Raw genomic sequence first — 57671 nt, 5'->3', positions numbered from 1 at the left:
GTCTTGAGGAGCGGGTGGCGGTGCCGTTGGCCGGGTTGGTGGATGAAGTGTTGAAGGCCCAGGCGGCGCGGATCGAGGGCAAGCAGTTGCGCGTGGAGCAACAGATTTCAACGGACCTGACGCTGACCGGTGAGCCGTTTCTGTTGCGTCAGGCGCTGGGGAATTTGTTGGAGAACGCGCTGGATTTCACCCCGGTTCAGGGTGTGCTGCGTTTCAGCGCCGAGCGTGTTGGGGAACAGATTGAGTTCAGGCTGTTCAACCAGGCAGAGGCGATTCCCGACTATGCGTTGCCGAGGTTGAGCGAGCGGTTTTATTCGTTGCCGCGTCCGGACAGCGGGCGGAAAAGTACCGGGTTGGGGCTTAACTTTGTCGAAGAAGTGGTCAAGTTGCATGGTGGAACATTCAGCATTGGCAATGTTGAGGGCGGTGTTGAAGTGAGACTGCGCCTGGCTTAGGACCGAGTCGCGGCATTCGCGAGCAGGCTCGCTCCCACTAGAGGCAGTGCAGTCTCCACATAAACTCCATAATCCCTCCATAAATCCCCCACACAGCGCTCCCAGAATCTCCCGATCCAAACAGGGAGAGTCCCATGAACCGCAGCCTGACCCTAAAACTCGGGGCCATTGCCCTTCTGATTTTGTTGCTACTGATTCCGCTCTTGATGATCAACGGCATTATCCAGGACCGCCAGCAACTGCGTGACGGTGTACTCGAAGACATCGCCCGCAGCTCCAGTTTCAGCCAGCAACTGAGCGGCCCGCTGATGGTGGTGCCGTATCGCAAAGTGGTGCGCACCTGGAAGCTTAACGAGAAAACCAACCAGCGCTACCAGGACATCGGCGAAGAGCGCGGTCGTTTGTACTTCCTGCCAGAGCGTTTCGAGCTTGATGGCCAGATCCAGACCGAGTTGCGCTCGCGAGGCATTTACGAGGCGCGCCTGTTCCATGCAGAAAACCATATCAGCGGTCACTTTTCCGTCCCGACGCAATGGGGCATCAAGGAAGACTTCGCGGATTACCAGTTCGACCAGCCGTTTCTGGCGGTGGGCATCAGTGACATTCGCGGCATCGAAAATGCGTTGAAACTGGACCTGAACGGCAAGACGCTGGACTTCGTTCCGGGCAGTCAGGTGGGTTGGCTGGGGGAGGGCGTGCACGTGACGTTGCCAGCGCTGGACACCAAACAAGTCACAGAGCTGGCCTTCGGTTTTGACCTGCGTTTGCAGGGCACCGGGCAGTTGCAGATTCTTCCGGTGGGCAAGACCAGCAAAGTCTCGCTGAGCGCGAACTGGCCGCATCCGAGCTTCATCGGCAACTACCTGCCGGCCCAGCGTGAAGTCACCGATCAAGGTTTTACGGCCAACTGGCAGACGTCGTTCTTCTCCACCAACCTGCAAGAAGCGCTGAGCAGTTGTGTGTCCGGCGGTGGTTGCGAGGCGTACAGCGGGCGCAGCTTCGGCGTGAGCTTTATCGATCCGGTGGATCAGTACCTGAAGAGTGATCGGGCGATCAAATATGCGTTGCTGTTTATCGTCTTGACCTTCGCCGGATTCTTCCTGTTCGAAGTGCTGAAAAGCCTGGCGGTACACCCGGTGCAATACGCGTTGGTCGGCGTGGCCTTGGCGTTCTTCTATCTGTTGCTGCTGTCACTGTCCGAGCACATCGGCTTTGCCCTGGCGTATCTGTTGTCGTCGGCGGGTTGTGTGTTGTTGATCGGGTTCTATGTCTGCCACGTGCTGCGCAGCGTGCGCCATGGCTTGAGTTTTTCGGCGGGGTTGGCGGCGTTGTACGGCTTGCTCTATGGCTTGTTGAGTGCCGAGGATTACGCGTTGCTGATGGGCTCGTTGTTGCTGTTCGGCTTGCTCGGGGTGTTCATGGTGTTGACCCGTAAGCTGGACTGGTACGGGATCGGGCAGAAGAACGCCAAGCCGATGGTGTTTGATCTGGGGGCGGTGGAATGAGCCGGTCGATTGGGTTGCGGGAGGATCAGCGGGAAGGGGAGGTGTTGGCAACGCTGATTGCGGTGTTGTTTCCGGTGGATGCGGTGTGGTGCCATCGCGAGCAGGCTCGCTCCCACAAGGAATCTGCAGCGGACGCAAAATTTGCAGACACCGCAGATCAATTGTGGGAGCGAGCCTGCTCGCGAAGAGGCCGGAACAATCAATGAAGATCTAGACCTTAGGCATCGTCGCCAACATCGAAGGCCGCTGACTCACCTCGAAATACCACGCCGTCAACTGCGGATTCGCCTCGCGCCATTGCAGATCCGGATGGCGCAGGTCGATGTAGCCCAGCGCACAGGCCACGCTGATCGCCGCGACATCGAAATGGCTGGTCAGCTCGGCAATCGCGTCCTTTTCCAGCAACGCCAAGCCGCGACGAATCTTGTCGCGCTGGGCATCCAGATACTCGTCCCAATGCTTCTGCGGGTCGCGCAGGACCATTTCGTAACGAACCAGCACCGACGCGTCCATGATCCCGTCGGCCAGGGAGGCCAGGGTCAGGCGACGCCAGCGGGCCGAGCCTTCGCGCGGAATCAGCGGGTTGCCGACATGCTGGTGATCGAGGTAATCGAGGATCACCCGGCTGTCATGGATGACGGTGCCGTCGGCCAGGCGCAGGGCGGGGATTTTGCCCAGCGGGTTGTCTTCGTTGAGTGACAGGTCCGGGTTGACCGGCGTGAGCACACAGTCTTGCAGCGCCACGCGGCCGGTCTGGCCGGTTTCGTGCAGCAGCACCATGACTTTACGAACGAAGGGCGATAACGAGTTGTGGTACAGGGTCATGCTGGGGGCGGACATGGCAACGTCTCGGTCGGTGGCAGTGTCGGGCAGCATAGCGCACCGACACAGTTCAGTGACGTTGCAAGAGGCCGCGCAGGGCGAAGAACGCGGGCACGCCCAGGCCGAGCCAGCTGAGGGCGTCCCACACGCCATCACCCAGCAGCGCGGCGAACAACCCGGCAGCGCTGAGCAAGGCGATAAACGCGGGTGTGCCGAAGACCTTCCAGAAGTTCGATTGCCTGCGCTTCATGCTTGAGCCTCGGCAGGTTCGAGCACTGGTTTTGCCGCTTTGCGCCGCACCACCCACAGGTAAACCCCGCTGCCGAGCACGATGATGGTCAGCACATCGAGGGTCGCCCACAGGATCTTCATCGGCATGCCGCCGTAATCGCCAAAGTGCAGCGGCTGCGACATGCCCATGGCGTCCATGTACCACGGTCGTTCAGCCACGGCGGTGACTTGCAGGGTGCTGGCGTCGATCAGCACCGGTGTCAGCAAGTGCGATGTCAGGTGGGTGCTGCCTTTCATGAACACAGCGTAATGGTGTTCGCTGGAAAACCGCGTGCCGGGGAAGGCGATGAAGTCGGGCGTCATGTCTGGCGCCACTTCCTCGGCAATGTCGAGCAGACGGCTCGCCGGTGCGAGGTGCGTCAGCGGTGGCGCGTCGCGGTACGGTGCGACCATCGCAGTCAGGCTGTCGTTGCGCCAGGCAGCAATCAGCAGGTCGGCACAGGCACTGATCACGCCAGTCACGCCGACGACGAGCGCCCAGGTCAGCGTGACCACGCCGATCAGGTTGTGCAGATCCAGCCAGCGCAGGCGAGTGGATTTGTCCTGGCGCACGGTGGCGAATTTCAAGCGACGCATGAAGGGCAAGTACAGCACCGTCCCGGAAATGATCGCCGCCACAAACATCAGCCCCATGAACGCCAGCAGCAACTTGCCCGGCAGGCCGGCAAACATGTCCACGTGCAGGCGCAGCATGACCATCATGAATCCGCCATTGGCCGAGGGCATCTCCACGGCTTCGCCGGTGCGGGCGTCGAGCATGAAGGTGTGCGAGGAGTTCGGCTCGGTGCCGGCGGTGGCCGCCATGATCGTAACGGCGCCGTTGGGCTCGTCGTCCTCAAAACCGAAGTACTGCATGACCTCGCCGGGACGATGCTTTTCAGCGGCCTGCACCAACTGCTGCAAATCCAGCCTCGGTGTGTCCGCCGGCATCGACTTCAACTCGGCAGCATCGCCCAGCAGATGGTCGATCTCGTGGTGGAAGATCAACGGCAACCCGGTCAATGCCAGCATCAGCAAAAAGACCGTGCAGATCAGGCTGGTCCAGGTGTGGACGAAGGACCAGCGGCGGATTGTTTTACTTTTCATTTCCAGGCCTTCAGAAATACCAAAGCCGTCCTGAAGAGGACGGCCTGGTGTTGGGGCATGTCAGGTCAGACGATTACCACTTGTAGGTTGCGCTGGCGACGACGCTGCGCTGGTCGCCGTAGTAGCAGTAGAAACTGTCACAAGTGGAGATGTAGTCCTTGTCGAACAGGTTGGTGGCGTTCAGGGCCAGGGACGCGCCTTTCAGGGTGTTGTCCAGGCGGCCGAGGTCGTAATGAACGGCGGCGTCGAACACGGTGTAGGCATCGGCCTTGCCCAGTTCGGTGTTGGCCTGATCGCCATAGGTATTGCCGGTGTAGCGAACGCCGGCGCCTACGCCGAAGCCGTCCAGCACGCCGTTGTGCCAGGTGTAGTCAGTCCACAGCGAGGCCTGTTGGTTAGGCATCAGTTGCAGGCGATTGCCTTTGAAGTCGCCATCCTGCACTTCGGATTTGGCCAGGGTGTACGCGGCGATGAGCTTGAGGTTTTCGGTCACGTCGGAAACCGCTTCCAGTTCCAGGCCTTTGACTTTGACTTCACCGGTCTGGCTGGTGATCGGCGTACCGGCAACCGTGGTGGTGACCGAGACGTTTTTCTGAGTCAGGTCGTAAATCGCAGCGGTCAGCAGGGTGTTGCTGCCGGGCGGCTGGTACTTGATGCCCAGTTCCCACTGCTTGCCTTCGGTGGGTTTGAACGATTCGGTGGACGAAGCCGCAGCGCCGGTGGTCGGCTGGAAGGATTCGGCGTACGACAGGTACGGCACAAAGCCCGAGTCGAAGACGTAGCTGATCGCCGCGTTGCCGCTGAAATTCTTGTCGCGCTCGGTGTTGGTGGCATCGCCCTTGTTGAAGAACTTGGTGCCGGTATGCACCCAGTCTTCACGGCCGCCGAGGGTCAGGCGCCATTGGTCGAGGGCCATTTGATCCTGCACGTACAGGCCGGTCTGGTAGGTCTTCTGGTCGTAATCGTAGAACGCGGTGGAACGCGCCGGACGCTCGATCGGCAAGCCATGGATCGGGTTGTTGACGTTGATCGGTGGTGCGGTGCCGAAAATGGAGAGGTAATTGGTATTGCTGCGTTGGTGATCGAGACCAAGCAGCACGGTGTGATTCACTTCGCCGGTCGCGAAGTCAGCCTGGAAATTGTTATCCACGGCGAACTGGCTGATGTCTTCATCGACGCTGGTGGTGGTGCGGCCAACATTGCCCGCGTCATCCACCTGGGTGAACGGATACGAGCCAACGGTGACGGCCTGGAACGACAGATCCGTCTTGGTGTAACGCAGGTTCTGCCTGAACTGCCAGACGTCGTTCAAGCGATGTTCGAACGCATAGCCCAGCGCGTAGTAGGTGCGGTCGTAGTATTCCCACTCCGGATCGCCGAGGTTTTTGTGGTGAGAAATATCACCGAACGGCATGTCGATTTTCGTACCTTGCACCGGCAGGAACTGGCTGGTGATGCCGGTATCGTCACGGGTGAACTGGGTGAGCAAGGTGAATCGGGTGTCTTCGTCGATGTTCCAGGTCAGGCTCGGCGCAATGTTGTAGCGCTTGTTGTCGACGTGGTCGATCTGCGTGTCACTGTCGCGCACCACACCGCTCAGGCTGTAGAGAAACTGGCCTTCGTCATCGATCTTGCCGGTGCTGGCGAAGTTGATCTGGCGCTGGTTGTAGTTGCCGTATTGCAGTTGGATTTCGTGGCTGTCTTCAGCGGTTGGACGACGGCTGACCATGTCCAGCAGGCCGCCCGGAGGGGTTTGGCCATAAACGGACGAAGCCGGGCCGCGCAGAACGGCGAGGCGATCGAGGTTCCACGTTTCCTGTTTCGGGGTGGCATACGTGCCTTTAGGCAGTGGCAGGCCATCGAGGAACTGGGTCGGTTCGAAACCACGCACGCGCAACCAGTCGGCGCGGGTGTCGCTGCCGTAGCTGCTGGCGGTGGTGCCGGGCATGTAGCGCACGGCGTCATCGAGGTTCTGGACGTTGCGGTCGTCCATTTGCTCGCGTGTAACGACGGAAATCGAGCGCGGTGCGTCGACCAGCGCAGTATCGGTCTTGGTGCCGGCGGCGGTACGTTTGGCGAGGTAGCCGTCTACCGGGCCCCAGGCACTTTCGATGTTTTCCGTACCAATGACCGCGGTTTCCGGCAGGGCCAGTGTGCCCTCGGGAATGGCGACCAGGCTGTAGGTGCCGGCGCTGCTTTGTTCCAGTTGCAGCCCTGTGCCGCGCAAGGCTTCACGCAGGGCGGCGGCCGCGTCGAACTGACCCTTCACCGGCGCCGAGGTTTTGCCCGCGGCCAGGGATGGATTCAGCGACAGCGCCAGGCCGGCCTGGCTGGCAATCTGATTCAGGGTGCTGGCCAATGGCGCGGCCGGCAGGTTGTAGGCGTGAACGCTGGAGGCCTGTTCAGCGGCGATCAGCTGAGTGCTGGCCAGAGGGACACAAAGGGCAATGGCGATAGCCAGCAAACTGGGGCGCAACAAGGTGTTCAGCGAACGGGACATACGGCGGCTCCTGAATGGAAACATTTCTCAATTGCTTAGGTGCCGGACGAGAATTGAAAAGTGATAGGGCTGGATGAAAATAATTTCGATTCAGAAATTTGATTGAGTCAGACGGCATCTTCGCGAGCAGGCTCGCTCCCACAGTTTGATCTTTGGTGTACACAGAATTTGAGTCCACTGGAGATCCCCTGTGGGAGCGAGCCTGCTCGCGAAGAAGGCCGCTCAGACACCACAGGACTCAAGGTTTGGCATCAGCCTTCGCCACCGTCACCCACCACGGCGTGTGTTGTTCGATCTGCACCGGCAGGGTCGGCAGCAGGGCGCTCAAGGCTTTGTCGGTGTCATGCAGCGGGAAGCTCCCAGTGATCCGCAGGTCGGCAATCTCGGGTGCAACACCCAGGTGCCCGCGCCGATACCGGCCGAGTTCGAACACCAGGTCTTCCAGGCGGGCGTTATCGACCACCAGCATGCCGCGAGTCCACGCGTCGGCGCCGGCATTGACGGCGACAATCGGCCCCAGGCCATTGCTGCGCATCAGCACTTGCTGGCCTTCTTGCAGAATCTGTTCTTCAGGACTCGCCTGCGGATGCGCGGCGACGGCGGACTTCAACACGCTCAGGCGCGTGCCTTCTTCCTCGCGCTTGACCAGGAACAACGTCCCGAGTGCACGCATGCTGCCTTCGCGGGTTTCGACGATAAACGGCCGGGCATCGCCGTGACCGGTCTCGACGAGGATTTCGCCTTCCTGAAGGATGATCCGCCGCTGCTTCTCATCAAAACGGATGTCCACGGCGCTGTGGGTGTTGAGGTTGAGCAGCGTGCCGTCCGCCAGGCGCAGGGTGCGCTGCTCGCCGGTGGCGGTGCGCTGGTCGGCCAGCCAATAGTCGAGGGGCAAATAACGCTCACCGGCAAACAACGCCAGTCCGATCACGGCGATAACACTGGCCACACCGCTGCCCAGTTTGCGCACGCGACGACGAATGCTTTCACGCGATTGCAGCAACGCCGTGCGAGCCGGGCCGTTGGCAACGCTGAAACGCTGGTCGAGCATGCCCAGCTGGCGCCAGGCGCGGGCATGTTCCTCGTGGGCTGCGTGCCACTGGCTGAACGCTTCGCGCTCCACCGGACTGCCGGAGTCGAGGGACAATTGCCAGGCAATCGCTGCATCCAGCACTTTGGCCGACACCGGTTTGGAGCTGACCGGGCTCATACCGGTTCACCGTACAAGGCGATGTAGCACTGACGAATCCCTTGGGCCAGGTATTGCCGGACACGCGGCACCGAGACGCCCAGTCGTTCGGCGATTTCGGCATGGGTGAGGCCGTCGAGGCGGTTATAGAGAAACGCGGCGCGAGCCTTGCTCGACAGCTGACCCAGCAAACGGTCGATGGCCTTGAGGTCTTCGAGGATCAACTGCTGCTCCTCGACCGACGGTTGTTCGCCTTCGGGGATCAGCATCAGTTCGGTGAGGTAGGCCTGTTCCAGCGCTGCGCGGCGGAAGTAGTCGAACAGCAGGCCTTTGGCAATTGCCACCAGGAACGCCCGCGGCTCGCGGGGTTCATTCAGCTCATCGCGGCCCAGCAACCGCACAAAGGTGTCCTGGCTCAGGTCTTCGGCACGTTGCGGGCACGCCACGTTGCGTCGCAGCCAGGCCAATAGCCAACCGCGATGGTCGCGATATAACGCACCAACGAGCTCACTGTGGGGGCTTTGGATTGACGACACGCAGCATCACCGATTGGGAAGTGTTAACTAACGAGAATTGTTCGCGATTGTGGCAGAGGCGGGGAAGGTAAGCAATTGGCGCTGGTCGGGTGAATGGAGTGTTAAGTAACCAGTTCGACCGCGTTATCGTTCTTCGCGAGCAGGCTCGCTCCCACAGGGTTCAGCGTTAACCCTGTGGGAGCGAGCCTGCTCGCGAAGGCACCAGTCAATTCACCCCATTACTAGAATGAAGGCGCATGCTGCCGGCGTTTCCACTGACTCACCCGCTGCTGCAAATTCAACGGACTATGAATCTGCTGCTGCCGCGCCCGGCTAAACAGGATCAACGCCAATTCAGCCGTCGCCAACGCATCGGCACTGGCGTTATGTCGCTCGAACACTTGCAGCTTGAACCAGTCGATCCACTCATCCAGTCCGGCCTCGCGAATTCGCGCCTGAGGGCACAGCAGCGGGGCGATGTCTGCCACATCCAGAAACGGATTCGCCAACTTGTAGCCCAAGTGGTCTTTCAATGCGCGGCCCAGCATGTGCTGATCGAACGGCGCATGAAACGCCAACACCGGGCTGTCGCCGAGGAACTCCATGAAATCGAGCAAGGCCTGCGCCGGGTCGCTGCCGGCCGCAATGGCGCTGGGGCCGAGGCCATGAATCAGCATGCTGGGCGCGAGCTTCATATCGGTGCATTGCAGCGTGCGTTCGAACTGCTGGCTGAAGTCGATGGCGCCGTCCTCGATCACCACGGCGCCAATGGACAACACCCGATCCCTGTTCAGGTTGAGCCCGGTGGTTTCCAGGTCGAGCACCACCCAACGTTGTTCACGCAGGCTGCATTCACCCAGCTCGGCTACCGCCGGCAAGCACTTGAGACGTTGTTGCAACTCCTCCGTCAGCAGCGGGGTAGCCGGGCGCAGCCATGAAAACAGGCTCATAGCTGATACCGCAGGGTCAGGCTGCTTTGCAGGCGTTGCGCCTGGCGCAAGGATTCGCGCAGGATCCGTCGGTCCAGATGATTGAGGCTGTCCGGATCGACCCGGTTGGAGTAGGGCAAGTTCTCCCGCGTTTGCAGCTGATGTTGCTGCATGCGGGTTTGCTGAATGAAGTGGTACGCCTCTTCATAGGCGGCCCCGTCCAGCGGCTGAATGATTTCCTTGGCCACCAGTTGGCGAAAACGCTCCAGGGTATTGTTGGCCTCGATCCCGTGGGCCAATGCCAGCAACCGTGCACCATCGACGAACGGTGTCAGCCCCTGCACCTTGAGGTCCAGCGTGGCTTTTTCACCGGTCTTGCGCGCCAGCACGAACTCCCGGAAACGTCCCACCGGTGGACGATTGCGCAAGGCGTTTTCGGCAAGCATCCGCTGGAACAGCCGGTTATCACCGACCTGATCAAGAATCGCGCGACGCAGTTGTTCGCACCCTTGCTCGTCACCCCAGACCACGCGCAGGTCGAAATAAATGCTCGAACCCAGCAGGTTCTCCGGCGTCGCCTCGCGGATAAACGCCGCAAACCGTCGCGCCCATTCGGCCCGCGACAAACACAACTCCGGGTTGCCGGCCATGATGTTGCCCTTGCACAGCGTGAAGCCGCAGAGCGCCAGGCTCTGGTTGATCTGCTGGGCTATCGGCAACAGCTTGCCGCGAATCTCGGCAGCGTGCGCGGCGTCCCTGGCCTCGAACAGAATGCCGTTGTCCTGATCGGTGTGCAGCGTCTGCTCACGCCGGCCTTCGCTGCCGAAGCACAACCAACTGAACGGCACGCCGGGGTCGCCTTTGTCGGCGAGGGTCAGTTCGATCACCCGGCACACGGTGTGGTCGTTGAGCAGCGTAATAATGTGGGTGATCTGCGTCGACGAGGCGCCATGAGCCAGCATGCGCTCGACCAGTTGGCCGATCTCGCCGCGCATCAGCACCAGGTTTTCGATGCGCTGGGCGCTGCGAATCGTCCGTGCCAGGTGCACCAGATCCACCCGTTGCAGGGAAAACAGGTCGCGTTCCGAGACCACGCCGCACAGGCGTTGATCTTTCACCAGGCAGACATGCGCGATGTGCCGCTCGGTCATGGCGATGGCTGCGTCGAAAGCGCTGTGGTCCGGCGACAGGAAAAACGGCGCCTGGGTCATGTGTCGGTCGATGGTTTCGTTGAAGTCGTTGGTGCCGGCCGCTACCACATGGCGCAGGTCGCGCAGGGTGAAGATCCCCAGCGGGGCTTTGTGTTCATCGACCACGACGATGCTGCCGACCTGTTGCTCGTGCATCAGCGTCACTGCTTCACGCAGCGGCGTCGCCGGGCTGCAGGTCACCGGGTGGCGCATGGCCAATTCGCCCAGGCGTGTGTTCAGCGAGTACTGAGTGCCGAGGGTTTCCACGGCTTTTTGCTGGACTTGCTGGTTGACCTGATCCAGCAGGCTACTGACGCCGCGCAGGGCAAAGTCGCGAAAAGTGCTGGAAATCGCGAACAGTTTGATGAACGCCAGCTTGTTCAATTGAAGGCAAAAGGTGTCTTCGGCGGCCAAGTGCTCAGTTCGGGTCGCCCGTTCACCCAGCAACGCAGCCAAGGGGAAGCATTCCCCCGTGGTGATTTCGAACGTGGTTTCGGTGCCACCCTTGGCCGTGTGCGGGCGCTCGCCTACGACGCGGCCCTGTTTGACGATGTAGAAATGTTCAACCGGGCCATCGGCGGGCTTGATGATGCTGTCGCCGGGGGCATAAAAACGCAGCTGACATTGTTCAACCAGGTACGCCAGGTGAGCGTGTTCCATCTGATTGAAGGGCGGGAAACGCTGAAGGAATTGCAAGGTACCCTGAATGTTTTGCAATACGGCGGTTTTCCCTGCCTGTGTGAAGGCGTCCGCTTTACTCATAACCATTACCGCAGTCTTTTTTGAATTGTTGTTGTCGGATGACTCTGCCATCGTCCGCCCCTGCGTGCGGAGTGCCCATTGGACGTAAGTCTAGGTAGGCCTTGCAGGTGTCGGAAGTTAGGAAATGTCTGACGCAAATGTGGGAAAAACCTCCTACATTGGCTATAGAAAAAGTTTCCGACGACGTGCACATTGAGGGTCTGCTTAGCGGTGTCTGACGATTGAGCTAGGGGATTGAATTGAAAACGTAGAGAGCGCCATGTCCGACCAAGATATTTTGAGTGATGCCGAGCGCGAGGCGCTGAGTGCCGTCATGCTCGAACCCGATTTGCCGCCGCAGCGAGTGCTGATCGTCGACGACGATAAAGATGCACGCGAGTTGTTGTCGCAGATTCTTGGACTGGACGGTATTCGCTGCATCACCGCTGCCAGTGGTGAAACCGCACTCAAGTTGCTGGTTGCTGAAGAGGAAGTGAAAAAGCCTTCAATCGGTCTGGTGATCACCGATTTGCGTATGGGCAATGTCGATGGCCTGGAACTTATCCGTCAGGTGCGTGAGTCGGTTCGGGCGGCCTTGCCCATCATCATTGTTTCCGGCGACGCTGACGTGAAAGACGCCATCGCGGCGATGCATTTGAGTGTGGTGGATTTCCTGCTCAAGCCTATCGACACCGAGAAGTTGCTGGAGCTGGTCAAGCATGAGTTGGGCATAGAGCCTTAGTACTGATCTCTCTGATTCACACACACACAGTGGATTGCATTCACAAATAAAAAAGCCCTGATCGAAAGATCAGGGCTTTTTCATGTCCAGCGTCAGCGACTAGTTACAGGCCATTGGCAGCCTTGAACTCGCGACGACGACGGTGCAGAACCGGCTCGGTGTAGCCGTTCGGCTGCTTCGTGCCTTCGACCACCAGTTCGACCGCCGCCTGGAAGGCGATGTTGCTGTCGAAGTTCGGGGCCAGCGGACGGTACAGCGCGTCATTGGCGTTCTGACGGTCAACCACCGGCGCCATGCGCTTGAGGCTTTCCATCACTTGCGCTTCGGTCACGATGCCGTGGCGCAGCCAGTTGGCGATGTGCTGGCTGGAAATACGCAGCGTTGCACGGTCTTCCATCAGGCCGACGTCGTTGATGTCCGGCACTTTCGAGCAACCCACGCCCTGGTCGATCCAGCGCACCACATAACCGAGAATGCCCTGGGCGTTGTTGTCCAGTTCGTTCTTGATCTGTTCGGCGGTCCACTGTGGATTGACGGCCAGCGGGATGGTCAGGATGTCGTCCACCGAAGCGCGCGCACGTTTGGCCAGTTCGGCCTGACGGGCGAACACGTCGACCTTGTGGTAGTGCAACGCGTGAAGCGCAGCTGCGGTCGGCGATGGAACCCAGGCCGTGTTCGCGCCGGCCAGTGGGTGGGCGATTTTCTGTTCGAGCATCGCCGCCATCAGGTCGGGCATCGCCCACATGCCTTTGCCGATCTGCGCGCGACCTTGCAGGCCGGTGCTCAAACCGATATCGACGTTCCAGTTCTCGTAGGCGCCGATCCACTTCTCGGCCTTCATGTCGGCCTTGCGTACCATCGGGCCGGCTTCCATGGAGGTGTGGATTTCATCGCCCGTACGGTCGAGGAAACCGGTGTTGATAAACACCACGCGCTCGCTGGCCGCCTTGATGCAAGCCTTGAGGTTGACCGTGGTGCGGCGCTCCTCGTCCATGATCCCGACTTTCAGCGTGTTGCGCGGCAGACCGAGAACTTCTTCGATGCGACCGAACAGTTCGTTGGTGAACGCGGCCTCTTCCGGACCGTGCATTTTCGGCTTCACGATGTAGACCGAACCGGTGCGGCTGTTCTTGCGCGAGCTGTGGCCATTGAGGCTGTGGATCGCTGCAAGGCTGGTCACCAGACCGTCGAGGATGCCTTCCGGCACTTCGTTGCCGTCTTTGTCGACGATGGCGTCGATGGTCATCAGGTGACCGACGTTACGTACGAACAACAGCGAACGACCGTGCAGGCTCAGTTCCTTGCCATCGACACCGGTGTAGGTGCGGTCGGCGTTCATGGTGCGGGTAAAAGTCTTACCACCTTTGGAGACTTCTTCCGACAGGTCGCCCTTCATCAGGCCGAGCCAGTTGCGGTAGATCACCACTTTGTCATCGGCATCGACGGCGGCGACGGAGTCTTCGCAGTCCATGATGGTGGTCAGTGCGGCTTCCATCAGGATGTCTTTGATGCCGGCAGCGTCGGTCTGGCCGACCGGGGTGCTGGCGTCGACCTGGATTTCGAAGTGCAGGCCGTTGTTCTTCAGCAGGATCGCGGTCGGCGCGCTGGTGTCGCCGTGGAAGCCGATCAGCTGAGCGTCGTTGCGCAGGCCGGTGTTGCTGCCGCCTTTAAGGGCGACCACCAGTTTGCCGTCAACGATTTTGTAGCCGGTGGAATCGACGTGGGAGCCGGCAGCCAATGGCGCGGCCTCGTCGAGGAAGGCGCGGGCGAAGGCAATCACCTTGTCGCCGCGAACCTTGTTGTAGCCTTTGCCTTTTTCCGCGCCGTCAGCTTCGCTGATGGCGTCGGTGCCGTAGAGCGCGTCATACAGCGAACCCCAGCGGGCGTTCGAGGCGTTGAGCGCGAAACGGGCATTCATGACCGGGACCACGAGCTGTGGGCCGGCCATGCGGGCGATTTCGTCATCGACGTTTTGCGTCGTTGCCTGGAAATCAGCCGCTTCTGGCAGCAGATAACCGATGTCTTGCAAGAAGGCTTTATAGGCCACGGCGTCGTGCGCCTGACCGGCACGAGACTGGTGCCAGCCATCGATACGAGCCTGGAAATCATCGCGTTTGGCGAGTAGGGCTTTGTTCTTCGGCGCCAGGTCATGAATGACCTTGTCGGCACCGGCCCAGAACTTATCGGCGGTGAGGCCGGTACCGGGAATGGCTTCGTTGTTCACGAAGTCGAACAGGACTTTGGCGACCTGCAGGCCACCGACTTGAACGTGTTCAGTCATTGCTTGCCTCACTCTGCTCAGCTATTTCGCTTTTCAGCTCTTCAATTTTGACAATGAAGCCTCTGGCCATTTAAACCACAAACCCGTCCGCCAGTACATGCCCTTTCGGGCGGCTGGGTTCGGTCCGATCAACGGCTTGGAGGCCTTGCTGACAGGGCTTTTCAGGGTTGCGAGTGTGCCGGTGGCAGACATCGATCCAACGTTATGTAGTGCGCGCTGCGGCATACTACATGATGAATTGCGCTTGTGAAAATTAGACTAATTACGTCGTTCTGCGACCCCATGACGCATTGCAGTCATGTCGGGGAACGGGATGTTCTCAAAAAACCATTGGATTGTTCCAGTTAAATATAAAAAGTTGTACACATAATCTTTGAAGCACGGCTATGGGGCTTTGGTTTCTGTGGCGAGGGAGCTTGCTCCCGCTCGGCTGCGAAGCAGTCGCAAAACCAGCGAATGCGCTGGTCTGGATAAATGCAGGGGGCGCTTCGCGCCCCAGCGGGAGCAAGCTCCCTCGCCACAAAAGCAGTGCCGCGCTGAATTTTTCCCCTTGCCTATACTTCTGTTTCTATAACAAAAGAGGGCTGCGCCATGGACCACCTCGTACTCACAGTATTTGCTCCGGACAAGGCTGGGCAGGTCGAGCGCATCGCCCAGTGCATTGCCGAGCACGGCGGCAACTGGCTGGAAAGCCGCATGTCGCGCATGGCCGGGCAGTTTGCCGGGATCCTTCGGGTGGGAGTGCCGGCCGAGGCCTACGATGAATTGGTCGATGCCCTGCAGGCGTTGTCCGCCCAAGGCATTCGCGTACTGATTGCCGAAAGCGGCATCGAGCAATCCTGCACCTGGAAGCCGATTGCAATGGAGTTGGTCGGCAACGATCGTCCGGGGATCGTGCGCGACATCACTCGTCTGCTCAGCGAACAAGGGGTGAACCTGGAAAGGTTGGTGACCGAAGTGCGGCCGGCGCCGATGAGCAGCGAGCCGCTGTTCCATGCCGAGGCGATTCTTGCCGTGCCACTGACCTTGTCGCTGGACGTCTTGCAGTCGCGCCTGGAAACCCTGGCGGACGATTTGATGGTCGAACTGGTGCTGCGCAGCGAGCCTTGACAGGCTTATCCAAGATTAACGTGCACCTGCCTGTGGATAACCTGTAGAGACAGCCCGCCAGCCCACGCCGGCCGGGCTTCTTCAGGATCTGATCAAAAAACCATCAGTTTCAACGAGTTGCGCACAAACGCCGGGGATCACGCTGTGGATAACCTTGGGAAGGATCGATGCAGGCCACTTCGGACGTGGCCTGTAGAGGTTTGTGTGTTTTTTGATCAGCTGCGGCGGCGCAGACTTATCCACGCATCAACGCTGTACACCGCCAGGCCCGCCCAAATAAAGATGAACGCAACCAGTGTGCTGGACGACAGCTGTTCGCCAAACAACAGAACGGCTTGCAGCAGCACCAGTGTCGGCGCGAGGTACTGGAGGAATCCCAATGTCGTGTAGGGCAAATGCCGTGCGGCGGCGTTGAAACACACCAGCGGCACCAGCGTGACCGGGCCGGCGGCCACCAGCCACCAGGCTTCGGAGGTGGTCCAGAACTCGGGCTGAGCGCTTGTGGCGGTTTGATTGAATAGCAGCCAGGCAATGGCAATCGGCACCAGCATCCAGGTTTCCACCACCAGCCCCGGTAGTGCCTTGACCGGCGCCTGCTTGCGGATCAATCCGTAGAACCCGAACGTCAGCGCCAATACCAGCGACACCCACGGCAGGCTGCCGACTTGCCACACCTGCTGCGCCACGCCAACCGCCGCTAAACCAACGGCCAGCCACTGCATGCGCCGCAGCCGTTCGCCGAGGATCAACATCCCCAGCAACACGTTCACCAGCGGGTTGATGTAGTAACCGAGGCTGGCCTCAAGCATCCGTCCATTGTTCACCGACCACACGTAAGTCAGCCAGTTGGCCGCGATCAGCGTGCCGCTGAGGGCCAGGATCGCCAGGCGTTTCGGGTTGTCACGCAACTCGCGCCACCAGCCGGGATGTTTCCAGACCATCAGCAACAAGGCGCCGAACAGCGCGGACCACAGCACGCGATGGATGATGATCTCCACGGCGGGCACGCTGGCGATGGCTTTGAAGTAGAGCGGGAAAAGTCCCCAGATGATGTAGGCACTCAGGCCCAGAATGTACCCGCGACGCGGGTTGGCGGCTTGCATGCAGAGTCCTTGCTTAGGCAGCTAACAAAGGGAGATTGTAAGGAGATTTATCTCCGAATGTCCTGCCTGAATAGGTTGGGCAATTGTGAACACAACCCCTGTGGGGGTTGTGTTGGGTCAGAAGAGTTTTAGTGGTTCTTCATTGAGTGCCGCCAATTGCTCACGCAACGCCAACACCTGGTCCCCCCAATACCGCTCGCTGCCGAACCACGGAAAACTGTGCGGGAACGCCGGGTCATCCCAGCGACGGGCGAGCCAGGCGCTGTAGTGCATCAGGCGCAAGGCGCGCAGCGGCTCGATCAACGCCAGTTCTCGCGGATCGAAATCGTGAAACTCGTTGTAGCCGTCCATCAATTCCGACAATTGGCCGAGGCATTCCTGGCGGTCACCGGCGAGCATCATCCAGATGTCCTGCACCGCCGGGCCCATGCGGCAGTCGTCGAGGTCGACGATGTGGAACATTTCGTCGCGGCACATCATGTTGCCGGGGTGGCAATCGCCGTGCATGCGGATGTTCTGGTGCGGCGTGGCCTTGTAGACCTCTTCCACCCGCTTGAGCAGGTCGCGGGCCACGGACTCGTAGGCGGGCAGCAAACTCTTGGGAACAAAGTTGCCTTCGAGCAGGGTGGTCAGCGAGTCGTGACCGAAGTTCTTAACGCCCAGCGCTTCACGGTGCTCGAACGGTTTGGTGGAACCCACGGCGTGCAGACGACCGAGCAGCTGACCCAGGCGATAGAGTTGATCGAGATTTCCCGGCTCTGGCGCACGGCCACCACGGCGCGGGAACAGGGTGAAACGAAAACCGTTATGTTCATGCAGGCTGGCGCCGTTGTGAATCATCGGCGCGACCACGGGCACGTCGCACTCGGCGAGTTCGAAGGTGAACTGGTGCTCTTCGAGAATCGCTTCGTTGGTCCAGCGCTGTGGGCGGTAGAACTTGGCGATCAGCGGCTCGGAGTCTTCGATGCCGACTTGATAGACGCGGTTTTCGTAGCTGTTGAGCGCCAGAATGCGCGCGTCGCTGAGAAAGCCGATGCTTTCGACGGCATCGAGCACGAGGTCTGGGGTAAGGGTTGCAAACGGGTGGGCCATGCTGACTCCTGCGCGCAGCAGGCTGCCGCGTCCGGCCAAGCATGGTAGCGCAGACGGGGCGTCTTTAGGGCCTGGCCTTGAGATGAGTGTGGTCTGGGCGGACGCTTTCGCGAGCAGGCTCGCTCCCACACTGGATCTGCGACACTCCGCAAATCCCCTGTGGGAGCGAGCCTGCTCGCGAAGGGGCCTGATCAGGTGCCGACGACCCCGCCATCTTCACGAGTAATGGCCATCACCGAAGACCGCGGCTTGCCGTTCGGCAAATGCTCAGGGAACGTCGATCCACCGTTCTCCCCCGGATGCTGAATCCCGACAAACAACGTCTTCTGATCCGGCGAGAAGCTGATGCCGGTCACTTCGCAACCGATCGGCCCAACCATGAACCGGCGGATCTCCCCGGTCACCGGGTCGGCACACAGCATCTGGTTGTTGCCCATCCCCGCAAAATCACCGGCATTGCTCGAATCGCCGTCGGTGAGAATCCACAACCGCCCGGCCTTGTCGAAACCCAAGCCATCCGGGCTGTTGAACATGTTCTGCGGGGTGATGTTCGACGAACCGCCCTTTGGCGTGTCGGCGTGGACGCCCGGGTTGCCGGCGACCACAAACAGGTCCCAGGCAAAGCTTTTCGAGCCGTGATCGTCACGGTCGGTGCGCCAGCGCAGGATCTGCCCGTAGACGTTTTTCTCGCGCGGGTTTGGCCCACCCACCGGTTGACCCTCTTCGCCGCGCTTGGCGTTGTTGGTCAGGGTGCAATAGACCTGGCCATCCTTGGGGCTGACCACGATCCATTCCGGACGGTCCATGCGTGTGGCTTTCACCACGCTGGCGGCGAGACGCGCGTGGATCAGCACTTCGGCCTGGTCGGCGAAACCGCTGCTGGCGTCGATGCCGTTTTTGCCGTGGGTCAGCTCGACCCACTCACCTTTGCCTTTCGGGTGATCGGCATTACCGTCGCCGGCATCGAAGCGCGCCACGTACAAGGTGCCGTGGTCGAGCAGGTCGCGGTTGGCCTTGGGTTTTTTGTGGTTGATCTTGTCGCGGCTGACGAACTTGTAGATGAACTCGCCGCGCTCGTCATCGCCCATGTACACCACGGCGTGGCCGTCATGGGTTTCTGCCAGCGCAGCATTTTCGTGCTTGAAGCGGCCCAGGGCCGTGCGCTTGACCGGGGTTGATTGCGGATCGAACGGGTCGATTTCCACCACCCAGCCGTGACGATTGAGTTCGTTCGGGTTCTTCGCCAGGTCGAAACGCTCGTCGTGCTGGTGCCAGTTGATCTCTTTACTGGCTGCCACCGCGCCGTAGCGTTTTTGCGCCGCGTCGAATTTTTGCTCGGCATTGCTGCTGCCGAAGCAGTCGGTGAAGTTCTCTTCGCAGGTCAGGTACGTGCCCCACGGCGTCTTGCCGTTGGCGCAGTTCTGGAAGGTGCCGAGGACGTTCTTGCCGTGTGGGTCGGTGCTGGTTTTCAGCAGTTCATGGCCGGCGGCCGGGCCGCTCAGGCTGATCGGCGCATTGCCGTGGATACGACGGTTGTAGCGCGAGCCCTGGACGAACTGCCACTGGCCGTTCTTGCGCTGCACTTCGATCACCGACACGCCTTCGCAGGCCAGCGCCTTGCGCACTTCTTCGGCCGATTGCGGCATGCCGCCGTGCGCGTAGAGGTAGCGATAGTTGGTGTATTCGTTGTTGATCGCCATCAGCGCCCGGTCTTTTTCACCGGGAAACTCGAACAGGCTCATGCCGTCGTTGTTGTCACCGAACTGGACTTCCTGATGCTCGGCCGTGCCGTTGCCACTCGGGTCGAAGGCCGGGCCATTCTTTTGCAGCGGCTGGCCCCAGCTGATCAGCACCGAGGACTTATAGCCGGCCGGCAAGGTAATGGCGTCGCTGGTGGCGGCGGGGATGCTGTCGAAACCCAACAGTTTGCTGGTGCCTGCGCTGACACTCGCGGCCATGACGCTGCGGCTCAGCAGGTTGCCACCCAGGAACATGGCGGCACCGCAGAGGGCACCGGCGCTGATAAAACCGCGACGGCTGAGGCCGACCATTTTTTCGAGATCGGTGGACTGGTTTTCTTCTAATAGGCTCACATCAGGCTCCCTGCGGTTTTTGCAGCCACCTTAGTGAGCGGACATGACGCTTTTGTTTCAGAGCGGAGTGCCCAACAGGACGTTCGAGGGCGAAAACTGCACCCGCACCGGTTTGTCGGTGGTCAGCCCGTGGGTTCGCAAATGCAGTGGCTCGGCCAGGGCGCACAGCGTCTGGCCATTGGGCAAGCTGATGCGCACTTCGCTGGGCCCGTCTTCGGCGTCGAGAATTTCTTCGATAATGCCGGTGAGGCAATTGTTGCCGGGTGTTGCGTGTTGCTCGATTGCCAGCACGTCCAGCCAGCCGGCCTTGATCAGGGCGACCACTTCGGTGCCGGTTTCCAGTTCCAGGCGCAGGGTGCTGTCGTGGGTGATCTGCGCATCGATATTCAAGCCTTCGGCCAGTTCGAGGCGGATCCGGTCGTTGCGGCCCTGGGCTTCGATCTCGACAACCTTGCCGTGCAGTTGATTGCGCGCGCTGGTACGGAGCATCAAGCGGCCGAGCAGGTCGAGATCGCTGGCATCTTCGGCGGCTTCCAGCACCTGGGCCTGGAGGACTTGCAGCTTTTGATAAAGGCGCAACACGCGCCGGCCTTCGCTGGAGAGTTTGGCACCGCCGCCGCCCTTGCCGCCGACGCTACGTTCCACCAGCGGTTTCTGCGCCAGGTTGTTCAGCTCATCGATGGCGTCCCACGCCGCCTTGTAACTCAGGCCCGCGCTTTTCGCAGCGCGGGTGATCGAGCCTTGTTCGGCGATGTGTTGCAGCAAGGCGATGCGCTGCGGACGACGGACAATGTGCTGGGACAACAAGGTAGGCAAGGACATGGCGAGGCGCTTTGGCTGTGACAATTAGAAGACGTTGGCCGCTTGGGCACCGGGAGTCAAGTCAGGCCGCATCGCCCGGCTTGGGTGTGCGAGCCAGGCAATAGACGTCAACCCGCGCAGCCCCAGCGTCCATCAGCAGCCGGGCGAGGGCTTGCGCCGTGGCACCCGTGGTCAGCACGTCGTCCACCAACGCCAAATGGCGGCCCTTGATCTGCGCGCCGGGTGTCAGGGCGAACGCGTTGCGCAGGTTCTTTTTGCGGGCCTCGGCATTCAAATCCTGCTGCGCGCTGGTGTCTTGAGTCCTCAGCAGCAGCGTTTCGTCGCAAGGAATGTCCAGATGGCCGCCGAGCCAGCGGGCGAGCATCGCGGCTTGATTGAAACCCCGTTGGCGCAGTCGTTTTGTAGCCAGCGGCACCGGGACCAGTGCGTCGGGCCGATTGAGGTCTTCGTCGAAGCGATGTTGCAGGTATTGCGCGAGAAGATCGGCGAGCAGGCGGCCAAACGGCCACTTTGCCGAATGCTTGAAGCGCGTGATCAACGTGTCCAGCGGAAAGCTGTACGACCACGGCGCGGCGACTCGCTCGAAGGCGGGTGGTTGTTTCAGGCACTGGCCGCAGGTCAAGCCTGTGCCGGGCAAGGGCAGGGCGCAGGTCTGGCAGTGATCGCCAAGCCAGGGCAACTCGGTTTCGCAGGCCATGCAGATCGGGATGTTTTCCTCGGCCGGTTCAGCACAGAGCAAGCAGTGTTGTTTGTTTTTTAACCAGATGTAAACCGGTCCATCGTATCGTGGTTGACAGCGCATGAGTCTTCCTTAAATATGCCGAACATCCGTGTCGCGTCTGTGGGTATTCCATCCCCCAGCCGCTTGCCAAGCATAAAACAAAGGAAACGCCCATGAGCGCCAGCACCTCTGCAACCCTGCGTCATGACTGGTCTTTGGCCGAAGTCAAAGCACTCTTCGTTCAGCCATTCAACGACCTGTTGTTCCAGGCTCAGACGGTGCACCGCGCACATTTCGACGCCAACCGCGTCCAGGTTTCCACGCTGCTCTCGATCAAGACCGGCGCTTGCCCGGAAGATTGCAAATACTGCCCACAGTCCGGTCACTACAACACCGGCCTGGAAAAAGAAAAACTGATGGAAGTGCAGAAGGTCCTCGAAGAGGCCGCTCGCGCCAAGGCCATTGGTTCGACTCGTTTCTGCATGGGTGCGGCGTGGAAACACCCGTCGGCCAAAGACATGCCGTACGTGCTGGAAATGGTCAAAGGGGTGAAGGCCATGGGCCTGGAAACCTGCATGACCCTCGGTCGCCTGGATCAGGACCAGACCGTTGCGCTGGCCGACGCCGGCCTCGACTACTACAACCACAACCTCGATACGTCGCCTGAGTTCTACGGCAGTATCATCACCACCCGCACCTACAGCGAACGCCTGCAAACCCTGGCCTACGTGCGTGAATCGGGGATGAAGATCTGCTCCGGCGGTATTCTCGGCATGGGCGAGTCCCTCGATGACCGCGCCAATCTGCTGATCCAGCTGGCCAACCTGCCTGAGCATCCAGAGTCGGTGCCGATCAACATGCTGGTGAAAGTTGCCGGCACGCCGCTGGAAAATGCCGAAGACATCGATCCGTTCGACTTCATCCGCATGCTCGCCGTTGCCCGCATCCTGATGCCGCAATCCCACGTGCGCCTGTCCGCCGGCCGCGAAGCGATGAACGAGCAGATGCAGGCCTTGGCGTTCTTCGCTGGCGCGAACTCGATTTTCTACGGCGAAAAACTGCTGACCACCGCCAACCCGCAGGCCGACAAGGACATGCAACTGTTCTCGCGCCTGGGGATTCTGCCGGAAGCGCGCGAAGAGCACGCCGACGAGGTGCATCAGGCGGCAATTGAACAGGCACTGGTTGAGCAGAAGAGCAGCGAGCAGTTCTATAACGCCGCTGTCTAAAGTCTCCACCGATTCCTCTGAAGGAATGCAAAACACTGTGGGAGCGAGCCTGCTCGCGAAAGCGATCGAACAGTCGACATTTATGTTGAGTGTGAAGGCCACCTCGCGAGCAGGCTCGCTCCCACAGTGGTCATGTGTCATTTGATAGCCGAGGCCTGCATGTCTTTCGATCTCGCCGCACGCCTTGCTGCCCGTCGTGCCGAAAACCTCTATCGCCAGCGCCCGCTGCTCGACAGCCCTCAAGGCCCGGAAGTGGTAGTCGACGGCCAGCCATTGCTGGCGTTCTGCAACAACGATTACCTGGGCCTGGCCAATCACCCGCAAGTGATCGAAGCCTGGCGTGCCGGTGCTGCTCGCTGGGGCGTGGGTGGCGGGGCGTCGCACTTGGTCATCGGTCACAGCACGCCGCACCATGAACTGGAAGAAGCCCTGGCTGATCTGACCGGGCGCCCGCGTGCGTTGCTGTTCACCACCGGATACATGGCCAATCTCGGCGCGGTCACCGCGCTGGTCGGGCAGGGCGATACGGTGCTCGAAGACCGGCTCAATCATGCTTCGTTGCTGGATGCTGGTCTGCTGTCCGGCGCGCGTTTCAACCGCTACCTGCACAACGACGCGGTCAGCCTGGCCAAGCGTCTGGAGAAAGCCACGGGTAATACGCTGGTGGTCACCGACGGCGTGTTCAGCATGGACGGCGACATTGCCGACCTGCCGGCGCTGGCCCGCGAAGCCAAGGCCAAAGGCGCTTGGCTGATGGTCGATGACGCTCACGGGTTTGGCCCGCTGGGTGCCAATGGCGGTGGGATTGTCGAGCACTTCGGCCTGAGCCAGGAAGACGTGCCGGTGTTGGTCGGTACGCTGGGTAAAGCGTTCGGTACCGCCGGGGCTTTTGTCGCGGGCAGCGAAGAGCTGATCGAAAGCCTGATCCAGTTCGCCCGTCCCTATATTTACACCACGAGCCAGCCACCGGCGCTGGCGTGTGCGACGCTGAAAAGCCTCGAACTGCTGCGCACCGAACATTGGCGACGTGAGCATCTGAAGACGTTGATCCGCCAGTTCCGCCAAGGTGCCGAGCAAATCGGCCTGGAGCTGATGGACAGCTTCACGCCGATCCAGCCGATCAGGATCGGCGATGCCGGGCGTGCGGTTCGACTGTCGCAGATGCTGCGCGAACGTGGCCTGATGGTGACGGCAATCCGTCCGCCGACGGTGCCGGCTGGCAGCGCCCGCTTGCGCGTGACCCTGACCGCCGCGCATAGCGAGGCCCAGGTGCAACTATTGTTAGATGGACTGGCCGATTGTTTTGCCCAACTGAAACCGGAGCCAAGCCATGCGTGATCGATTGATTCTGCTGCCCGGTTGGGGCCTCGGGATTTCGCCATTGGAACCTTTGGCGGCAGCCTTGCAGGGGCTGGATGAGCACCTGCGCGTCGAGATCGAACCGTTGCCGGAACTGGAGTCAAGTGATCTTCAGGAATGGCTCGATGAACTCGATTCGACAGTGCCGCAGGACGCCTGGCTCGGCGGCTGGTCCTTGGGTGGCATGCTGGCGGCAGAATTGGCGGCACGGCGCGGTGATCGCTGCTGCGGCTTGCTGACCCTGGCGAGTAATCCTTCGTTTGTCGCCCATGAGCAATGGCCGAGCGCGATGCCTGGCGAGACGTTCGATGCGTTCCTGGCTGGCTGCCAGGCTGATCCGCGCATGACGTTGAAACGGTTTTCGTTGCTGTGCGCACAAGGCGCCGAAGACCCGCGCGGTCTGTCGCGGTTGTTGCTCGGTGGCGCGCCAAACGCTTCTGCTTCGACCTTGATGAGTGGTCTGGAGGTTCTCGCACAACTGGATACTCGCCAGGCTTTGCAGGCGTTTCGCGGTCCGCAACTGCATTTGTTCGCCGGCCTCGACGGCCTGGTCCCGGCCGAAGCGGCGGGGGACTTGCTGGCGCTGCTGCCGGATGTCGAAATCGGTCTGATTGAACAGGCCGGCCACGCGTTTCTTCTGGAAGACCCCCACGGTGTGGCGGGGGCGATTCAGGCCTTTTTGCATGAGTCCGGTGATGACTGATTTATCCCTTCACAGCCTGTCCGGCGGTTTGCCCGACAAGCGCCAGGTGGCCGCCTCTTTTTCCCGTGCCGCGGCGAGCTACGACAGCGTGGCGGAGTTGCAGCGCGATGTTGGCAGCCAGTTGTTGAGTCGCCTGCCCGCGGATTTTGTCCCGGATCGTTGGCTCGACCTGGGCTGCGGCACCGGGTATTTCAGTCGGGCGCTGGGTGAGCGTTTTCCTACCGGTCACGGCGTCGCCCTCGACATTGCCGAAGGCATGCTCAATCACGCCCGGCCATTGGGGGGCGCCACCCATTTCATCGCAGGCGATGCGGAGCACTTGCCGCTGCAGGATTCGACCTGCGACCTGATCTTCTCCAGCCTGGCCGTGCAGTGGTGCGCGGACTTCGGCTCGGTCCTGAGCGAAGCGCAGCGTGTGCTGAAACCGGGCGGGATTTTCGCGTTTGCTAGTCTTTGTGTAGGGACGTTGTTTGAGCTGCGTGACAGTTGGCGGCAGGTCGATGGCATGGTGCACGTCAATCGCTTCCGCGAGTTGGGTGTTTATCAGCAACTGTGTGCGGCCAGCGGCTTGAAAACCGTCAGTCTGCAAACCCGTCCTCATGTGTTGCATTACCCGGATGTGCGCAGCCTGACCCATGAACTCAAGGCCTTGGGTGCGCACAACTTGAACCCTGGGCGGCCGGGTGGTTTGACTGGCCGGGCGCGGATCCTCGGTTTGATCGAGGCGTATGAGCAGTTTCGTCAGGCTGAGGGTTTGCCGGCGACTTATCAGGTGGTTTATGCCGTATTGGAGAAGCCTTTATGAGCAAAGCCTATTTCATCACCGGTACGGACACTGATGTCGGCAAGACGACCGTGGCCGCCGGGTTGTTACATGCCGCGCGGTCGGCAGGCTTGAGCACGGCAGCCGGCAAGCCGGTTGCCTCGGGCTGCGACGTGACGCCCAAGGGGTTGCGTAACGCCGATGCGCTGGCGCTGTTGGCCGAATGCTCATTGCCGTTGACGTATGCACAGGTCAACCCGGTGGCGTTCGAGCCAGCCATCGCGCCGCACCTGGCCGCGCGGGAAGCTGGCGTGGCGCTGACGGTGCAATCGCTGTTGACGCCTATGCGCGAGATTCTCGATATGCAGGCCGATTTCACCCTGATCGAAGGGGCGGGCGGCTGGCGAGTGCCGTTGGCGGATCAGGACAATCTGTCTGACTTGGCGATGGCGCTGGATTTGCCGGTGATTCTGGTGGTCGGTGTGCGCCTGGGTTGCATCAATCATGCGCTGTTGACGGCCGAGGCGATTGCCCAGGATGGATTGCAGCTGGCGGGGTGGGTGGCCAATATCATTGATCCCAAAACCTCGCGGCTGGAGGAGAACCTCGCGACACTCGCCGAGCGCATCCCCGCACCGTGCCTTGGGCGGGTGCCGAAACTCAAGTCGGTCACCGCTGAATCGGTGGCGGAACATTTGCAGCTGGATTTGCTGGACTAGGTTTTAGCTATCACAAGGCACTGTGCCATTAGTGTTTTTATCGGGCGTTTTGCCATCATGTCTGATTCAATGCCCGCTATTGATCCCCTTGCCGGACGAGTTCTCCCATGCAGATTTCAGGTAACACTGCTTTTTATGCGGGTCTGAGCACCATTCAGACAGGGCAGAACCGCGTCGATCAAGCCGCCGGGCAGATCGCCAATAACACCATTGAGCGTTCGGTGACCAGCCAGTCTTCCGAAGTTCAGGTGGATCGCCTGCGTTCGGTTGATCGCAGTCAGCGATCCGACCTGACCAGCAATGTCATCGAGATGACTCAAGGCAAATTCCAGGTGGAAGCGGGCGCTAAAGTTGCCAAGGCTTCAGACGAAATGCTCGGAACGTTGATCGATACATTCGCTTGATCCCTCGCTGAAACCGCTTCTGGAACGCCGCGACTTTTCGCGGCGTTTTTCTGCGTAAGTCCTTCTCCCTCAACTAATCTTTTCTACACGGCACCTTTGCTTGAGCATCGGTGGTGCGCTGCTGCGTGTCCGGCAGATCGCTGAGTCGATGACAAACGGCCCAAGATCGACGCTTGACAAGATTTGGGCGTAAACGTATGTTTCAAACAACTGTTTGACCGCCACAACAAATCCACGCGGTCGTTCATTCCCGGTTACATCAGCAGAGGTTTATCGCTATGCCTGACTACAAGGCCCCCTTGCGTGATATTCGCTTCGTTCGTGACGAACTGCTCGGCTACGAAGCGCACTATCAGAGCCTTCCGGCTTGTGCGGACGCAACTCCGGACATGGTTGACGCCATTCTCGAGGAAGGCGCCAAGTTCTGTGAGCAGGTACTGGCTCCGCTGAACCGCGTGGGTGACACCGAAGGCTGCACCTGGAGTGAGTCCGGCGTTAAAACCCCGACGGGTTTCAAAGAAGCCTACAAACAATTCGTTGAAGGCGGCTGGCCTAGCCTGGCGCACGACGTAGAGCACGGTGGCCAAGGCCTGCCGGAGTCTCTGGGTCTGGCTGTGAGCGAAATGGTTGGCGAAGCCAACTGGTCGTGGGGCATGTACCCAGGCCTGTCCCATGGCGCGATGAACACCATTTCCGAACACGGCACGCCTGAGCAACAAGACGCGTACCTGACCAAACTGGTTTCCGGCGAGTGGACCGGCACCATGTGCCTGACCGAACCGCACTGCGGCACCGACCTGGGCATGCTGCGCACCAAGGCCGAACCTCAGGCCGACGGTTCCTACAAAGTATCCGGCACCAAGATCTTCATCTCGGCCGGTGAACACGACATGGCCGACAACATCGTCCACATCGTACTGGCCCGCCTGCCGGATGCACCGGCTGGCACCAAAGGCATTTCGCTGTTCATCGTGCCGAAGTTCATGCCGAACGCGGACGGTTCGATCGGCGCTCGCAACGCGGTGAGCTGTGGTTCCCTGGAACACAAGATGGGCATCCACGGTAACGCCACTTGCGTGATGAACTTCGACGCGGCCACCGGCTTCCTGATCGGCCCGGCGAACAAAGGCCTGAACTGCATGTTCACCTTCATGAACACCGCACGTCTGGGTACCGCACTGCAAGGCCTGGCCCATGCTGAAATCGGCTTCCAGGGCGGCCTGAAATACGCTCGCGATCGTCTGCAAATGCGCTCCCTGACTGGCCCGAAAGCGCCGGAAAAAGCAGCTGACCCGATCATCGTTCACCCAGACGTACGTCGCATGCTGTTGACCATGAAGGCATTCGCCGAAGGCAACCGTGCAATGGTTTACTTCACTGCCAAGCAAGTCGACATCGTCAAGTACGGCGTGGATGAAGAAGAGAAAAAGAAAGCCGACGCACTGCTGGCCTTCATGACGCCAATCGCCAAAGCCTTCATGACTGAAGTTGGTTTTGAATCGGCCAACCACGGCGTACAAATCTACGGCGGCCACGGCTTCATCGCCGAGTGGGGCATGGAGCAGAACGTTCGCGACAGCCGCATCTCGATGCTGTACGAAGGCACCACCGGTATCCAGGCACTCGACCTGCTGGGCCGTAAAGTGCTGATGACCCAAGGCGAGGCCCTGAAAGGCTTCACCAAGATCGTCCACAAGTTCTGCCAGACCAACGAAGGCAACGAAGCGGTTCAAGAGTTCGTCGCACCGCTGGCTGCACTGAACAAAGAATGGGGCGAGCTGACCATGAAGGTCGGTATGGCGGCCATGAAGGATCGCGAAGAAGTCGGCGCGGCCTCCGTGGACTACCTGATGTACTCCGGTTACGCCTGCCTGGCCTACTTCTGGGCTGACATGGCGCGCCTGGCTGCCGAGAAACTGGCTGCCGGCACTTCCGAAGAGGCGTTCTACACCGCCAAGTTGCAGACTGCGCGCTTCTACTTCCAGCGCATCCTGCCGCGTACCCGCACTCACGTTGCAACCATGCTGTCGGGCGCCAACAACCTGATGGACATGAAAGAAGAGAACTTCGATCTGGGCTACTAAGCCTTAACGCAGTGCTTCAAAAAAGCCGCCGCTCCTTCGGGAGTGGCGGTTTTTTTTTGCTTTATACAAACAATAAGTAGTCGCCGATACTGCAACTAGTGCCTTTGTCTTCAATTAACTAACGTGGGCAAATTTTTTTCAGTATTAAATAAGTAAAATAACTTGTTTTGCAATTGCGGGGCCAAAACGGAAGGCCTCGCAGGCGCTTGGGCTATGGCCGTGAGGCCTTCCGTGGCTGGGGAATTGCCCCCCGGTAATGGGGGATTTACACCAAAGTTGAGGCTTGAATAAAAGTTCAAAATTAATTTGTATTTCTGCTGTTGAAATCTTTTGTAACAGCTACAGTTCAATTAAGCGCCTGCCACGGTGCCTTCCGTAGCGTTTCAACTTCGGCAACGACAAAGTCTAACTTTGCCAGTTGAGTGACGCCTCATGCCCGGCAACTCCATCACTGAATCGGGGTGTCATCATGGTGAACTTGAGCCTTTTTGTTCGAACTGTCCGTCTGCCCTGCGTGATCGTCTGCGGGCTGCTCGTTATCAGTCTGCCCGCCAAACATGCATTCGCGGCGACGGCGGCAGAAGTTGATCTGCCCGTGCCGGAAGTCCCTTCCCTGCAGACGCTGCACGGCCTGATCCCGCCTGACCCTTCCGGCACCGAAGGCGGGCGCAAGGTCGACCTGATGACCGACTATGTGCTTAATCGCTCGGCGGCGGTTCTGCTGGGCAAGGCACTGTTCTGGGACATGGAGATCGGTAGCGATGGCTCCACGGCGTGTGCATCCTGCCACTTTCATGCGGGTGTCGATCACCGGATCACCAACCAGATCAACCCGGGCCAGGCCAGCACCCATGCCAACGTTTCATCGATCTTCAACAAGCCGTTTGTAGCCTCCGATATTCCCGGCGACGTTCCTTCCTACGCGACCCTGTCCGCCGGCAAGGGCGGCCCGAACTACACGTTGAAGAAAACCGATTTTCCGACCCACGTGTTGGCCGATCCGCTGGATCGCAACTCGGCGATTGTCTACTCGACCGACGATGTGGTCGGCTCGCAAGGGGTATTCGATGCCAACTTCGTCAAACCGAATCAGCCGCGCTTCGACAAATGCACGCAGCAACCGGACGGCGTGTTTCAGGTCGGCGGTATCAACGTGCGGCGCAGCACCGGACGCAATGCCCCGACGGTGATCAACGCCGCGTTCAACGTGCGTAACTTCTGGGACGGACGGGCCAATAACGTGTTCAACGGCTTTTCGCCGTTCGGCAATCGCGACCCCGATGCCGGGATCTTCGTCACCAGCGATCGCAGCGGGGTGGCCACCAAGGTTCGGCTGGCCCTCAACGATGCCTCTGCCGCCTCGCAGGCTGTTGGCCCACCGGGCAGCCCCGTGGAAATGTCCTGCGGCGGGCGCACCTTCGCCGACATTGGCCGACGCATGCTCGACTCGCTGATGCTCAAGCAGCAGCGGATTTCATCCACCGACTCTGTGCTGGGCCCGGTTTCCGGCGCCCGCCGTCCGACCTACAGAGAATTGATCAAGGCCGCTTTCCAGCCTCGGCTATGGAACGCCACGCAACAGGTTTCGCTCGGCGGCGCGCCGTACACCCAGATGGAGGCCAACTTCCCGCTGTTCTTCGGGCTGGCGATTCAGATGTACGAATCCACCCTGGTCTCCGACCAGGCCCCCGTGGATGCCTACTTGCAAGGCAATCAGCAGGCGATGAATGCACAGCAGGTCGAAGGGATGAACCTGTTCCTCGGCAAGGGCAAGTGCGTCAATTGTCACGGCGGAGCGGAGTTGACCAACGCTGCCAGCCGGTTGCTGTTCCATCCCCGTGAGCGGATCGAACGGATGCTGATGGCTGACAACCTCACCGCGCTGTACGACAACGGTTTCTACAACACCGGTGTGCGCCCGACGTCGGAAGACCTGGGGCTCGGTGGGTCCGACGCATGGGGCAACCCGCTGGCGTTCACTCGCGAATACAACACCCAGTTGCAGGGCATCAATGTGCCGGATCCGCTGGACGTGGATGTGTGCACCTTCGAAGCGCTGTTGAGTGCGGGATTGCCCTGCGATTCGACGCTCAAACCCAACGTCGGTTTCCACGATGCGGTGGATGGCGCTTTCAAAACCCCAACGCTGCGCAACATCGCGCTGACCGGGCCGTACTTCCACAACGGCAGCCGCTCGACACTCAGGCAGGTCGTCGAGTTCTACAACCGCGGTGGTGACCGGCGCGGCTCGGAAGCGAACAACACCAGCGGCTTCGATCATCCAAGTGTGAATCAGCACAACACCTCCAACCTTGATCCGGACATGACCGCCCTGAACCTGACGCCTGATGAAGTGGACGCACTGGTCAAGTTCATGGAAGTCGGGCTGACCGATCAGCGCGTGGCCTGGGAACAGGCGCCTTTCGATCATCCATCGCTGGTCATTCCACAAGGCCATATCGGTGATGAAAACGCCGTGACGTTGAAGCCGGTCAGTCCGAAAATCACCACCCGACAAGCGGCAGATGCGCTGATTACACTCAAACCGGTCGGTGCGGAAGGGCGCCCGGCTACGGAAGGGCCACTCTTGCCGTTCTACAACGATCTCTGATGGACTGATGTGACCGGCCGCGCTGTTTGCGGCCAGTCACGCACCCGCTAAAAAAACCTGACATTTCGCTCAGTAAGTCGAGGTTTCTGCCGTTACAGTAGGTGGGCACAATGCCATCTATTGTCATGACGGTCGGAGCTTTACCCTTGCCGCGTTCTTCCGCTGTACGTTTCAGCCATTTCCTACCGTCGTTACTGCTTTTACTTGCGGGGCTTGCGGCTGCCTACATCAAGGATCTGAACGTTTTCTTCACTTCGCTGTTCAACGTCCTGCCGACGTTGGTGCTGTTGCTCGGCGGTGCGTATTGCGCGGTTTACCGACGTCAGCGCGAGCTGTTTCTGATGGTCACGGTGTACATCGCCTACTTTTTGCTCGACACCCAGACCGACTATTACCGCGACAACGGCAAAGTCCGCGAAGACGCCGCCGTGGTTTTCCATTTGTGTTGCCTGTTGCTGCCGCTGTTGTTCGGCGTTTTCGCGGCCTGGCAGGAGCGCACGCACCTGTTTCAAGACATGGTCGCGCGCTTCGCGGTATTGCTGGCCGTCGGCAGTGTCGCGTTGGGACTGGAGCAGAGTTACCCACAAGCGTTGCTGATGTGGTTGTCGGAAATCCGCTGGCCGGCACTGCATGGCGCCTGGATGAGCCTGATTCAGCTGGCTTACCCGGTGTTCATCGCTTCGTTCCTGTTGCTGAGCTGGCAATACTGGCGCAACCCGCGACCGTTGCACGCCGCGCAACTGGTGGGTTTGCTCGGGTTGTTCTGGGCGCTGCCGAAAACCTTCATTCTTCCGTTTACCCTGAACATCATGTGCAGTCAGGTGATGCTGATGATTGCCGCAGCGGTCGCGCATGAGGCCTATCAAATGGCATTCCGCGACGAACTCACCGGTCTGCCGGGCCGTCGCGCCTTGAACGAGCGGATGCAGCGCTTGGGGCGTAATTACGTGCTGGCCATGAGCGACGTCGATCACTTCAAGAAATTCAACGACACCCACGGTCACGATGTCGGCGACCAGGTGCTGCGACTGGTCGCCAGCAAACTGTCGAAAATCGGCGGTGGCGGTAGGGCATATCGCTATGGCGGTGAGGAATTTGCGTTGGTGTTCGCAGGCAAGACGCTCGAAGAGTGCATGCCGCACCTGGAAGTCATCCGCGAATCCATCGCCACCTACAATATTCAGCTGCGCAATCAGGACAACCGGCCTCAGGACGACCAGCAAGGTCGTCAGCGCCGCTCGGGCCCGGGTGCTTCGAGTGTGTCAGTCACGGTCAGCATCGGCGTCGCCGAACGCGTGGAGCAGCGCACCCCTGAAAAGGTTCTCAAATCGGCGGACGAAGCGCTCTACAGCGCCAAGGGTGCCGGACGAAACTGCGTGGTGGCGTTCGGTCAGACCCGACGTGGCGCCGTGCGAATGGACGCCGCTGCGGGTTGAGTGATGATGGCGCATTCAGCGTCTGGACTGTGATTGTGAGGCGTGGTGCCCGGCAGTAGGTTTGAAGCATCTGCTGACGGAGTAACGACCATGCCTGAGTACAAAGCTCCCCTGCGCGACATGCGCTTTCTGATCGACCACGTCTTCGACTTCCACAGCAACTACGCTGCGCTGGGCGCCACCGAGGCCAGCCCGGACATGATCAACGCCATCCTCGAAGAAGGCGCGAAGTTCTGTGAGAACGTTCTGGCCCCGTTGAATCGCAGCGGCGACGAAGAGGGCTGCCATTTCGACAATGGCGTGGTAACGACGCCTACAGGCTTCAAGCAAGCTTTCGCACAATACGTCGAGGGCGGCTGGCACGGTCTGGCGGCGGACCCCGCGTACGGCGGCCAGGGCTTGCCGAGTTCGTTGGGGCTGGTGATCAGCGAAATGGTCGGTTCCAGCAACACTTCCTGGGGCATGTACCCGGGCCTGACTCACGGCGCGATGTCGGCGATCCACGCCCACGGCACTGAAGAACAGAAAAACACCTACCTGAGCAAACTCACCGCGGGCCAATGGACCGGCACCATGTGCCTGACTGAAGCCCATTGCGGTACTGACCTGGGCATCATCAAGACCCGCGCCGTGCCTTCAGCCGATGGCAGCTACGCGATCTCCGGCAGCAAGATTTTCATCTCGGCCGGCGAGCACGACATGAGCGACAACATCATTCATCTGGTGCTGGCGAAATTGCCGGACGCGCCGGCCGGCACCCGCGGCATCTCGCTGTTTATCGTGCCTAAATTCCTGCCCGATACCGAGGGCGAGGCGGGCGAGCGCAATGGCGTTTCCTGCGGATCGATCGAACACAAAATGGGCATCAAGGCTTCGGCGACGTGCGTCCTGAACTTCGATGGCGCCAAGGGTTTCTTGATCGGGGAGCCGAACAAAGGCCTGAACTGCATGTTCACCATGATGAACCATGCGCGCCTCGGCACCGGGATGCAGGGATTGTGTCTGGGCGAAGCGAGCTTTCAAGGCGCGATCAAATACGCCAACGACCGCCTGCAAATGCGTTCGCTGACGGGCCCGAAAGCGCCAGAGAAAGCCGCCGACCCGATCATCGTCCATCCTGACGTGCGCCGGATGTTGCTCACCATGAAAGCCTTCAACGAAGGTAACCGCGCACTGACTTACTTCACCGCGCAGTTGCTGGACGTGGCGCATCTGAGCCCGGATGAAAGCGCGCGCCAGGATGCCGAAGACCTGCTGGCCTTCCTGACGCCAATCTGCAAAGCCTTCATGACCGATACCGGGCTGGAAGTGACCAACTTCGGCATGCAGGTGTTTGGCGGGCACGGGTTCATTCGTGAATGGGGCATGGAGCAGTTGGTCCGCGACTGCCGGATCGCGCCGATCTACGAAGGCACCAACGGTATTCAGGCGCTGGATTTGCTCGGGCGCAAAGTGCTCGGCAGTCAGGGTAAGCTGCTGCGTGGTTTCACCAAGATCGTCCATAAGTTCTGTGCGGCGAACGCTGAACACCCGCAGCTCGGTAGCTACGTAGCGCAACTCAACACACTGAATCAGCAGTGGGGCGAACTGACCACCCAAGTCGGCATGGCCGCGATGAAGAATGCCGACGAAGTCGGCGCTGCGTCGGTGGATTACCTGATGTACAGCGGTTACATCATTCTCGGCTATCTATGGCTGCGCATGGCGCTGGTGGCTCAGGCGCAACTCGATGCGGGCAGCGGCGAGGCCGATTATTGCCAGGGCAAACTCGCGACCAACGAGTTTTACTTCAAGCGTTTGCTGCCGCGTACTGCCGCTCATCGGGCAGCCATCGAGGCGGGCAGTGATTGCCTGATGAAGCTGCCAGCGGAGTTGTTTGCGCTTTAGTCTTTTAAAATGAGTAACAAAGAAAGCTCGCGTCACTGCGGGCTTTTTTATGACCAAATGGTCAGTGACCAATCATTACAAAACGGTCATGGGCTGACCCTATGTGTCGTAAAAGTTGTTGGGTTACACTCGGACCCAACGACTGCACCACTCCTACGAATCACCTGTTTAGATCTTGCGAGGTTTGCCATGGCTGACTACAAAGCGCCCCTGCGCGATATGCGCTTCGTTCTCAATGAAGTTTTCGAGGTCACCAAACTCTGGGCCGAGCTGCCCGCGTTGGCCGAGACCGTCGATGCGGAAACCGTCGAAGCCATTCTTGAAGAAGCCGGCAAGGTCACCAGCAAAAGCATCGCGCCCCTGAGCCGTGCAGCTGACGAAGAAGGTTGCCATTGGGCGGACGGTGCCGTCACCACGCCGGCAGGTTTCCCACAGGCTTATCAGACTTACGCTGAAGGCGGTTGGGTCGGCGTGGGTGGTGATCCGACCTACGGCGGCATGGGCATGCCCAAGGCTGTTTCGGCTCAGGTCGAAGAAATGGTCAACTCCGCCAGCCTGTCGTTCGGTCTGTACCCGATGCTGACCGCCGGCGCCTGCCTGTCGATCAACGCCCACGCCAGTGACGAGCTGAAAGCCGCGTACCTGCCGAACATGTACGCCGGCGTCTGGGCCGGTTCGATGTGCCTGACCGAGCCACACGCCGGTACTGACCTGGGGATCATCCGCACCAAGGCTGAACCTCAGGCCGACGGTTCCTACAAAGTCAGCGGCACCAAGATCTTCATCACCGGTGGCGAGCACGACCTGACCGAAAACATCATTCACCTGGTGCTGGCCAAGCTGCCGGACGCGCCGGCCGGTCCGAAAGGTATTTCGCTGTTCCTGGTGCCGAAGTTCATGGTCAACGCCGACGGCAGCCTCGGCGCACGTAACCCGGCGAACTGCGGTTCGATCGAACACAAGATGGGCATCCAGGCGTCCGCGACCTGCGTGATGAACTTCGACGAAGCCATCGGTTACCTGGTCGGCGAGCCGAACAAGGGCCTGGCGGCGATGTTCACCATGATGAACTACGAGCGTCTGGGCGTCGGTATCCAGGGCCTCGCGACTGGCGAGCGCTCCTATCAAAACGCCGTTGAATACGCTCGCGACCGTCTGCAAAGCCGTTCGCCGACTGGCGCGCAGAACAAAGACAAAGTCGCCGACCCGATCATCGTCCACCCGGACGTGCGTCGCATGCTGCTGACCATGAAAGCCTCGAACGAAGGCGGTCGTGCGTTTTCGACTTACGTGGCCATGCAATTGGACACCGCCAAATTCAGCGAAGACGCGACCACCCGCAAACGCGCTGAAGACCTGGTGGCGTTGCTGACCCCGGTGGCCAAGGCGTTCCTGACTGACCTCGGTCTGGAAACCACGGTCCACGGCCAACAGGTGTTCGGCGGCCACGGTTACATCCGTGAGTGGGGCCAGGAACAACTGGTGCGCGACGTGCGCATCACGCAGATCTACGAAGGCACCAACGGCATTCAGGCGCTGGACCTGGTCGGGCGCAAGATCGTCGGCACCGGCGGGGCGTTCTACAACCTGTTCGCTGACGAGATCCGTCACTTCACCGCGACGGCCAGCGCCGATCTGGCCGAGTTCACCAAGCCGCTGAACGACGCCGTGACCACCCTCGACGAGCTGACCGCCTGGTTGCTCGACCGCGCGAAAAACAACCCGAATGAAATCGGCGCGGCATCGGTCGAGTACCTGCAAACCTTCGGTTACGTGGCGTACGCCTACATGTGGGCGTTGATGGCCAAAGCCGCGTTGGGTAAAGAAACACAGGACGATTTCTACGCCAGCAAGCTGGGCACGGCGCGCTTCTATTTCGCCCGTCTGCTGCCACGCATTCACTCGTTGAGCGCGTCGGTGAAGGCCGGTAGCGAGTCCCTGTTCTTGCTCGACGCTGCGCAGTTCTGACAAATGTGACGTCATGTAAGCATTCTCTTACATGGCGTGCTGCTGTTTTCCCATAGGCGTAGATTGGATCCACAGCTAATCTACTTCACATGGACGTCGCGCAGGAAGCGCAAAGCAACAACACGGACACGTAGGATTCTGCCAGGACGGCGGAGTGAAATGGATGTCAGGGAAACAGTCTGCAAAGCCCCGCTTCGGCGGGGTTTTCTTTTGCCCGCAGAAAAGTGCTCAGCTCAGTCCGTCGAGGGTTTTCGAGCGGTTCAAGCGTTCATCGGGCCCGTTCATCACTTCCTCCAACAGCGTGCGTAACAAGGCCAGCGAGGTCTGTTGCCGCTGTACATCCCGGCAGACCAATCCGACTTTCAGCGGCACTCGCGGCTCAGTCAGCGGTTTCCACAGCAGTTCGTTATTGCCGAGCGCCTTTTGCGAGCGTCCGGGCAGCACAGTCGCCAGTCGGGTATGTGGCAGGCTGTCGAGAATCCCCGCCATGTTGTTCAACTCCGCCTGTACCTGTGGGCGCCTGCCAAGGTTGGCCAGTTGCGTCTGCCAGATCTGTCGCACCTGGAACTCTTCTCCCAGCAACAGCATCGGCAACTCGGCGGCCTGACTCATGGAGACTTTCTTGAACTCTCGCAGCGGATGATCGGCAGGGATGACCAGGGTCAGTTCATCTTCGTACAGCATCACGCCATGCAACCCTGGCTGGCGCGGCGGCAGGTAGCTGATGCCGATGTCCAGCGAGCCGTTAAGCAGGCGTCGCTCGATTTCCAGCCCGGTCAGTTCGTAGATCTGCACCACCAGATGCGGTTGAGCCTTGCGTACCCGCTCAAGCATCTGCGGCACCAGGCTGGTGTGTACGGTTTGCAGTACACCGATGGCCAGTGTGCGCAGCGCCTGTCCCTTGAAATTGCCCAATGCCTCGCGCGCCCGCTGCATGCCGTCGAGTAATGGCACTGCATGGTTGTACAAAGTATGAGCGGCCAGGGTGGGCAGCAGGCGTTTGCTGCTGCGCTCAAACAGGCTCACATCAAGGTTCTGTTCGAGGTGCCGGATCTGCTGGGACAACGCCGGTTGGGAGATTGAAAGCCGCTCGGCAGCCCGGCCGACGTGGCCTTCTTCGTAGACCGCGACGAAATAACGCAGTTGCTTGAAATCCATAAGGGATGCTTATCGAAAATGCTGGGAAATCGAAATGGCTCAAGGCCGTGCAAGCGCCTAGTCTAACCGCATTCACAAGGCTTACAGGGCCATAGAACGCGATGAATACCGTTTTCGCCGAAGGCGTTTACATAGGTAAGGCAAAAAACCTCAATCGAGGTTTTTCTGGATGAACCTGTTCAATTTGCGGCGTAATCCGCCGTGTCTTGATGACCTTGCTGTGGACACTTTCCAGCCGTCCCACCGCGACAACCTTTCCAGCGAGTACCTGATGCCCAGCGTCGAGCGGCCGAAACAGATTTTCGTGCGTGGCCAAGGCTCCTGGTTATGGGACAGCGATGACCGCGCTTACCTGGATTTCACGCAAGGTGGCGGGGTCAACAGCTTGGGGCACAGCCCCTCAGTATTGGTCCAGGCGATTTCGCAACAGGCTCAATCACTGATCAATCCCGGTTTTGCTGTGCACAATCGCGGCATGCTCAACCTTGCCGGGCGCCTCTGCACCGCCACTGGCAGTGATCAGGCGTACTTGCTCAACAGCGGCCGCGAAGCGTGTGACGCGGCAATCAAACTGGCGTGTCAGTGGGGCCAGCGCTATCGCGGTGGAGCTTCACGCATCGTCGTTGCCGGCAACGGCTGCCTTGACCGTCGTTTCGGAACGAAGGCGGATTTGCACCCTGTTCCCTTCAATGATCTTGTGGCAATGCATGCAGCGGTCGACGCCCGGACCGTAGCAATCATGCTTGAACCGATCCAGAACGCGGCGGGAGTAATCCCGGCTACCGAGCATTACCTCAAGGGTGTGGAACGCCTGTGTCGTGAGCTGGGGATTCTGCTGATTCTCGACGAAGTGCAAACCGGTATCGGGCGTTGCGGCACATTGCTCGCCGAACAGTCCTACGGCGTTCGGGCAGATATCGTCGTCCTCGGCGAAGGATTGGGCGGTGGCGTGCCGCTCGCTACGTTGCTGGCGCGAGGCAAGGCCTGCTGTTTCGACGTGGGCGACCTGAGCGGTATTCATCACGGCAATGCCTTGATGACGGCGGCCGGGCTGGCGGTACTCGACAGCGTGCAGGACAAGGGGTTTCTCGAGCATGTCAGGGAAACCGGGCAGCACCTGCGTGAAGGCCTCGGGCGCCTGGCTCACCGGTATGGCCACGGCGAATTGCGTGGGCAAGGGCTGCTTTGGGGGCTGACGCTGTCGGACGATTCGGCTGACGCCGTGGTCAGTGCCGCGCTGTACGAAGGCCTGTCACTCAGCGCCCCGCAACCCGACTGCTTGCGCTTCACCCCCGCGCTGACGGTCAGCAACGCCAACATCGACGAAATGCTTCTGCGCCTGACCCGCGCCTTCTCCCGTGTGCGCACCGCACAATTGCAGTGCCGTAAAGGGATTGCGGTCTGACCGACCCTTTCCCACACAGATTCCAGAACCGTCTCGCGGTAATAACGCATCGCCCCACGTTTGATTCTTTCGCGTGGGGCGTTTTTTTTGTGTGCAATGCACCGCGAAGTTTTGGCTGACGGGGGGAAGGGACTGAACCCTGACGAACGGCACAGGTCGATTAACTGTAGGGCTCACACGAGCCACTTCCAATCAGGAGCTGCCCCATGGACTTTATTCGAATCATCATCGCCATTCTGTTGCCGCCATTGGGTGTGTTTCTGCAAGTCGGTTTCGCCGGCGCGTTCTGGCTGAATATTCTGCTGACGTTGTGCGGTTATATTCCGGGGATCGTGCATGCGGTTTACATCATCGCCAAGCGTTGAGTTTGGCGGCGTCAGGTAGATCGCTTTCGCGAGCAGGCTCGCTCCCACAGGGATTTCTGTACGCCTAAGATCCAATGTGGGAGCGAGCCTGCTCGCGAAGGTGACGCCACAATTTCCGGATTGATCTCGGGCTTCAGTCCCCACGCTCCATCACCCGCCGATAAAACAACCACTCTTGCTCCAGCGCATGGGCCTGATTGCCAGCCTTGCGAAAGCCATGGCGTTCGTCGGCGTAGTAATGCGCTTCAACCAGAACGCCGTTGTCCTGCAGCGCCGTAACCATGTCACGGGTCTGTTGCGGCACGACCACAGCGTCCAGTTCCCCTTGAAAGAAAATCACCGGCACGCTGATGTTGCCCGCATGCAGCAGCGGCGTTCGCGCGGCATAGCGCTCGGCGTCCTCCAAAGGATCGCCGATCAGCCAGTCCAGATAATCGCCTTCGAACTTGTGCGTTGCGCGTCCCAATGCCACGGGATCGCTGACGCCATACAAACTGGCGCCGGCGCGGAAAACTTTCTGAAACGCCAGCGCACACAGGGTCGTATAGCCACCGGCACTGCCGCCGCGAATAAACGCTTTTTTACCGTCGATCAATCCACGTTCGGCGAGATGGGCGACCACTGCGCAGGCGTCTTCCACATCGACGTCGCCCCAGCTCAAATGTAGTGCCTGGCGATAGGCCCGGCCATAGCCGCTGCTGCCTCGGTAGTTGAGATCGGCCACGGCAAAGCCGCGTTGTGCCCAGTATTGAATACGCGGATCGAGCATCGGGTAGCACGCCGATGTGGGGCCGCCATGAATGAACACCACCAGTGGCGGCTTTGCATCCCCGGTCATCGCTGGATAGAAGAAACCGTGGGCTTCACCTGAACCGCTCGGGTAGCGCAGGGTTTGCGGGACGCTGATCTGCGCGGCTGGTAACGGTGCAATCCCGCCGGCCAGTACCTGGACCCGCCGGTTGGAGCGGTCGATGGCGATCACCGCTGACGAACTGACTGGCGATGCGGCGATGCAGTAAATGAATCGCTCATCCAGCGCCAGATGGCGGAAGCGACTGTAGGCACCGGTGAAATCTTCGACGGTCTCACCGCAAAGACCCAGTCGGCCAAAACCCTCTTCGGTCCAACTGGCCAGGTAATCATCTTTACCCAAAGGCAACCAGGTGCAACCTCCGAGTTGCCAAGGCGCCGGCCCGTGATCCGCTGCGGCGCAGGGCAACGGGCGCAAACCGTCTGCAGATTCCACCCATGGCTGCCAAAAACCGCCACGGTCCGTCAGACAAAGCAGTCGACCGCTGTCATCGAATCGAGGCTGTTGCAGTGACTCCTGAATACCCTCGCCAGCCACGCAGCGCGGCGAGGCAAACCCGCCATCGTTTAGACGTTCGGTAACCATCAGCCGCGTCGCGGTCCAGGGCTGATCGGGGCGGCTCCACTCGATCCACGCGAGGCGTTGCGAGTCTGGGCTCAGGGTTGGCGCCGCGTAGAAGTCGGCACCTTCTGCCAGCAGATGACGCGTGCCGTCCTTCACATCAATCGCCACCAATCGATGCCGGTCGCGGTTTTCTTCAACCGCCAAAACCTGGCCGTGGGCGAATTGCAGATCGCCAAAACGGCACTCGCCCGACGTCAGCAACAAAGGCTCGCCTGTGAGCGATTGCCGATACAGCTGCTGGTCCGCCTCGTTGACGAACACTATCCCGTCATCGGTCAGGCAAAACGCGCCACCGCCGTATTCGTACACCCGACTGCGCACGCTGAAACCCGCGGGTGTCAGGCAATGTGCCTGGCCATCGCGCCAATGCCAGATCCGGCAGGCGCCGTCTTCAGGTCGGTACTCGTTCCAGAACAAGCCGTTGCGGCCGACCTGCAACTCGGCAAAGTCGACACCGGCAGCGACGGCTTTAGCCGCGCTGAAGGGCTCAGCTTTTTGCGATGAGGCGTGAGTTTCGTTCATTGCGAAAGGCCAGTTGTTCGATGGTCTGGGTCGCGTGCTCGGCTTCTTCGCGGGCCTTGAGGATCACGCCGTGATGTTCGGATTTGCTGCACACCGGGTCGGCATTGCTCGCATCGCCCGTGAGCATGAACGCCTGGCAGCGACAGCCGCCGAAGTCCTTTTCTTTCTCGTCGCAGGAGCGGCAGGGCTCGGGCATCCAGTCGTAACCGCGAAAACGATTGAAGCCGAACGAGTCGTACCAGATGTGCTGCATGCTGTGGTCGCGCACGTTGGGAAACTGCACCGGCATTTGCCGGGCGCCGTGGCAGGGCAGGGCGGTGCCGTCCGGCGTGACCGTCAGGAAGATGCTGCCCCAGCCATTCATGCAGGCTTTCGGGCGCTCTTCGTAATAGTCCGGCGTGACGAAAATCAGCTTGCACGGATGCCCTTCGGCTTCCAGCTTGGCGCGGTATTCATTGGTGATGCGTTCGGCGCGGACCAGTTGTTCCTTGGTCGGCAACAGGCCGACCCGGTTAAGCTGCGCCCAGCCGTAAAACTGGCAAGTGGCGAGTTCGACGAAGTCTGCTTCCAGTGCGATGCACAGCTCGATGATGCGGTCGATCTTGTCGATGTTGTGCCGATGGGTCACGAAATTCAGCACCATCGGATAGCCGTGAGCCTTCACCGCACGGGCCATTTCCAGCTTCTGTGCGAAGGCTTTTTTCGAGCCGGCCAGCAGGTTGTTCACCTGCTCATCGCTGGCCTGAAAGCTGATCTGGATGTGGTCCAGGCCGGCCTTCTTGAAATCACTGATTTTCTGCTCGGTCAGGCCAATGCCGGAGGTGATCAGATTGGTGTAGAAACCCAGCTTGCGCGCCTCGGCAATCAACTCGGCGAGGTCCTGGCGCACCAGCGGCTCACCACCGGAAAAGCCCAACTGCGCCGCGCCCATTTCCCGCGCTTCGCGGAACACCTTGATCCACTGCTCGGTGCTCAGCTCTTTGCCTTGCTCGGCGAAGTCCAGTGGATTGGAGCAGTACGGGCATTGCAGCGGGCAGCGGTAGGTCAGTTCGGCCAGCAACCACAGCGGCAGGCCGATTTCCGGTTTGGGCGGTAACGTGCCTGACGCAGAATCAGGCAAGTTCGATCCAGTGCTGAGCACGGGCGACCTCCATGAATTGCTCGATGTCTTCACCGAGCTCGGGCACGCCGGGGAACTGCGCGTCCAGTTCGGCAATGATCGAGGCGACATCGCGTTCGCCGTCGATCAAGCCGCCAATCAGCGCGGCGCTTTCATTGAGTTTGATCATGCCTTCCGGGTACAGCAGCACATGGCCTTTCTGCGCCGGTTCGTACTGGAAACGGTAGCCGGTACGCCAGATTGGGGTCTTGCTGCGGTCGAAACTCATAAGGTGATTCCTTTGTGCCAGACCCGTTGTTCGGTCACGCTGTGATACGGCGGGCGTTTCAGTTCGTAGGCCATGCTCATGGCATCGAGCATGCTCCAAAGAATGTCCAGTTTGAACTGGAGAATTTCCAGCATGCGCTCCTGGCCTTCCCGCGTCGTGTAATGCTGCAAAGTGATCGCCAGACCGTGTTCCACATCGCGCCGCGCCTGGCCCAGGCGAGTGCGGAAATACTCGTAGCCGGCCGGGTCGATCCACGGGTAGTGCTGCGGCCAGCTGTCGAGGCGCGATTGGTGGATCTGTGGCGCGAACAGTTCGGTCAGGGAACTGCTGGCGGCTTCCTGCCAACTGGCCCGGCGGGCGAAGTTGACGTAGGCATCGACGGCGAACCGCACGCCGGGCAGGACCAGTTCCTGGGAGCGCAGTTGATCCGGGTCGAGTCCAACCGCCTGGCCAAGCCGCAGCCAGGCTTCGATGCCGCCGTCTTCGCCGGGGGCGCCGTCGTGGTCGAGCAAACGCTGAATCCACTCGCGGCGGATTTCGCGGTCTGGGCAGTTGGCGAGGATCGCGGCGTCTTTCAGGGGGATGTTCACTTGATAGTAGAAGCGGTTGGCGACCCAGCCCTGGATCTGCTCGCGCGTCGCCCGACCGTCATACATCGCCACGTGGTAGGGGTGATGGATGTGGTAATAGGCGCCTTTGGCGCGCAGGGCGGCCTCGAATTCGGCGGGGGACATTGGGGTGTCAGTCATTGCGGTTCTCCGGGTACTACCGGTGGATTCTTTGGTGTCTGGTCTGACGCCTTCGCGAGCAGGCTCGCTCCCACATTGGAATGCGGTCCCCTTGTGGGAGCGAGCCTGCTCGCGAATTGGCTGTCAGCTACAACACAATACTCATGCCGTCATACGCCACTTCAACACCCCGCCGAACCAGCTCGGCACGTTCCGGCGAATCCTCATCCAGAATCGGATTGGTGTTGTTGATGTGGATAAGCACCTTGCGTTGCTCGGGCAATTGCTCCAGCACTTCCAGCATGCCGCCGGGACCGTTCTGCGCCAGATGGCCCATTTCCCGACCGGTGCGGGTGCCGACACCACGGCGCTGCATTTCGTCGTCGTCCCACATCGTGCCGTCCACCAGCAGGCAATCGCTGCCAGCCATGATCTCCAGCAGCGGCGCGTCGACCTTGCCCAGGCCCGGCGCGTAGAACAGCTTGCCGCCAGTGCTCAGGTCTTCAACGATCAGGCCGATGTTATCGCCGGGGTGCGGATCGAAGCGGTGTGGCGAATAGGGCGGGGCTGCGCTGCGCAGCGGCAGCGGCGTGAAACGCAGGTTCGGGCAGGCCGCAATGGTGAAACTGCGATCGAGCTCGATCCGGTTCCAGTCCAGCCCGCCGTTCCAGTGGGTCAGCATGGTGAACAGCGGAAAACCGGTGCTCAAATCTTCATGGACCATGTCAGTGCACCAGACCTGATGCGGACACCCTTCGCGCAGGCTGAGCAGGCCGGTGGTGTGATCGATCTGACTGTCCATCAGGATGATCGCGCTGATGCCGGTGTCGCGCAGGGCCCGACCCGGTTGCATCGGGGCGAAACTCTGGAGTTGGGCGCGAATGTCTGGCGAAGCGTTGCACAGCACCCAGTTCACGCCATCATCGGAAATGGCGATGGACGACTGGGTCCGCGCCTTGGCGTTCAGGCTGCCATCGCGAAAACCGGCGCAGTTCACGCAGTTGCAGTTCCACTGGGGGAAACCGCCGCCAGCGGCGGAACCTAGAATCTGGACAAACATGGCCGCTCCATCATACGAAAACTGAAAATAAAAACGCCTCGGCGAGCCGAGGCGTTGGCACTGCGATACAAAAAGATTAGCGGCTTGCGAAGTACATGGTGACTTCAAAGCCGATACGCAGGTCGGTGTAAGCGGGTTTGGACCAGGACATGGGAGCGCTCCTTCAGGTGATGGGACAGTTGAGGTCTATACATATAGTCCACCTCCAGCCGGAGATGTTCAGATAGTTAGGTTGCTATGTTACTCAAAATTACAGCGCGGTTGCCCGTGAAACTTTGAGAAAGCTAATTGCAGCGCCTGTAATGATCATTTTGTCACTTGCCAAACCGCACTCGGGCTTGGGCCGCTGGCCAGGCAGCGCCATCCACCGAGCGCTCGATTCAATCGCTTTACCGCGTCCAATAGTGCATCGCGGTCGATCAGCAGAATTGTCTGAGGCAGACGCTCCAGATAATCCGACGAGTGGCCAGCCAGTTTGCCCTGCCAGAGCAGTTCGGCTGCCTGTGGGACGGGAAGGGCGTTCAGGTCGAATTGCTCCGCCAAAGACTGACGGTGGGCGGTGAATGTCGCCTCGTCCAAGCCTTCGATCATTCCTGGCAAGTCGCTTAGAAAGTGTTCGATGTGTTCCAGCAAACCTGCCGGTGCAACGCTCGGTGATTGCACGCCGAACAGAATCCCGGCCTGCCCATGGATCTGGCGCAGTGCGCTGAACACGGCATAGCCCAGTTGCAGCTCGACCCGCAGGCGCTGGTAGAACGGCGTCTGGCACAGGTGCGCGAGCAAGCGCCAGGCGGCTTCGTCGGCGATGTCCTGGGTGGCAGTCGGACAGAACAGCAACAGCGCGTTTTCGCTGGAGTCGGTATCGACAGTTGTCCACAGGCGCTGCGCGTTGATCGAGGGCGGCGACGATGGTTGAACCGCAACACCGGGCACGCGGCTCAGCGCCAAACCCATCGCCGCTTGGGTCTGCGCCGACAGGCCAACGGCCAGGCCTTCCCAGCGCGCGCTCGACCAAAGCTGCTGCAAATCCCCTGAGTCAGCAGCGGCTTCAAGACAAAGACCAGGCAGCGACTTCAGCAGTTGCTTGATCGGCATCAATGGGGCGCTTGGCGGTTCATCCTGTGAGCATCCGTGTGTTGTCAGCTCTTTCAAGGCGTGTTCGAGGACAGTTGGCATCGGTGCCTGTAGCCCCGTCATCTTCAACAGCCATTCATTGCCTGAAGCGCTGAAGGAAAAGTCGACACCCGCCTGACGCGCATCTTCGCGCAAGGGCTTCAACTGGTTCTCCAATGTCGACTGAAGACTGGCGAGAGGTGTGAAGTCGAGTTTCCAGCGCAGATAAATCGCCCCTTCATCGGTGTTATCTGGCAGCACCGAACTAAATTGCATCGGGGAGTTTTCGCGCCGACTGCGTGAGCGGTCCTGGGCAAACGTGCGCAGGCCACGGTGTTTGCTGGTCTGCCCGCGAATCAGCCCGGCATTGGCCGCGGGCGCTTCGCTGCGTATAAACGGATTAGGCGTCGGCAGTTGCCATTCGCTGCTGAAGTTATCCACAGCACCGATTTTGTTCAGGATGTCTTTCAGCGCTACAACGCCCTGTTCGGATAACCCTGTTTCCAGTTGCTCGGCGTCCCACTGAGCCATTTGCAAGGCACCGCTGACCTGCTGCTGGCGTTGCACCAGGGCGGCGTATTCTTCGCGCAAGCCGGCCCAGTCTTGATGGGAGGCAAAAAAGCCCAGCCAGTCGAGAAGCGTTTGGCCAATCAGGCTTTTCGATTGAGAAGTGATGAACTGGACGTGCAGCAAGGCTTGCCCGGCGAATTGATACAGCGGCGCAGCTTTCAGGCTGTCCGCCAGGCCCCGTTCTCGCAGTGTCGCCACCAGTCCGCCAGGTTTCACGGCGTTCAGCCAATGGCACAGAAACGCCAGAGCCTCAGGCGATGACTCTGGTAACGCTTCGAACGCGAACAGAAGATCGAGCCGGCGCTCGCCAGCCTGTTGATAAGTTTTTTCCGACGAGTTCACCAGCGCTTCAGGTGCGTGTTGCGGGACTCGTTGCCCGACGGGAATCCCGGTGCCAAAACGCTGAGCCATCTCACGCAGTTGATCTAGACTCTGCGGCCCGGCCAGGCTCAGTGTCATCTGCCCGGTCTGGTAAAACCGCTGATGGAAATCCTGCAACGTTTGCTGAAACTCGGGCTGCTGCACTGGCAGGCTGTCACGATTTCCAGCATGAAACCCGCGCAAGGGATGAGTCGGCGAAAGCCCATCGAACAACGCCAATTGCTGTTGCGCCACCGCATCCAGCGACCAGGCGACGAATTCCGCGTGCAGCACTTCCCGTTCCCGCAACTGATCGTCCGCATTCATACGCGGATGAGCGAGCATGTCTGACAGACGCTCCAGCCCACCGGCAAACGCCTGAGGTGGCAGCTCGAAAAAGAAGTCGGTGGTGCGCTCACTGGTCCGCGCGTTGACCTGACCGCCATGACCCTGAACGTAGGCCATCAGCCCTTGCCCGGTCGGAAATCGCTCCGTCCCCAGAAACAGCAAATGCTCCAGAAAATGCGCCAGACCGGGCCACGCCAGTGGCACATCGTGACTGCCCGCCGCAACACGCAGTACCGCCGCGCAGCGCTTCAAATTCGGGGCATGACGCAACGTCACCCGCAAGCCATTGGCCAGGGTTTCAGTGTGGGGGCGAGGGTGATTCAGCGCAGGCATGAGCACTTCCAGTACAGAGAAGCGCTAATGCTAGCGGATTACAGGGGATTAGCGCTTGTTAAGGTCGCCGTAAAGCTCGGGACGACGATCGATCAAGTAGCGATTGGCGGCCCGTGAGTCGGCCATCAATTGACGATCCAGTTCGCCGACAATCAGCGCTTCATCCAGGCCGGCCTGAGCGATGCGACTGCCATCCGGTGCGGCAATGCTGCTCTGGCCGCAGTAGTGCATCTCGCCTTCATGGCCGCAGTAATTGGCATAGGCAACGTAGCACTGATTCTCGAAAGCGCGGGCGCGGACGGTGACGTCTGCGACGAAGTCGAAGGGAATCATGTTCGCCGTCGGCACCAGGATCAGCTCGGCACCGGCCAGGGCCAGGCGCCGGGCATTTTCCGGGAACTCCATGTCGTAGCAAATCAGGAAGCCAAGTTTCCAGCCGTTGAGTTCCACCAGCGGAAAATCATCCTGCCCGGCGCTGAACATCGAGTGATCGAGGTCGCCGAACAAGTGCGTCTTGCGGTAGTTGCACAACCGCTCGCCGTGGGCGTCGATCAACTGCACGGCGTTGTAGATCTGCCCGTCCTCGGTGCGCTCCGGGTAGCCATACAAAATGGCAATCCCGGCAGTCTTGGCAATGCGCGCAATCTGCTGCGCCGACTCACCGTTGTACACCTCGGCGAGGACGCTGACCGCATCGACGCCGATGTTGTAGCCGGTCAGGAACATCTCCGGCACCACCAACAGGTCGGCACCTTTGGCCTCCAGCGCCAATTGATGCAGGCGTTGCAGATTGCCGGCGACGTCCAGGGGCAGCGGTGGACATTGGTAAAGGGCTACGCGCATTTCGGATTCCTCTTACTCAGGCAAGGCGATCGGACCGATCTCGTTGAACACATCACCTGGACCCGGGTTCTCGGCGTGAGTTTCACCGCCGAAGTGTTTCATGATGCCCCACACCGCGTTGAGCGAGGTTTGCACCGCGCCTTCAACCCAGGCCGGCGTCCACGAAACGTCGTCACCGGCGATGAAAATCCCGCGCTGTTCGGCCGGCATGTCGTCCTGCATGAAATGCGCGTACATGCGCTGGTTGTAGCGGTAATGGCCGGGCAGGGCGCCTTTGAAAGCCCCGAGGAAATGCGGGTCGGCTTCCCACGACACAGTGATCGGATCGCCGATGATGCGCGCGGCAATGTCGACTTTCGGGTAGATCTTTTTCAACGCGTCCAACGCCAGTTTCACGCGTTTTTCCACCGGGTGCGGGAGCATTTTCAGCGCGTCGCTCATCCACGAGTACGACAGGCAAATCACGCCGGGCTTGTCGTCGCCGTTATCGAACAGATAAGTGCCACGGGTCAGGCGGTCGGTGAGGGTCATGCTCATCAGGTCACGGCCGGTTTCCGGATCCTTGTCCTTCCAGAACGGGCGGTCGACCATCACGAACGTCTTCGACGACTGCATGTAGCGGGTGCGGTCGAGGGCCATCCACATCTTTTGCGAGAACAGGGTTTCGTCGCATTCGATCTGGGTGGTCAGCAGCCAGCTCTGGCACGTGGTCAACACCGCAGCGTATTCGCGGGTGTCGCCATTGTTGTCGGTGACCGCAAAACGGCCTTCGGCGGCGTGGGCGATCTTTTTAACCCCGGAGCGCGGCGCGCCTCGGTGCAAAGATTTGAGACTGGTGCCTTCGGGCCAGTGCACGCAGCGTTCCGGCACATGGCGCCAGATGCCTTGCGGGACTTGTTCGACGCCGCCGACGACCAGGTGCTGGTGATCATCGCAGTTGGTCATCACCACCCGGAAAATTTCCAGCATCGAGTTCGGGAAGTCAGAGTCCCAGCCGCCGGTGCCGAAGCCGACCTGGCCGAACACTTCGCGGTGATGGAACGAGAGTTTGGCGAAGGCTTTTGAGGTCGCGACGAAGTCGTAGAAAGTGCGGTCGTCCCACAGCGGAACCAGGGTGTTCCACAATTCTTTGAGGCGCGGCACGTCACGGTCACGGATCGCTTGCTGGATATCGGCGAACTGTGAACCGGCTTCCAGTGCATCCGCCCAGGCGTCAGCCACTTCCTGGAACAGTGCAGGAAGATCCGCCAGTTTCTGTGCGTAATGGGTTTTGCCTTCGATGTCGATCACCGTGCTGCCCGATGCGGGCGTCAGCGGGTTCGGAAAAGGCTTGGTCTGCAGGCCGAGTTTGTCGACGTAGTGATAGAACGCGGTAGACGATACCGGGAAGCGCATCCCGCCCAATTCGGCGACGATTCCATCGGTCCCGTTGAACGCCTGGGAGCGCAGGCGACCGCCCATCTTCGAGGCTTCGTAGACGACGGGTTTGAGGCCCATCTTCATCAACTCGTAGGCCGCCACCAAACCGGCGATGCCCGCGCCGACAATCGCTACTTCGGCACCGTGGTTGTGCGCAGGAATGCTGCCCAGGCCAGCCGGGTGTTCGATCCAGTCGTCGAAGGCGAACGGAAAGTCCGGACCGAAAATGGTGACTGGTTTCTTACCGTCTGCAGGATGGCGATTGTTCTTGTTCATGGCTGACCTTGCTGGCGACCCGACGCGGGATGCGCGTCTGAGTATAGGAAAAGATGGCAGCCATTCTAGTGAGCGTAGAACACGTTAATAAGACGCAATGTGTCGTCGTTTTGCCAATAAACCAATCAAAATGACGATATATACCTGCTATCTGACAAAACCCGATCCCTGTGGGAGCGAGCCTGCTCGCGAAGAGGCGCGTTCAGTCGCCAAACAGCCCAAACCCGAACGCTAAACCGGCTGCCCCCGATCAATCTTGCTACTCAAAATAATCGACGTCGTCGTCTTCTCCACCCCATCGACACTGCCGATCTGATCCAGCAACTGATCCAGTTGCTCTGGCGAGTCAGTCCGCAGCCACGCCACATAATCAAATTCGCCACTCACCGCACACAACTGCTGAACCTGCGCCATCGCACTGAGCCGACGCAGCACTTCCTTGCCCGAGCGCGGTTGCACGGTAATCCCGACGTACGCCTGTAATCCGCCATCCACCACGCGCTGACCGAGGCGCACGCCATAACCGGTGATGACCCGGGTCTTTTCCAGGCGTGCCAATCGTGAGGTGACGGTCGTGCGCGCAATGCCCAATTGCCGGGCCAGCATGGCCACGCTCTCGCGGGCGTTGATTTGCAGGGCGGCGATCAACTGGCGATCTATCTCGTCAAGAACGGGTGGGCGTGTATCAGGCAAGGGGCGTCTCCAGTGGCGTGGAACAATGATTGAGCATGTTACAGGCTCGTTCGACACGACGCTTGTGGGCGATATTCGAACGAGTCTTTGTACCGTTCAGAACATTTATGACTGCGACAAATTGCCATAAGTAACTAGGTAGTACATCATTCTGCGCTTGTCACAAATGGGGAAAATTTCCGACATGAATAATTCTGGGGCTGCCGGCGGCGGCAAATGGCTGTTGCGCGGTCTGGGTGTGCTGATTGCCTTGATCGGGCTTGGCCTCGCAGCAGGCGGCGGTTATCTGATCGCGCTGGGTGGCAGCGCTTACTTCTTGCTGATGGGCTTGGCGATGCTGGTGTCCGGGCTGATGATTGCCCGATGCAAGCCCCAAGGCGCGTGGCTTTATGGCCTGGCGTTGATCCTGACCGCGATGTGGGCGGTGTGGGATGCCGGTTTCGACTACTGGCCGCTCGTCTCACGAGTGCTGACATTCGCCGTGATCGGTCTGGTCGTTGCGTTGATGTATCCGATGCTGGTGCGCGCTTCAGGCGCGACGGCGGGCCGCGGTGCCTATGGCCTGGCCGGTATCTTGGGCGTTGGTGTCGTCGCAACGATGGCCTACATGTTTGTGCCTACGCATGTGGTCAAGGCTTCCATCGAGCCGGCGGTAACGCCGGTGACGCCGGGCACTGAACAGAAAGACTGGGCGCATTGGGGCAACACCACCGCCGGCAATCGCTTTGCCGCGCTGGACCAGATCAACAAAGGCAACATCGACAAGCTGCAAGTCGCGTGGACCTTCCACACAGGTGACGTTCCTGTCAGCACCGGTGCTGGTGCCGAAGACCAGAACACCCCGCTGCAAATCGGCGATACGGTCTACACCTGCACCGCCTACGGCAAAGTCTTCGCCCTGGACGCCGACACCGGCGCCCAGCGCTGGAAGTTCGACCCGCAAGGCACCGCGCCGAACTGGCAGCGCTGCCGTGGCCTGGGGTATTCCGAAACGCCGCTGTCCTCGGATAACCAGCCAACAGCCTGTACGAAACGTCTGTTTCTACCGACCGGCGATGCGCGTCTGATCGCCATCAATGCCGACACCGGCAAGCCCTGCGAAGAGTTTGGCAACCATGGCACGGTCGACCTGACAACGGACATGGGCGAAGTGAAACCGGGCTATTACCAACAAACCTCGACCCCGTTGGTCGCCGGTAACGTAGTGATTGTCGGCGGCCGCGTGGCTGATAACTACTCCACGGGCGAACCGCCAGGTGTGGTCCGCGCCTATGACGTGCGCAGTGGCGAACTGGTGTGGGCGTGGGATCCGGGAAATCCGAACACCACCAAACGCCCGCCTGCCGGGGAGACCTATACCCGTGGTACGCCGAACGTCTGGTCGGCCATGTCCTACGACGCCAGGCTCGGTCTGGTGTATTTGCCAACCGGCAACGCCACCCCGGACTTCTTCGGCGGCCAGCGCACGGCATTCGATGACAAATGGAACTCGTCCATCGTCGCTATCGACGTGAAGACCGGTCAGGTGCGCTGGCACTTCCAGACCACTCACCACGACCTCTGGGACTTCGACCTGCCAGCCCAGCCGCTGCTGTACGACGTGCCGGACGACAAGGGCGGCGTGCAGCCAGCCTTGGCGCAAGTGACCAAGCAGGGCGAGATCTTCCTGCTCAATCGCGAAACCGGTGTACCGATCGCCCGCGTCGAAGAGCGTCCGGTGCCGAAAGGCAATGTCCCCGGCGAACGCTATTCACCGACCCAGCCGTTCTCGGTGGACATGCCGTCAATCGGTAACAAGACGTTGACCGAGTCCGACATGTGGGGCGCCACGCCGTTCGATCAACTGATGTGCCGCATCCAGTTCAAAGGCATGCGCCACGAAGGCGTCTACACCCCGCCAGGGCTTGATCGCGCGTTGCAGTTCCCGGGCTCGTTGGGTGGCATGAACTGGGGAAGCGTTTCGGTGGACCCCAACACCAACTACATGTTCGTCAACGACATGCGCCTCGGCCTTGCCAACTACATGATCCCGCGCAACAAGATCGCCGCCGGGGCCAGTGGTATTGAAATGGGTGTGGTGCCGCAGGAAGGCACGCCGTTCGGTGCGATGCGCGAACGCTTCCTCTCGGCGGCCGGCATTCCGTGTCAGAAACCACCGTTTGGCACGATGTCCGCTATCGACCTCAAGACCCACAAACTGATGTGGCAAGTCCCGGTCGGCACCGTGCAAGACACTGGCCCGCTGGGGATCCGCATGCATTTGCCAATCCCGATTGGCATGCCGACGCTGGGCGCTTCGCTGGCGACCCAGTCGGGGCTGTTGTTCTTCGCCGGGACACAGGATTTTTACCTGCGTGCGTTCGATACCGGCAACGGCAATGAGATCTGGAAGGCGCGTTTGCCTGTGGGCAGTCAGTCGGGGCCGATGACGTACGTTTCGCCGAAAACCGGCAAGCAGTACATCCTGCTGACGGTGGGTGGTGCGCGTCAGTCGACGGATCGTGGGGATTATGTGATTGCGTATGCGTTGCCCAAGTAGGGGCTAATTGCGGGTACGAAAAAGCTGTGCCATTCGCACATCAAAAAGCCCGGCATTTTCGCCGGGCTTTTTCGCACCATTCATATTCAAGCGTATGCATTGCCTTGGTTATGCCATCCGCCTTCAAACTCCAGATTCAGTTTGTAGAGGTCGTGGTCCAATTTGTTGATGGTGTTGATAGCTGCCATCAAATCCGCTTCGCCAGTTTTGGCTTCGAGATAAAGGCCCCTCAAGTAGCGGTCGTTCACCATTGGGATTTTGTCGGTTTTTTCCCAGATCGCTACAGCTTGGCTCGTCAAACCAACGATCTCAGCGAGGCTTTCTTGAGACAGCCCAAGTTCTTTCCTGAGGAATCGGAACTCAGCCCCTGTCAACACAGCAGTCTTCTCGGCGATGGCCTTGCCGATGACGTCATGTAAGCCTTTCACATCGGTGATGGCGACGGACTCGCCATACGCGGTCTCTTTCACCACGAAGCCGTTGCTAAGCCATACATTTGGCAGGCCGCTCTCTACGTAGTGGTACATAAATTCATCCCTTCTTTTGTATCGTGGTCACTATGACGAGAAATGTCCCGTCGTCATTAACATCGATTGCGCCGACGACCTGGAGAGGTGACCCAGCTCTAAACCAGGAAATAGTAAACCTCCAATCACCCCCCCGGTTGCTGGAACGGCCCTTCGGTGATCTGCCCCTTGCCCAGGCAGTCCATCACATCCGGCATGCTCACCCCTCGCTCAATCATCCTTGCCTTGGCATGCGGAGAGTAAAAGATGCGTTCCGATACCTCCGAAAGCCCACGTATTATTTCGAGAGCTTTCTTTTTTGGCAGTGGAAAAGGCAGTAGGAGGCTCATTGGGTTTCTATAGTATTTATAGGTTGAGTCATCCTAAAGTTCAAGGCTGGCTTGTCAAATTCCATTGTATGTCTGGGAATGACGCTACTGCGTTGGTAAGCCCACGTGGACACTTTGTAGGCGTGTAAGCTGCTTGTTGAAGAGAAAAGCTTGGGGGAGCCTGAACACCAGACACAAAAAAGCCGCGCATTTGCGCGGCTTCTTTATTTGGTGGGCCCACACGGACTTGAACCGTGGACCAAAGGATTATGAGTCCTCTGCTCTAACCAACTGAGCTATAGGCCCTCAGTAGGCCGCGGATTATAGCGACGGTTTCTCGGCTGTGCTATCCGAAAAATCCGATACGGCAATACGAAGAAACGTCGCGGCGAATTCGTCGGCGGGAAGAGGCGGACTGACGATGTAACCCTGGATCTGTTCGCAGCCTTCGGTGGCGAGGAATTCCTGTTGGGCCAGGGTCTCCACGCCCTCGGCGATGACGGTGAATTGCATGCTGCGGCCCAGGGCGATGATCGCGCGAACAATCGCCGCATCATGCGGATCGTCAGGCAGGCCGCGGACAAATGACTGATCAATCTTGAGAATATCCAGCGGCAGGCGCTTGAGGTAGCTCAAGGACGAGTAGCCCGTCCCGAAGTCGTCGATGGCCAACTGCACGCCCAGCTGTTTGAGTTGGTGCAGCACCGCGAGCGCTTCTTCGGCCTGGCTCATGATGAAGTTTTCGGTAATCTCCAGTTGCAGAAAACCGGGTTGGAGATGGCTGTCCTTGAGCAGTTGCTCGATCCGTCCCAGCAGATTGGGTTGACGCAGTTGGGCGCCTGCGAGGTTGACCGAGAGCGGGCCGAGGCATTCATACACCTGATTCCACTCGTTCATTTGCCGGCAGGCGGTTTCGAGCACCCAGTCGCCGATTTGCAGAATCATGCCGTTTTCTTCGGCCAGGGGAATGAAGTGTTCTGGCGGCACCATGCCGAAGGTCGGGTGATGCCAGCGAATCAGTGCCTCGGCACCGACCAGTCGATGGTCGTCGAGGCTGATTTTCGGCTGGTAGTGCAAGAACAGTTCGTTGCGCTCGATGGCGCGCCGCAATTCATGTTCCAGTGCCACGCGCTCGCTGGCCTGTGCGGTGAGGTCGCGGGTATAGCTTTCGACCCGGTTACGCCCCTTGGCCTTGGAGCGGTACATCGCGGCATCGGCGTTCTTGACCAGCGTGGCGACGTCGCAGCCGTCCTTGGGGTACAGGCTGGTGCCGATGCTGGCGCTAATGAAAAACTCGTGTTCACCGGCCTGGAACGGCGCCCCGAAGCAGTTGAGCAGCTTGGCCGCGATGTTGTCGGCGTCGCTGTTCTGTTGCAGGCCCGGTAGCAGGATGATGAATTCGTCACCGCCTAGGCGCGCGACGGTATCGATGTCGCGCAACTGTTCTTTGAGGCGCACCGCGATGCCTTTGAGGAGCAGGTCGCCAACCGGGTGGCCGAGGCTGTCGTTGATGTGTTTGAAGCGGTCCAGGTCGAGGAACAGCACGGCGCCCTGGCCACCATTTTCTTGTTGGGTGTTGAGGGCGGTCTGCAGTCTGCTCTCGAACAGTGTGCGGTTTGGCAGGCCGGTCAACGGGTCGTGATGCGCCTGGTAATCGAGTTTGGCCTGAGCGTGTTTGAGGCTGGAAATGTCGGCGAACACCGCCACAAAGTGGGTGATGAACTTGTCCCGGTTGCGCACGGCGCTGATGGTCAGCCAGCTCGGGTAGAGTTCGCCATTCTTGCGGCGGTTGGAGATTTCGCCTTGCCAATGACCTTCGGCGGTCAATTGGTGCCACATCGCCGCATAAAACGCGCTGTCATGAAGGCCCGAGGCAAGCAGGCGAGGGGTGTGGCCCAGTGCTTCGCTCTCGCTGTAGCCGGTAATCTCGGTAAACGCGCGGTTGACCGCGCTGATGTGCTGTTGGGTGTCGGTGATCAGCACGCCCTCGGCCGTGCTTTCGAACACGGTGGCGGCCTGTTGCAGCTTTTCCTGCATCAGGTGCCGCTCGGTGATATCCCGGGCGATGGTCAACATGCAGTCTTCATCACCGATAGGCAAAGGACGGCTCGACACCTCACAGAGACGAATCTGCCCGTCGCTGCGGCGGATGTGGCAACTGAAGTCGCGGACGAAGCCATCCCGGTGCAGCAGGTCGAGCATTTGTTTGCGTTCGTTGAGGTTGACCCATATCCCGAGGTCCAGGGCCGACCGATCAACGGACATCGCGCTGTTGAAGCCCGTGATGCGGCTGAAACCTTCATTGACCTCCAGCAGCAACCCGTCGCTCTGCCTGGACAGCAACAAACCGTCCGGAGAAGCGTGGAAGGCCTTGGCGAATTTCTCCTCGGAGGTTTGCAGTTGCTGCTGGGTTTCCTTGAGCTGGCTGATATCACGCACCACGACCACCAGGGCAGGGGTCGTGTCGAGATCGAAAGGCTCGGCGGAAATCAGGCCGGTGAACACGTGGCCGTTACTGCGGCGAAAAGGCATCTCCAGGTTGCGGATGCTGCCGGCCTGCAATCGCTGCAACAGACCCGGCCCAACGCCTGGGATGCCCCAGATGTTGAGGTCTGTGGCCGTCTGGCCGATGACGTCTTCAGCCCTGAGGCCGATTTGCTCTTCGAACGCTTTGTTCACCTCCAGCAGGCAACCGTCGGACAGTCGCGCGATCACCAGAATGTCCGGGCATTGCTGGAAGACCGAAGCAAATTTTTGCTCGGACAGACTCAACGCTTCTTCTGTGCGCTTGGTATCACTGATATCGATCATCAGCCCGCGCATGATCGGTTCATGACCGTGCTCGATCAGGCTGACGATATCGCGCACCCAAAGGCAGCGGCCATCGGCGGTGATGACCCGGTAATCGACGCTGTGATCGCGCCCGGCCAGCACTTCGTGATCGCAAAAAGACTGTGCCCGGGTCAGGTCCGCGGGGTGGATGATGTTGCGCCAGAAGCCCGGAATCAGCCAATGAGACAGGGGATAACCGAGGAGCTCTTCGGCATGGGGTGAGACGTAGCTGTAGGTGAAATCACTGATCCGTGCTTCCCAGGCGATGGCCGACAAACTCTCTACCAGCCCGCGATAGTGATACTCGCTGCTGCGCAGTTCCTGTTCCAGGTCGACCCGGCGAGCAATTTCGGAGCTCAGTCGGCGGTTGATCCGGATGACCACGGCCAGCATGACCGTCAGAAACAGCAGCCCCGGCAATCCGTACACCAGCAAATCCGACCAGAAGGTTCGATGATCGAGGACGTTGCCCACCCAATGTTCCTGAATGGCGCTGATTTCACTGGGGCTCATGTCCGCCAATACTTTGTCCAGAATGCCGACCAGCACCTTGTTACCGGGAGGCACGGCCATTGCCAGTTGATAGCGGTAGGGGGTTTCACCGCTGACATACAACCCATCGAGCCTGAGCTGGCGAAGGCTCCAGACGCTGGACGCAAGATCGCCCACCACGGCGTCCACTTCATCGGTGGCCAATGCCTGCAAAGCCGAGCTCACATTGGGCATCGGCACCAGATTCAGGTCAGGGTGGTGGGTGCGCAGCAGCTCATGGGGCGCGTAGTTTTCCACCACGGCGATCTTCAACCCGTAAAGGTCTTCGAGTTTGTGCGGTTGGGCGCCGCCGACATGGGCCAGGATGACAATGGGGAAGTCGAGATAGGGGCGAGTAAACGACAGGTACGATTGGCGTTCCGGTGTCGACATGATGCCCGGCAAAACATCCAGCTTGCCTTGCTTGGCCTGTTCCAGCACGACCGTCCAGCTGACCGGTTCGATGGGCGTGAGGTTGATGGCCAGCCGTTGACGAATCACATTGATGTAGTCCGCCGCCAGGCCCTGATAAACGCCCTTTTCATCGCGGAACTCAAATGGCGGCCAC

46 protein-coding genes and 1 tRNA gene (2 of these 47 running past the window's edge) are annotated in these 57671 nt (G+C 60.0%); 18 read left to right on the top strand and 29 right to left on the bottom strand.

The window, feature by feature from the left end; all coding sequences use genetic code 11:
* Positions 1-455, top strand: partial view of a two-component system sensor histidine kinase CreC gene (gene creC / locus ACWKV5_RS23170; protein WP_483843138.1) — the final stretch only. Its footprint begins 964 nt before the window's first position; 455 of the gene's 1419 nt are visible here — the last part of the coding sequence; its start codon lies off the left edge, out of view; the stop codon is at positions 453-455.
* Positions 456-589: 134 nt separating this feature from the next.
* Positions 590-1960, top strand: coding sequence for a cell envelope integrity protein CreD (gene creD, locus ACWKV5_RS23165; RefSeq protein WP_483843137.1), 1371 nt, complete (start codon positions 590-592; stop codon positions 1958-1960).
* A gap of 210 nt (positions 1961-2170) precedes the next feature.
* Here creD and ACWKV5_RS23160 read toward each other — a convergent pair whose 3' ends face one another.
* From ACWKV5_RS23160 to ACWKV5_RS23125, 8 genes are all read right to left on the bottom strand, one after another.
* On the bottom strand, positions 2171-2800 hold the full coding sequence (locus ACWKV5_RS23160; RefSeq protein ID WP_483843136.1) for a glutathione S-transferase family protein: 630 nt from the start codon (positions 2798-2800) through the stop codon (positions 2171-2173).
* A gap of 52 nt (positions 2801-2852) precedes the next feature.
* Positions 2853-3032, bottom strand: a complete 180-nt coding sequence (locus ACWKV5_RS23155; RefSeq protein ID WP_027926678.1) for a hypothetical protein — start codon at positions 3030-3032, stop codon at positions 2853-2855.
* On the bottom strand, positions 3029-4159 hold the full coding sequence (locus tag ACWKV5_RS23150; protein WP_483843135.1) for a PepSY-associated TM helix domain-containing protein: 1131 nt from the start codon (positions 4157-4159) through the stop codon (positions 3029-3031). Before ACWKV5_RS23150 ends, ACWKV5_RS23155 begins: the two co-directional genes overlap by 4 nt.
* A 73-nt stretch (positions 4160-4232) precedes the next feature.
* Positions 4233-6659 (bottom strand): TonB-dependent siderophore receptor, encoded by a 2427-nt coding sequence (locus ACWKV5_RS23145; RefSeq protein ID WP_483843134.1) that lies wholly within the window; start codon positions 6657-6659, stop codon positions 4233-4235.
* Positions 6660-6897: 238 nt separating this feature from the next.
* Positions 6898-7869, bottom strand: coding sequence for a FecR domain-containing protein (locus tag ACWKV5_RS23140; protein ID WP_483843133.1), 972 nt, complete (start codon positions 7867-7869; stop codon positions 6898-6900).
* On the bottom strand, positions 7866-8384 hold the full coding sequence (locus ACWKV5_RS23135) for an RNA polymerase sigma factor (RefSeq protein WP_483843132.1): 519 nt from the start codon (positions 8382-8384) through the stop codon (positions 7866-7868). The genes ACWKV5_RS23140 and ACWKV5_RS23135 overlap by 4 nt, the downstream gene beginning before the upstream one ends.
* A gap of 221 nt (positions 8385-8605) precedes the next feature.
* Positions 8606-9313, bottom strand: coding sequence for a 3'-5' exonuclease (locus tag ACWKV5_RS23130; RefSeq protein WP_483843131.1), 708 nt, complete (start codon positions 9311-9313; stop codon positions 8606-8608).
* Entirely contained in the window at positions 9310-11250 is a 1941-nt protein-coding gene (locus ACWKV5_RS23125) for a putative nucleotidyltransferase substrate binding domain-containing protein (protein WP_483843130.1), read from the bottom strand. Before ACWKV5_RS23125 ends, ACWKV5_RS23130 begins: the two co-directional genes overlap by 4 nt.
* A gap of 253 nt (positions 11251-11503) precedes the next feature.
* On the opposite strand from ACWKV5_RS23125, the gene ACWKV5_RS23120 reads away from it, so the two are divergent.
* Positions 11504-11965 carry a response regulator gene (locus ACWKV5_RS23120; RefSeq protein WP_483843129.1) on the top strand — a complete coding sequence of 154 codons (462 nt, stop codon included), beginning with the start codon at positions 11504-11506 and terminating at the stop codon, positions 11963-11965.
* Positions 11966-12068: 103 nt separating this feature from the next.
* Here ACWKV5_RS23120 and ACWKV5_RS23115 read toward each other — a convergent pair whose 3' ends face one another.
* Complete coding sequence (locus ACWKV5_RS23115) at positions 12069-14246, bottom strand: malate synthase G (RefSeq protein ID WP_483843128.1); 2178 nt, start codon at positions 14244-14246, stop codon at positions 12069-12071.
* 591 nt (positions 14247-14837) lie between these two features.
* Here ACWKV5_RS23115 and ACWKV5_RS23110 point away from each other — a divergent pair.
* A complete protein-coding gene (locus ACWKV5_RS23110; protein WP_027926687.1) occupies positions 14838-15356 on the top strand; it encodes a glycine cleavage system transcriptional repressor in 519 nt (172 codons plus the stop codon).
* A gap of 215 nt (positions 15357-15571) precedes the next feature.
* Here the strand turns inward: ACWKV5_RS23110 and rarD are convergent, their stop codons facing one another.
* The 5 genes from rarD to ACWKV5_RS23085 form a co-directional block, all read right to left on the bottom strand.
* Entirely contained in the window at positions 15572-16459 is an 888-nt protein-coding gene (gene rarD, locus ACWKV5_RS23105; protein WP_483843127.1) for an EamA family transporter RarD, read from the bottom strand.
* 117 nt (positions 16460-16576) lie between these two features.
* Positions 16577-17551: a serine/threonine protein kinase gene (locus tag ACWKV5_RS23100; protein WP_123433055.1), complete on the bottom strand. Its 975-nt coding sequence runs from the start codon at positions 17549-17551 to the stop codon at positions 16577-16579.
* A 191-nt stretch (positions 17552-17742) separates the two neighbouring features.
* On the bottom strand, positions 17743-19644 hold the full coding sequence (locus ACWKV5_RS23095; RefSeq protein ID WP_483843126.1) for a PhoX family protein: 1902 nt from the start codon (positions 19642-19644) through the stop codon (positions 17743-17745).
* Between the two features lie 57 nt (positions 19645-19701).
* Positions 19702-20466, bottom strand: a complete 765-nt coding sequence (locus tag ACWKV5_RS23090) for a TOBE domain-containing protein (protein WP_483843125.1) — start codon at positions 20464-20466, stop codon at positions 19702-19704.
* A 61-nt stretch (positions 20467-20527) separates the two neighbouring features.
* Positions 20528-21268: a ComF family protein gene (locus ACWKV5_RS23085; protein WP_483843124.1), complete on the bottom strand. Its 741-nt coding sequence runs from the start codon at positions 21266-21268 to the stop codon at positions 20528-20530.
* Positions 21269-21360: 92 nt separating this feature from the next.
* Here ACWKV5_RS23085 and bioB point away from each other — a divergent pair, with 92 nt between their 5' ends.
* The 11 genes from bioB (at position 21361) to ACWKV5_RS23030 (ending at position 36350) form a co-directional block, all read left to right on the top strand.
* Positions 21361-22416, top strand: coding sequence for a biotin synthase BioB (gene bioB / locus ACWKV5_RS23080; RefSeq protein ID WP_010467114.1), 1056 nt, complete (start codon positions 21361-21363; stop codon positions 22414-22416).
* A 159-nt stretch (positions 22417-22575) separates the two neighbouring features.
* Positions 22576-23754, top strand: a complete 1179-nt coding sequence (gene bioF, locus ACWKV5_RS23075; protein ID WP_483843123.1) for an 8-amino-7-oxononanoate synthase — start codon at positions 22576-22578, stop codon at positions 23752-23754.
* On the top strand, positions 23747-24478 hold the full coding sequence (locus tag ACWKV5_RS23070; protein WP_483843122.1) for an alpha/beta fold hydrolase: 732 nt from the start codon (positions 23747-23749) through the stop codon (positions 24476-24478). Before bioF ends, ACWKV5_RS23070 begins: the two co-directional genes overlap by 8 nt.
* Entirely contained in the window at positions 24471-25283 is an 813-nt protein-coding gene (gene bioC / locus ACWKV5_RS23065) for a malonyl-ACP O-methyltransferase BioC (protein ID WP_483843121.1), read from the top strand. The genes ACWKV5_RS23070 and bioC overlap by 8 nt, the downstream gene beginning before the upstream one ends.
* Positions 25280-25960 (top strand): dethiobiotin synthase, encoded by a 681-nt coding sequence (bioD, locus tag ACWKV5_RS23060; protein ID WP_483843120.1) that lies wholly within the window; start codon positions 25280-25282, stop codon positions 25958-25960. The genes bioC and bioD overlap by 4 nt, the downstream gene beginning before the upstream one ends.
* A gap of 107 nt (positions 25961-26067) precedes the next feature.
* Positions 26068-26364: a pyrroloquinoline quinone biosynthesis protein PqqE gene (locus tag ACWKV5_RS23055; RefSeq protein ID WP_483843119.1), complete on the top strand. Its 297-nt coding sequence runs from the start codon at positions 26068-26070 to the stop codon at positions 26362-26364.
* Positions 26365-26642: 278 nt separating this feature from the next.
* On the top strand, positions 26643-28448 hold the full coding sequence (locus ACWKV5_RS23050) for a phenylacyl-CoA dehydrogenase (protein ID WP_123433064.1): 1806 nt from the start codon (positions 26643-26645) through the stop codon (positions 28446-28448).
* Positions 28449-28917: 469 nt separating this feature from the next.
* A complete protein-coding gene (locus tag ACWKV5_RS23045) occupies positions 28918-31059 on the top strand; it encodes a cytochrome-c peroxidase (RefSeq protein ID WP_483843118.1) in 2142 nt (713 codons plus the stop codon).
* A 146-nt stretch (positions 31060-31205) separates the two neighbouring features.
* Positions 31206-32495: a GGDEF domain-containing protein gene (locus ACWKV5_RS23040; RefSeq protein ID WP_123433066.1), complete on the top strand. Its 1290-nt coding sequence runs from the start codon at positions 31206-31208 to the stop codon at positions 32493-32495.
* A 90-nt stretch (positions 32496-32585) separates the two neighbouring features.
* Positions 32586-34382, top strand: coding sequence for an acyl-CoA dehydrogenase C-terminal domain-containing protein (locus ACWKV5_RS23035; RefSeq protein WP_483843117.1), 1797 nt, complete (start codon positions 32586-32588; stop codon positions 34380-34382).
* A gap of 189 nt (positions 34383-34571) precedes the next feature.
* Positions 34572-36350: an acyl-CoA dehydrogenase C-terminal domain-containing protein gene (locus tag ACWKV5_RS23030; RefSeq protein WP_483843116.1), complete on the top strand. Its 1779-nt coding sequence runs from the start codon at positions 34572-34574 to the stop codon at positions 36348-36350.
* A gap of 228 nt (positions 36351-36578) precedes the next feature.
* Here ACWKV5_RS23030 and ACWKV5_RS23025 read toward each other — a convergent pair whose 3' ends face one another.
* Positions 36579-37508 (bottom strand): LysR family transcriptional regulator, encoded by a 930-nt coding sequence (locus tag ACWKV5_RS23025; RefSeq protein ID WP_483843115.1) that lies wholly within the window; start codon positions 37506-37508, stop codon positions 36579-36581.
* Between the two features lie 169 nt (positions 37509-37677).
* Between ACWKV5_RS23025 and ACWKV5_RS23020 the strand changes: the two genes are divergently transcribed.
* The gene (locus tag ACWKV5_RS23020; protein ID WP_483843114.1) at positions 37678-38913 is read left to right on the top strand and encodes an aspartate aminotransferase family protein; all 1236 of its coding nucleotides are present in this window, start codon (positions 37678-37680) and stop codon (positions 38911-38913) included.
* 206 nt (positions 38914-39119) lie between these two features.
* A complete protein-coding gene (locus tag ACWKV5_RS23015; protein ID WP_007904205.1) occupies positions 39120-39278 on the top strand; it encodes a YqaE/Pmp3 family membrane protein in 159 nt (52 codons plus the stop codon).
* Positions 39279-39411: 133 nt separating this feature from the next.
* Here ACWKV5_RS23015 and ACWKV5_RS23010 read toward each other — a convergent pair whose 3' ends face one another.
* From ACWKV5_RS23010 to ACWKV5_RS22965, 10 genes are all read right to left on the bottom strand, one after another.
* Positions 39412-41235 (bottom strand): S9 family peptidase, encoded by a 1824-nt coding sequence (locus tag ACWKV5_RS23010; protein WP_483843113.1) that lies wholly within the window; start codon positions 41233-41235, stop codon positions 39412-39414.
* Positions 41201-42355, bottom strand: a complete 1155-nt coding sequence (pqqE, locus tag ACWKV5_RS23005; protein WP_177327636.1) for a pyrroloquinoline quinone biosynthesis protein PqqE — start codon at positions 42353-42355, stop codon at positions 41201-41203. Before pqqE ends, ACWKV5_RS23010 begins: the two co-directional genes overlap by 35 nt.
* Complete coding sequence (gene pqqD, locus ACWKV5_RS23000) at positions 42348-42623, bottom strand: pyrroloquinoline quinone biosynthesis peptide chaperone PqqD (protein ID WP_483843112.1); 276 nt, start codon at positions 42621-42623, stop codon at positions 42348-42350. Before pqqD ends, pqqE begins: the two co-directional genes overlap by 8 nt.
* Positions 42620-43372: a pyrroloquinoline-quinone synthase PqqC gene (pqqC, locus tag ACWKV5_RS22995; protein WP_483843111.1), complete on the bottom strand. Its 753-nt coding sequence runs from the start codon at positions 43370-43372 to the stop codon at positions 42620-42622. Before pqqC ends, pqqD begins: the two co-directional genes overlap by 4 nt.
* Before the next feature lie 127 nt (positions 43373-43499).
* Entirely contained in the window at positions 43500-44411 is a 912-nt protein-coding gene (gene pqqB / locus ACWKV5_RS22990; protein WP_483843110.1) for a pyrroloquinoline quinone biosynthesis protein PqqB, read from the bottom strand.
* A 76-nt stretch (positions 44412-44487) separates the two neighbouring features.
* Positions 44488-44562 carry a pyrroloquinoline quinone precursor peptide PqqA gene (gene pqqA / locus ACWKV5_RS22985; RefSeq protein ID WP_009045898.1) on the bottom strand — a complete coding sequence of 25 codons (75 nt, stop codon included), beginning with the start codon at positions 44560-44562 and terminating at the stop codon, positions 44488-44490.
* 155 nt (positions 44563-44717) lie between these two features.
* Positions 44718-47135: a pyrroloquinoline quinone biosynthesis protein PqqF gene (pqqF, locus tag ACWKV5_RS22980; protein WP_483843109.1), complete on the bottom strand. Its 2418-nt coding sequence runs from the start codon at positions 47133-47135 to the stop codon at positions 44718-44720.
* Positions 47136-47183: 48 nt separating this feature from the next.
* The gene (locus ACWKV5_RS22975) at positions 47184-47978 is read right to left on the bottom strand and encodes a carbon-nitrogen hydrolase family protein (RefSeq protein ID WP_483843108.1); all 795 of its coding nucleotides are present in this window, start codon (positions 47976-47978) and stop codon (positions 47184-47186) included.
* Between the two features lie 12 nt (positions 47979-47990).
* Positions 47991-49673, bottom strand: coding sequence for a flavin monoamine oxidase family protein (locus ACWKV5_RS22970; protein WP_483843107.1), 1683 nt, complete (start codon positions 49671-49673; stop codon positions 47991-47993).
* Positions 49674-49904: 231 nt separating this feature from the next.
* Positions 49905-50366, bottom strand: coding sequence for an Lrp/AsnC family transcriptional regulator (locus tag ACWKV5_RS22965; protein ID WP_027926714.1), 462 nt, complete (start codon positions 50364-50366; stop codon positions 49905-49907).
* A 184-nt stretch (positions 50367-50550) separates the two neighbouring features.
* Between ACWKV5_RS22965 and ACWKV5_RS22960 the strand changes: the two genes are divergently transcribed.
* Positions 50551-52905 (top strand): glucose/quinate/shikimate family membrane-bound PQQ-dependent dehydrogenase, encoded by a 2355-nt coding sequence (locus ACWKV5_RS22960; RefSeq protein ID WP_483843106.1) that lies wholly within the window; start codon positions 50551-50553, stop codon positions 52903-52905.
* Between the two features lie 86 nt (positions 52906-52991).
* On the opposite strand, the gene ACWKV5_RS22955 is transcribed toward ACWKV5_RS22960, so the two are convergent.
* From ACWKV5_RS22955 to ACWKV5_RS22940, 4 genes are all read right to left on the bottom strand, one after another.
* Positions 52992-53432 (bottom strand): helix-turn-helix domain-containing protein, encoded by a 441-nt coding sequence (locus ACWKV5_RS22955; protein WP_483843105.1) that lies wholly within the window; start codon positions 53430-53432, stop codon positions 52992-52994.
* 125 nt (positions 53433-53557) lie between these two features.
* Positions 53558-53761, bottom strand: a complete 204-nt coding sequence (locus tag ACWKV5_RS22950; RefSeq protein WP_483843104.1) for a DUF4258 domain-containing protein — start codon at positions 53759-53761, stop codon at positions 53558-53560.
* Positions 53762-53969: 208 nt separating this feature from the next.
* Positions 53970-54046 (bottom strand) — tRNA-Ile (locus tag ACWKV5_RS22945).
* A gap of 15 nt (positions 54047-54061) precedes the next feature.
* On the bottom strand, positions 54062-57671 hold the 3' portion of the coding sequence (locus ACWKV5_RS22940; RefSeq protein WP_483843103.1) for a bifunctional diguanylate cyclase/phosphodiesterase. Its footprint extends 137 nt past the window's final position; 3610 of the gene's 3747 nt are visible here — the last part of the coding sequence; the start codon falls outside the window, past its right edge — the gene reads right to left on this strand; the stop codon is at positions 54062-54064.

Source organism: Pseudomonas oplopanacis (genome assembly GCF_057128725.1).
Note: the sequence above shows the minus strand (reverse complement) of the source record. Positions and strands in the feature narration are given on the sequence as shown.

What these genes read in the sequence shown, in the direction of transcription:
- pqqD (WP_483843112.1), bottom strand. Translation starts at nt 42,623, where the DNA reads ATGAGTTTCGACCGCAGCAAGACCCCAATCTGGCGTACCGGCTACCGT.
- ACWKV5_RS23150 (WP_483843135.1), bottom strand. Translation starts at nt 4,159, where the DNA reads ATGAAAAGTAAAACAATCCGCCGCTGGTCCTTCGTCCACACCTGGACC.
- ACWKV5_RS23125 (WP_483843130.1), bottom strand. Translation starts at nt 11,250, where the DNA reads ATGGTTATGAGTAAAGCGGACGCCTTCACACAGGCAGGGAAAACCGCC.
- bioD (WP_483843120.1), top strand. Translation starts at nt 25,280, where the DNA reads ATGAGCAAAGCCTATTTCATCACCGGTACGGACACTGATGTCGGCAAG.
- bioB (WP_010467114.1), top strand. Translation starts at nt 21,361, where the DNA reads ATGAGCGCCAGCACCTCTGCAACCCTGCGTCATGACTGGTCTTTGGCC.
- ACWKV5_RS22960 (WP_483843106.1), top strand. Translation starts at nt 50,551, where the DNA reads ATGAATAATTCTGGGGCTGCCGGCGGCGGCAAATGGCTGTTGCGCGGT.
- ACWKV5_RS23115 (WP_483843128.1), bottom strand. Translation starts at nt 14,246, where the DNA reads ATGACTGAACACGTTCAAGTCGGTGGCCTGCAGGTCGCCAAAGTCCTG.
- ACWKV5_RS23155 (WP_027926678.1), bottom strand. Translation starts at nt 3,032, where the DNA reads ATGAAGCGCAGGCAATCGAACTTCTGGAAGGTCTTCGGCACACCCGCG.
- ACWKV5_RS23050 (WP_123433064.1), top strand. Translation starts at nt 26,643, where the DNA reads ATGCCTGACTACAAGGCCCCCTTGCGTGATATTCGCTTCGTTCGTGAC.
- ACWKV5_RS22955 (WP_483843105.1), bottom strand. Translation starts at nt 53,432, where the DNA reads ATGTACCACTACGTAGAGAGCGGCCTGCCAAATGTATGGCTTAGCAAC.
- ACWKV5_RS23030 (WP_483843116.1), top strand. Translation starts at nt 34,572, where the DNA reads ATGGCTGACTACAAAGCGCCCCTGCGCGATATGCGCTTCGTTCTCAAT.
- creD (WP_483843137.1), top strand. Translation starts at nt 590, where the DNA reads ATGAACCGCAGCCTGACCCTAAAACTCGGGGCCATTGCCCTTCTGATT.
- ACWKV5_RS23100 (WP_123433055.1), bottom strand. Translation starts at nt 17,551, where the DNA reads ATGGCCCACCCGTTTGCAACCCTTACCCCAGACCTCGTGCTCGATGCC.
- ACWKV5_RS23035 (WP_483843117.1), top strand. Translation starts at nt 32,586, where the DNA reads ATGCCTGAGTACAAAGCTCCCCTGCGCGACATGCGCTTTCTGATCGAC.
- bioC (WP_483843121.1), top strand. Translation starts at nt 24,471, where the DNA reads ATGACTGATTTATCCCTTCACAGCCTGTCCGGCGGTTTGCCCGACAAG.
- rarD (WP_483843127.1), bottom strand. Translation starts at nt 16,459, where the DNA reads ATGCAAGCCGCCAACCCGCGTCGCGGGTACATTCTGGGCCTGAGTGCC.
- ACWKV5_RS23110 (WP_027926687.1), top strand. Translation starts at nt 14,838, where the DNA reads ATGGACCACCTCGTACTCACAGTATTTGCTCCGGACAAGGCTGGGCAG.
- ACWKV5_RS23055 (WP_483843119.1), top strand. Translation starts at nt 26,068, where the DNA reads ATGCAGATTTCAGGTAACACTGCTTTTTATGCGGGTCTGAGCACCATT.
- ACWKV5_RS23120 (WP_483843129.1), top strand. Translation starts at nt 11,504, where the DNA reads ATGTCCGACCAAGATATTTTGAGTGATGCCGAGCGCGAGGCGCTGAGT.
- ACWKV5_RS23070 (WP_483843122.1), top strand. Translation starts at nt 23,747, where the DNA reads ATGCGTGATCGATTGATTCTGCTGCCCGGTTGGGGCCTCGGGATTTCG.
- ACWKV5_RS23145 (WP_483843134.1), bottom strand. Translation starts at nt 6,659, where the DNA reads ATGTCCCGTTCGCTGAACACCTTGTTGCGCCCCAGTTTGCTGGCTATC.
- ACWKV5_RS23085 (WP_483843124.1), bottom strand. Translation starts at nt 21,268, where the DNA reads ATGCGCTGTCAACCACGATACGATGGACCGGTTTACATCTGGTTAAAA.
- ACWKV5_RS23010 (WP_483843113.1), bottom strand. Translation starts at nt 41,235, where the DNA reads ATGAACGAAACTCACGCCTCATCGCAAAAAGCTGAGCCCTTCAGCGCG.
- pqqC (WP_483843111.1), bottom strand. Translation starts at nt 43,372, where the DNA reads ATGACTGACACCCCAATGTCCCCCGCCGAATTCGAGGCCGCCCTGCGC.
- ACWKV5_RS23140 (WP_483843133.1), bottom strand. Translation starts at nt 7,869, where the DNA reads ATGAGCCCGGTCAGCTCCAAACCGGTGTCGGCCAAAGTGCTGGATGCA.
- ACWKV5_RS23045 (WP_483843118.1), top strand. Translation starts at nt 28,918, where the DNA reads ATGGTGAACTTGAGCCTTTTTGTTCGAACTGTCCGTCTGCCCTGCGTG.
- ACWKV5_RS22970 (WP_483843107.1), bottom strand. Translation starts at nt 49,673, where the DNA reads ATGAACAAGAACAATCGCCATCCTGCAGACGGTAAGAAACCAGTCACC.
- ACWKV5_RS23025 (WP_483843115.1), bottom strand. Translation starts at nt 37,508, where the DNA reads ATGGATTTCAAGCAACTGCGTTATTTCGTCGCGGTCTACGAAGAAGGC.
- ACWKV5_RS23015 (WP_007904205.1), top strand. Translation starts at nt 39,120, where the DNA reads ATGGACTTTATTCGAATCATCATCGCCATTCTGTTGCCGCCATTGGGT.
- ACWKV5_RS23130 (WP_483843131.1), bottom strand. Translation starts at nt 9,313, where the DNA reads ATGAGCCTGTTTTCATGGCTGCGCCCGGCTACCCCGCTGCTGACGGAG.
- ACWKV5_RS23020 (WP_483843114.1), top strand. Translation starts at nt 37,678, where the DNA reads ATGAACCTGTTCAATTTGCGGCGTAATCCGCCGTGTCTTGATGACCTT.
- bioF (WP_483843123.1), top strand. Translation starts at nt 22,576, where the DNA reads ATGTCTTTCGATCTCGCCGCACGCCTTGCTGCCCGTCGTGCCGAAAAC.
- ACWKV5_RS22950 (WP_483843104.1), bottom strand. Translation starts at nt 53,761, where the DNA reads ATGAGCCTCCTACTGCCTTTTCCACTGCCAAAAAAGAAAGCTCTCGAA.
- pqqB (WP_483843110.1), bottom strand. Translation starts at nt 44,411, where the DNA reads ATGTTTGTCCAGATTCTAGGTTCCGCCGCTGGCGGCGGTTTCCCCCAG.
- ACWKV5_RS22975 (WP_483843108.1), bottom strand. Translation starts at nt 47,978, where the DNA reads ATGCGCGTAGCCCTTTACCAATGTCCACCGCTGCCCCTGGACGTCGCC.
- ACWKV5_RS23160 (WP_483843136.1), bottom strand. Translation starts at nt 2,800, where the DNA reads ATGTCCGCCCCCAGCATGACCCTGTACCACAACTCGTTATCGCCCTTC.
- pqqF (WP_483843109.1), bottom strand. Translation starts at nt 47,135, where the DNA reads ATGCCTGCGCTGAATCACCCTCGCCCCCACACTGAAACCCTGGCCAAT.
- ACWKV5_RS23090 (WP_483843125.1), bottom strand. Translation starts at nt 20,466, where the DNA reads ATGTCCTTGCCTACCTTGTTGTCCCAGCACATTGTCCGTCGTCCGCAG.